This window comes from Streptomyces sp. NPDC005151 (genome assembly GCF_053599875.1).
In genome coordinates, this window is sequence record NZ_JBSFYR010000011.1 from 56,103 (window position 1) to 112,761 (window position 56,659).

Consider the following 56,659-nt stretch of genomic DNA (forward strand, 5'->3'; position numbering starts at 1 on the left):
TGCCCTTCTGGCGCGACGTGGCGAACGGCTTCACGATCAGCGAGCTGCGATCCGAACTCCGCGCCGACCACCCCAACTTCGACGCCGAGCGCGACCGTCTCCTGCACGCCCTCGGGCTCACCCCTGCCTCCGAGGAGGAAGCTGCCGCCCGGCTGTTGGCCGTCGCAGCACGCACAGCCCCGAACTACGTACCCCATGTTCCGGACGACGAACACCTGCCATACGAGCTCCTCTTCGTGGACGGCCTCGGATAGCGACGCGTGCCCTTCGGCAGGGATGGCAGCAGCGTCACTTCGCCCCGACGCAGTCCGACAGGTCGGCTCCGGTCGCACCTTCCGCGCCCTAAGCTGCTCGCATGGGAGTAGAGGTAGGGGTGGGGGACCTGGTCAGGAGCTACGCAGGGCTCCGCGACAGCGCCGCCGGACAAGATGACTCCGCAGCCCGCCTGCTGCAGTTCTACAGCGTGGAATGCGGCCTGAAAGCAGCGATCCTCGGCAAGAACGGAGCGAATGCTCACAGTACGGCGGACTTGCCCCCTGAGCTGCGTACACATGATCTGAGGGCCCTCGCCAAGGCGCTCAAGCTCAGTGCCGAGACAATAGGCCAGTTGGCTGGCTGCCGTCGTCGACACGACGAACGGAGCAGAGTGGAACAGCATCAGCTCCACGAGGCTTGGCGCTATGGCGCCACGCTGCATGGGGATGACGAGAAAGCTGCGGATGCCGCGTTGAGCAGTCTCAGCGAATGGTGTCGAAGGGAGCACAAGCGGTGACCGTCAAGGAGAGCCTTCCGGCTCCGAGCCACCTCTACACGTGGGTGGATGTCGACGAGCACTTCGCCAAGCTCGCAGCACGGGGCGAGTGGGAGCCCTGGCTGCTCGAGGTCGATGCCTATTGGGACAGTGTCGAGTTCACCGTAGCCGAGGGTACGGACCCCGAAGCCGTGTGGGCCTGGCTTGGCAAGCGGCTCGGCCCCCTGACTGTTGACGCCGGGCGCCAAGCGATTCTCCTGGAATCTCTTGAGGATGACCGCAATGAGGACGCCCTTGAGGTCCACCTGCGCTCAGCGACAGAACTCACCGAAGTGACCAGGCAGCCCCGCTGGAGCGAGCGGCGTATCGTCCGGCAACTAGCGGAGGGCCTACCCGCACCCGATGCCGAGTCATTCCCAAACGGTGTACGAATCTGCGCCTTTCACTCCTTCAAGGGTGGAGTCGGTCGCACGCTGCACTGCGTCGCACTGGCCCGTGAGCTGGCTGAGCGGGGCGCCGAAGCCGTAGGGGGAGGTCGGCGCGTGCTCTTGGTCGATGCTGACCTTGAAGCGCCGGGCATCAGCTGGATGGTCGCCGCTCAGGGAAGCCGACTAGATTTCGCACTGGACGACTTCCTCGCGCTGCTGCACGGTTCTACAGGCAGCGACCGCGGCCGGGCCATCGCGATGGCCCGAAAGTTCTTGCTCAACCAAGAACAGGACGGCGTCATCGTCCTACCCACCACCCGGGACACCGCGCGGGTCGGGCCTCCCCGAATCCAGCCGGTGGACCTGCTCACGCACAACAGGCCGCCGTACATCCTGACCGAGGCACTGGCGGAGCTGGCCCACTCCGTAGGGGCAGACACTGTTCTGATCGACCTGAGGGCCGGCACCAGCGAGCTCAGCGCGCCAATCCTTCTCGACCCTCGAGTGCACCGGGTATTTGTAACCACCATCAGCGATCAGTCAGTCCAGGGCACAACGAATCTGCTGCACCACTTGGCCCATCGTGCCCCATCTCGTCGATCGACCGATCCAGCTTGTGCTGTGCTGCTCACTCAGTTTCAAGAAAAGGAGCACAGCACAGAGTTGTCAGAAGCGGCGGCAACGCTGATGGAGGCGGTCGCCCGAACCATCACTTCACCACCCGACGCTTCTGGTGAGGGTAGTGATGCAACCACGGTCGACCGTGATGTGGCATCCGAGCCCCTCAGCAGTCCATTTCTTTCTCCCTTGCTTGCACTTCCCCGAGGTTGGACCGACGTCTGCGAGAGAATCGAGCGAACCACGCTGCGATCCGTGGTATCCGGACTCGCGGACGCCCTTAGCCCCCTCGAGCTGACTGAATCGGAATCAGCACTGCCGGGGCTTCGCGACGATCCTCAGGGCACCCGCGAGGCTCTGGCGAAGCTGGCCCGGAGTCTTACGTATGCCGAGACAGCACAGGTCCAGGAAGACTTCCTGCCCACAGAAGCTCTCGTGAACCTGGTTTCGACCCATAGAACCGAGGCGCCAGTCGAAATCATTGTTGGCGCCAAGGGGTCCGGAAAGACCTTCACGTATCTCCGCATGTGCCGCCGAGGAACCTGGGACGCCTTCGCCAGGGCAGCCGGAGTGGGAGGCGTTGAACTGCGAGCCCCACTAGTGCCCGTTCTGGCTTCACAGAATCTCGCCGATGAGCTGCGAGCTGAAGTCGAAGAAGTCCAGAAGGCTTCTGCCAACGAGCTGACCGAAGGCGAACCAGCTAGCTTCTTGTCACTCCGCGATCTCGTCACCGATGCACTCGACACGGACATGAATGAGGTGGGGTGGCGCCGGGTGTGGTTGACGTGCTTGGCGCGAGCAGCCGGCCTGAGCGCCACGCCCGAGACTGCCGAGTCGGCACTCACCGACCTCGCACGAAACCAGCGAGCGATCTTCGTGATCGACGGGCTGGAGGACCTATTCCAGGACTTCAGCAGCAATATCCAACAGCAGCGCGCACTGAGGGCATTGCTCACCGGCTGCCCCGAATGGCTTCGGTCACTTCGCGGGCGCCCCTTGGGCCTGGTGGTGTTCGTACGGCGCGACCTCGTCTTGAATTCCGTGCAGCAAAACGCCCAGCAGTTTCTTGAACGGCATCGCGCCTACGAGCTCCGCTGGAACCGTACGGAAGCGCTTCGCTTGGTGGCCTGGGTCGGCGAACGGGCCAGGGTCCTTACACGAGACGAATCCGTAAGTATCCGTTCAGCTGGAACCAAAACACTCTCTCGACTTCTCGTCCAGATGTGGGGCCAGAAGCTTGGGTCGGATCGTTCTCGAGAAGCTCGATCCGAGGAGTGGTTCCTCGCTGCCCTTTCCGATTTCAATCTCCAGATTCAGGCACGAGACATCGTCTATTTCCTAGCCGAGGCCGCCAGCGACTCAGCAGGTGACGAAAAAGCTGGACGCTGGTCGGATCGCCTGCTGACTCCTTCTGCAATGCGCAGGGCACTGCCACAGTCAAGCCGTGAAAAGATCTCCGCGATGGAGCTGGAAAACGTACCAGTCAGGACCGTCTTCAGGCATCTACAGGCATTGCCAGAGGAGACCCGCAAGGTGCCCTTCACGCTCGAGTCCGTGGAGCTGGATTCCGTGCAGGCCCGCCTACTCGAGGCAAATGGTGTCCTCTTCAGAGAGAACGACCAATACTGGATCCCTGAGATCTATCGATATGGGCTCGGGTTTGGGGTCAGCAATGTTGGCCGCCCGAGGGTGGTCTCAATCACCAAGCTCATTCGTGATAGGGGCGACGTAATCTGAACCCAGTCCGCCTGCAGGCGGGACACCGCCCATGCGTCCATCCAGTCCCTCTGACACCCAGCCTGGCCAACGGCATCCGGTGGAGCAACGTGATGCTCATGCGGTTGGCCAGCCGTCCAAGGAGACGTCCACGCCGCTGGTCAGGTACTGGTGGAGCGCGCTGGCAGTGGTCTCCACGAAGGCCTCGGGGATGGCATTGGCGTCGATCCAGCGGACCTGAGAGTGCTTGCGGGGTTCGCGGTTTTCGGGTTCGCCGGTCCATTCGTGGGCGGCGAAGACGACCGTGAGGAAGCCGTTGGGGGCCTCGACGCCCCAGGCGCCGTGGATGATGTGGGCGACCTTGAGGGACTCGGGCTTCACCGTGAGCCCGGTCTCCTCGTAGAGCTCGCGGACCGCAGTCTCGGTGATGGGCTCGCCCGGCTCGCTCTTGCCGACGGGGAGGTCCCACAGGCCCTGGGCGAACTTGGCGTTCTCGCTGCGCTGGAGGAGAACGACGCGGTTGGTGGCCTTGTCGTGGACGATGACGGCCGCGACCAGCAGCGTCATCGATTCGAGCGCCGGCTTGAGGGCTTGGGAGCGGTCATCGGTCTGCTGAGCCACGGGGTTCCCTTCGTCGGGCGGGTTGTTGGGCATGTTAGGCGAGGGCTTCCCGGGCACGGCGTGCGAGATCGGCGGCTCCGGGTACACGGCGGCGCTGGTAGACAGCGAGCGTGGAGCGGATCGAGGTGATCGCCTTCCGGGTGCGGTCGGAGGTCATGCCTTCCATGAGCAGCAGGGCCTGGGTCCAGGCGGCGACGGCCTCGTCAGCGCGGGCTTGGGCGGCGAGACTGTCGCCCAGGTCGGCGTAGGTGAGGGCATGGACGCGCTTGTACTTCTCGGGGTCCCAGCGGGTGAGAGCATCGCGGTGCTGTTGCTCTGTGCCGATGTGGTCGGCGAGGTCGGTCAGGGTGCGCGCGGTATGGCTGGCCACGGTGCCGGCGGCGGGGCCGCTGACGCGCGAGTAGCTGGGCTGGGGACCGTCATCCCGTAGGAGGGCGTCTTCGGCGGCGAGGAGGGCTCGCGCGGCCGACGGGCTCTCGGCTGTGGCTGCGTAGGCGCGGGCGTGGGTGATGTGGAGGAGGGCTTCGGTCTGGCCGTCGACGTGGCCGAGGCCGCGCCGCAGGGCGCCTTCGACAAGGTCGACGCAGTGGTGGGGCTGCTTGAGGCTCAGGGCCTGGTGGGCGAGGGCGCGCATCATCCAGGCCGCGTGGCCGTGGGGGTCGGCTTCGCAGGCGAGCTGGTAGCCGACCTGGTAGTAGCGCTGGGCAGCGCCTTCGTGGCCCAAGTCATGGTGTTTCCATCCGGCGAGGTAGGCGAGTTCGGCGACGGCGCCGAAGGCGGCCTGGCGTAACGACTCCGAGGGGAAGCGTCCGCGGAGCATCGGGGCAGCCGTGTCGGCGAGGTAGGCAGTGACAGTGGTGAGGCCGTGGCCGCCGCCCAGGCGCTCGTCGGCCGCGCTGAAGGCCGCGGTGATCTGCCGTACCACGTCGATGTCCTCGACGCCGACGAGGCAGCGGCCGGTGCGGGCGCGGAGCATCCGGGACGTGGCTTCGTGGTCATGGAGGAGCGGCATGGCTACGCCGGCCGTGGTGAAGGCGGCGATGGCGAGGAAGCGACGGCGCTCGACGTCCGCGCGGCCGAGGTCGGTGACGGTGACGACCGGGTCGCCGTACGAGGTGGCCTCGCTGTCCCCCGCCTGAAGGCCGATCTCGGTGGGAGTGACGATGCGGCCGAGTCGACGAGCGAGGGCTTCGGCGAGGTACTGGCCGGCCTGGCCCGACGGGGCGCGGGTGCCATTGGCCCAGTGGGAGATCGCGGACTTGTTGGTCTGGAGCAGCTCGCCGTTCTCGGCGGCGATGCGACGTACGTCCTTGGCGAGCGACTCGTACGTGCACCCAGCGGCGTTGATCGTGTCGCGCAGGCGGGAGTTTGGGTTGGTCGGCGCTGGCACGATCTCCTCCGCTCCGGAGCTGTAAACCGCGTATACCGCTTGGCCTCGGTCACACCGTACCCACTCTGCGTAGCGGGCGGTTCACTTATCGACAGCCGCCCCACTCTCGGGCCGGGCGGCCCCCAAGTTCCGTACGCCCTACCGGGCTCGGGCATCCCTATGCCCGAGCCCGGACGATCAGAGACGGAGAACCGTGACCACCATCGACACCACGACCATCACGGTCGAGCTGCCCGACGCCTTCGACCCGCGCTGGAGCCGCCTGCCCGGCATCCAGGTCGACGGCCGGCGCATCACCATCGACCCGGCCGAGTACTTCTTCCGCTTCGAATCCAACACCTGGCTCGTCGCCGACTGGGAGCTGGTCAAGGCCCAGCTCCTCGACGTCCACGAGACGACGGAGAGCGCGGTCGAGCAGCTCGCGCTCGACTTCATCAAGAACCACGGTGAGTCCACCTCCGACGCGGCCCGCGTGCTCACCACCGCGTACGGGGTCTACTCGTACCTCTTCCGCGAGGAGCACCTGGCTGGCCTCGGCCTGCCACAGATCACCGCCGACCACCTGCGCATGCTGCGCGAGGCGGCCACGCTCATGGCGCTCAACAAGGTCGAACTGGACGGGCACATCTCCAACGTCGGCCCGTGCTGGTTCTTCCCCGCCGCCACCTCCGTCGTCTTCGACCTGGACGACGAGACGGGCGGAATGCTGGACGAGGTCTACCACGGCGGCTGGTTCAACGAGCACCGCCGGATCGAAGCCATCAAGGCCCACGCCGCCCTCGGCGGCCGGCTCGTGCACGGCTGCCAGTCCGTGCCGGACCAGTCCGGCGGGGTCGTCGCACCCTACGGTGCCTCGATGGCGAACTTCCGTGACGACCTGGCCGCGTTCAAGGCGGGCTGGATCGAGCAGGTCTACGCCCACCGCGTGACCGCGGCCGAGTAGCCCCAACCCCCGTACGGCTCCGGGGCGGGCTGACCCGCTCGTCCGCCCCGGAGCCCACCAGCCCCCTGGAGACCCCCATGGACCAGAGCCTGACCGCCGCCCTGCTGAACGACCTGTGCGCCCTCGTCGGCAAGCCCATCCCCGAACGTGCCGAGATCCGCGTCTGGGGCATGTCCGGCGTCGAACGCGTCACCTTCCCCGACGGCACCACGGCCGTCTTCAAGTACGCCAAGGAGCCCTTCGACCGCGAGGCCCAGGCTCTGCGGGTGGCCCACCAGCGCGGGCTGCCGGTCCCCGAGCTCCACGCCACCGCCATGCAGGACAAGTGGCTCGGGATGCTCATGGACGACCTCGGCACCCCCGTACGCGGCGCCGACGACCTCGACGGAGTCGCCGCCGCCGTCATGCTCCACGCCGCCCGCCCGGCGGGCGGCCTGCCCCTCCTCGACAGCGCCGGCCTCGCGGCCCTGCCCGGCCGCGCCCTCGATCACCTCCAGAGGCTGCGGAAGTCCGACCGGTGGACCGACTGCGACGACATCGAGACCGCTCTGGGGAAGATCTCCGCGTCGGCTGAGGCCCGCGTGCAGGGGGCGACGCTCGACCCGTTCGGCTGGGTGCACTCCGAGTTCCACCCCACGAGCATCCACATCGGGGAGGACGGCTGGCACCTCCTCGACTTCGCCCGCGCCTTCACCGGACCGGGCCTGATCGACCTCGCCTCGTACCACGGCACCACCGAGGCTCCAAGCCCCGTCCGGCTGAGGGTGTTCCTGGAGCAGTACGTCACGGCAGGAGGCCACGAAGACGCTCTCGCCGCCCGGGGCGGCCTGGCCGCCGAGGCATGGGCCCTGGGCTGGCACCGCATGTGGGCCGTCGAGTGGTTCATGGAACAGGCCATCCGCTGGATCAACGACCCGGCCAAGGACCCCGCGTACATCCCCGTCGTCCGCCGCCACCTCAACGACGTGGTCCAACTCCTGGAGGTCTAGGTGCTCGCCCAGGTCTCCCCCTGGTACGCCCATGCAGCCCAGCGCATAGCCGCTTCCCCCGCCCATGCGCTCACCGCGCCGGCCCGGATGGAGTGGAGCACCCACGCGGGCCTCGGTCCCGAAGCTGAGATTCTGGGACGGGACCTGCGCAGCAAGCGCATCCTGGAGCTGGGCTGCGGCCCCGGCCACAACGTGGCCCACCTCGCCAAGCACCACCAGGCCCGTGTAACTGGTGTCGACCTGGTCGGCCTCCAGATACGCCGCGCCCGCTCGCACTACGGACACGTCGACGGCGCCACCTTCGCCGCAGGCCACGCACTCCACCACCTCCAGGCCACTGGCCAGACCTTCGACGCGGTCTACTCCGTTTTCGGCGCCGTCGGCCTCGTCGCCCCCGAGCACCTGCTCGCCGCCATTTCCCGGCGCCTCAAGCCGGGTGGCGTCCTGGCCTTCTCGGTCCCGCACCCGGCACGGGCCGGAAGACATCCATCCACGGACGACCGTCCGCGCGAGGACTACGTCACCATGCCCGACCACACCCGGCTGCCCATCGCCCGGTGGGAGTTCGATGCCCGTCGCTGGGGCGCGCACCTCGCGCGTACCGGCCTGCGCATCACCTCGGCGTTGGAGCTGCGCCACCCTCGCCGCGACCCCTGGCCGACCACCCTCCTGATCACCGCCCGCAAACGCTGAGCCCGGAGGCACCGATGACCCTGCCCTACCTGCTCTTGGACATCGACGGCGTCCTCATCCCGTTCCCGGCGGCAGATGGCAGCACCCCACCCACCCACGTCCGCCACACCGTCCTGCCCACCGGCCGGCACCCCGACGACCTCGTCCCCATCTGGCTCGACCCCAGCCATGGCCCGGCGCTCACCGACCTCCTGACCAGCGGCCTCGTCACCCCGGTGTGGTGCACGAGCTGGCGCAAGGACGCCACCACGATCATCGGGCCGCTCCTGGGGCTGCCGGACTTCCCCTACCTCGACCTCCCCCGCCCGCAGATCACCACCAGCCATCCCGACGGCTACCTGTGGAAGCGCGACCACGTCGACCCCTGGCTCGGCAGAGCACCTGTTATCTGGATCGACGACGACTTCACCGCCCTCGACCACGCCTGGGCCGCCGAACGCACCGCCCGCGGCTACGCCACCCTCCTCGTCCAGCCGGACCCTTACACCGGTCTCCAGCCGGGCCACCTCGCCGAGGTGCGGGACTGGGCGGGCCTCCCGGACGCAGCGCGTGGAACAACGGAAGCCGCATAGCAAGGGCCTCGCGTCCGGTCTACGAAGCGGATTGATCCGGCCGGGCGTTCCGATGCTCGATCAGCCGCGTCACGGCATCGTCCAGCCTCTTCGCCGTGCGATGGACTGCTTCCAGGACTGAGTGGGCACCAGCACCATCAGCCCCGGAGTTCAGTGCCTTGGCAACCTGGTTCAGGTTGTTGCCGATGTACCCGAGCTGGCGTCGCGCGGCGAATAGTTCAACAACGATCTCTCGTTCACCGGCAACCTCAGCGGTTGTGCGGGTCAGGTCACTCGACGCGAAGAGCGCGCAGTGGGCGAGGAAGCCTGCAGTCGTCATACCGGAGACCCGGGCACCCGCGCTGATCTCGGCGAGCTCCTCCTCGCTCACACGCACCGTGCAGACGATCTTGCGCTGGGAAGGCTTCCGATGACGCCTTCGGACCCGGGAGAGCGGCTGGACCGGCTGCCGGCCCTCTTCGAGCTGCGGGCCGCCCTCGGCCTCAGCTTCCCCCTCCGGCGCCCCCTGGTGCCGGAGGGCCCCTTTGGATGCTCAGCCGACGGTGGAGTGTCCAAAGGGATAACTTGCTCCGCTCGCGGTCGGCATTGCGGCTGTGTCCTGTCCTCCATCTGCATCGGTCGAGGATGCGAGGTCGTCGCTCCCCTCGTTGGAAGCAGCGTCGTTCGTGTTGTCTATCAGGGTGAGTCTCCTTCACACGGCATCGCGGCAGCGGACGGCGACTCGACCACGGGCAACCGTGCGCCCGGGATCCAAGCCATCCGCTGTTCTGTCCCCAGGTGGGGCATTACCGGGGGCAAGGGTGGGTGACCGGGTGGTCGGAAGGGGTTCCGACCACTCGATCGGGACCGTCGACTTGGCGGTCAGCTGAGGTTCGCCTCGGTCTCGAACTCGGGTCGCAGGACGTTCATCGCCTCGGTCAGCCGTTCACCGCCGAGCTTGAGGTCCTCGTCCTTTACGGCCTGCCGGACCACTGCCCGGCTGAGGCGTCCTTGCTGAACCGCAGCTGCACGCCCGATCTCGACGATCCGGTCAAGGGGAGCGTCCGCCGGCCGACCTCCCTGCGCCTGGGGCTTCGGTTCCTCATCCACCACTGCGGAGGACCCAGCCGCGGCCTCCGCTACAGAACCGGTCTCGCGGGTGATGAGGATGCGGAGGTGGACCGCCCCCGCGAGAGCGAGCGGGGCAAGGGTGGAGAGGACGCCGACTGTGAGGTCGCTCAGCTGCAGAGTGCCTGAGGCCGTCTGCTGGTTGAGGCGTACCGCGTGGAGGGCGTTGGCCCAGGTGCTGGCGGCGGTGGCGGTGCCGAAGAGGATCCATACGTACAGGCGGGCGCGGAAGGGGGCACCCCTCAGGATGATCAGAGCGCGGACGCCGTAGGCGATGAACCCGTCGATGAGCAGCGGGAAGAGGTACGTCAGGAATCCGCGGACGTGGATGGCCACGGCCATCTGCTGCAGAGCGTCATACGAGAGCGCGCATCCGGCGGCACCGAGGGCGAGGATCGCCGCGTGGTCCCAGGCTGTGGCGCGGCTGGGCAGGGGTATCTGGGCGGGTGGCTGGAGGGTGGCCATGTGGTGCGAGTACTCCAAGGGTGGTGGGGTGTTGGGGTGGCCCGTCTTTGCCGTCTTGCCGTTGCAAGCGCAGGTCAGGCGGGGTACGGCAGTGATGAGGCACGCCGTCTTACTTCCGTCCCGGCGGGCGGTCTGTGACCTGCGGCGAGACGGCAAAGACGCCTGGGACGCGGCAAGACGGATGCGGGCGGCGTATCAGTCGTGCGGCGCGGCCAGCGTTGATCGACTTCCGTCTTGGCCCCAGTTGCCGTCTTGGCTGCATGCGTCTGACCTGCGGTGTGACGGCAGGGACGGCACGGACGGCAACCGGGGTGGGCGGGGTCTCAGCCCTCGATCGAGGCGGGGCCGGCGTCGAGGGGGTGGACACCGGGGCAGTACCGGCGCCAGGCGTCGAGGAACTTGTTGCGTGTGTAGCCCTTGCGCTGGGTCTTGTCCGCGAGGCGGACGTTGCCCGGCCTGATGCCGTACTCGCGGAGCAGGGAACCGAGTTCGCGAGCGATCAGGCCGCTGCGCCCCCAGTCCGCCCACGGGCCTTCGGCATCTGCGCGCAGGGCGCTGATGATCTCGTCGGTGGTCAGGCTCTCGGGCTCGCGCTGCGCGAAGAAGACGCGGCGGATGTCGGCGAGGATGCGTGCGCCACCAGGGTTGGCCTCCTCGGCCTGGAGCTCGTCGGCGACCATCTGCGCACAGGCGGCGCGAGCCAGGCGGGGCCACGGGCCGCCCGCGAGGTCGGCGGTGATGACAAGCGGTTCCCAGGTGTCGGCAGCGCGGTCCTCGACCGGCATCGACGGTTCAAGGTCTGCGGCCTCGTCCAGTAGCGGCCTTGTCCATGCGGCGATGCGGTCGCGGAGATTGTGGAGGGACGGGGTGTCGCGGCGGGAGCGGAAGGGGTGCACGCTCTCGCCCTCGGCCCGGCGCCTCATGCGGATGACCACCGAGCGGTCCATGATCGTGTCTGGCAGGTCGCCGATCCCGGCCAGGGCCGCCATGGCGAAGGTGGCGAACCTGTGGGGGGTGTGGTCGTTGCCGACTACCCGGGTGACATAGCGATTGCGCTGGTGGCCCGCGTTGAGCAGACCGCGCATCTCCTCGTTCTTCTCGGCCATCTTCGGCGTGCCGAAGATGGTGTCGGCCTCGTCCACAAGGAGCGTGGGCGGCTCCTCGGTGATGGACCGGAAGATCGCCGCCGGGGTGGTGTCGATAGTGAGCATCGGCTCGTGGACCGTCTCGGTCGGCACATCCAGCAGCCGCGACTTGCCGCACCGCTTCGCGGGCCCGACCACGGCCAGCCGTGGGGCGTGCTGCCAGGCGGGCTGGAGGTGAGTCGCTGCAACCCACAGGGTGACCGCGTCGAGGGCTAGCTCGGAGGGCAGGATCACGAACCTGGCGATCTGTCCTCGTAGTTCTGACAGCAGCTCGGCGCCCTCAGTAGCCGGCGCGTCCGGAATCTCCACAGGCTCAGCAGGTGGTACCTCTTCAGCCTCCGCGGGGACCTGGTCCCGGACGATGCCAGGCTGGCCAGGTACCGCCACCGGAGGCCATCCGGCCTGATGTGCGGCAGGGGCGTTCGGGGTCGCGGGGTGCAGCAATACGAACTCCTTCTGGTGGGGCATGGGGTCGGGCGGGGTGTTCACGCCGTGGGCTGTCGCCGTGCCAGGGTCGGCGGCCATCAAGCTCCCAGAGTCCAGTTACTGCGCAGCCCGTCCCGGCTGAGCAGTTCCTGGTCGAAGCGAGCGAGCTCGGCTTCGCTGTAGAGGACTCGGCGGCCGACCTTCACGCCCCGAGGGCCGTAGCCCGTGTGACGCCAGTACCGGACTGTGCTCTCGGCGGTGCGGTAGCGCTCCGCCACTTCGGCGGTGGTGAGGTAGGGGCCCAAGTTTTTCCCATTCGACTAGATGGCTTTCCATTTCACCTAGACAGTGCCACGCGGAGCGCGATTAGTCAAACCGGAGAGTCCATGTTTCAATTGGGATAGCGACTGGGCATGAGACGGAGGGTGACATGAAGGACGGGCCAGGCGACGGCAGCGCGCCGCTGCTCTACAGCGAGGGCAACGCGGCAGCACGCATCGGGCTGGAGCGGGAGGTTAGGGGCTGGAGTACGACTGAACTGGCCGCCCGCATGACCAAGGCCGGCGTGCCGATGAACCAGACCGCCGTCTGGCGCATCGAGAACGGCAACCCGCGCCGCAAGATCACCCTCGACGAGGCGCTCGGCTTCGCCCGCGTCTTCGAGCTGCCCCTCGAAGAGCTCATGTCACCGGCCCTGGACGGCCTCGACCTCGACGGCCGGCGCATCGTCCAGGAGGCAGTTGAGGCGTTCTACGAGTCCCGCGACGCGCAGGACCGACTCCACCACGCGGTCGTCGCCATCTCCGAGTACATCGAGGCGCACCCCGAGGGCTCGAAGGGCATCCACCTGCAGGTCCTCCGCCTCATGGGCGAGGAGCGCGAGGCCCGCGCCCTCGCCGAGTACATCGAAAGCGGCGGCTACTACCACTAACCACCGAGGAAAGAAGATCCACTTGGCGAACATCCAGAAGCGACCCAACGGCAAATGGCGCGCCCGCTACCGCGACCTCGACGGCAAGGAGCACGCACGCCACTTCGACCGCAAGATCGACGCCCAGCGCTGGCTCGACGAGGTCACGACCAGCGTGGTCACCGGGCAGTACGTCGACCCGAGGTCGGCGAAGAAGCCCTTCAAGGAGTACGCGGAGGAGTGGCGGGCCAGCCAGCCACACCGGCCGTCGACGGCCAAGGCCGTGGCCCAGCACCTGCGTTGCTACGCCTACCCCGTCTGGGAGAAGCGGGCACTTGGCGCCATCAAGCCCGGTGACGTGCAGAGCTGGATCACCAGCCTGACGACCACCCACAAGCTCGCCGCGAGCACCTCCCGCACCGTCTTCAATACGGTCAACGCGGTCTTCCGGGCAGCGGTCCGCGACCGCATGATTCCGCACAACCCCTGCACCGACGCGAAGCTGCCCTCAGTGCCCCGGAAGAAGGTGGTACCGCTCGCGGTCGAGCAGGTGCGGACGCTGGCCGAAGAGATACCTCAGCGCTACAAGGGCCTGGTCCTGCTGGGCGCTTCTACAGGGCTCCGCCCCGGCGAGCTCTTCGGCCTCCAGCTCCGGCACGTGAACCTGCTGCACGCGACCGTCTCGGTCGAGCAGCAGATCCAGCAGACCGCCAAGCACGGCGTGTACGTCGGACCGCCGAAGACCGCGCGCTCACACCGCACGGTTCCGCTCCCCCGCGTGGCGGTGGAAGCCATGAAGGCCCACCTGCGGGACTTCCCCGCCGATGGGCCCGAGAGCTGGATCTTCACTGCGCCGCAGGGCGGCCCCGTGGTCTACACGCACTTCATGGACGGGGCGTGGCGGCCCGCCTGTGCCAAGGCCGGCATCGCGAAGGGCACCGGACCCCACTCCCTCCGGCACCACTACGCCAGCCTGCTGATCAAGCACGGCGAGTCGGTGAAGACCGTCTCCGAGCGCCTCGGCCACACCAACGCGGCCATGACGCTGAACATCTACACCCACCTGTGGCCCGACTCTGAGGAGCGGACCCGGGCGGCCGTCGACAAGGCGTACGCGGACCGCCCTGCGGCCGACGAGGCGCCTGCCACCGAAGCGGCGTAGCCGCTCCCCCCGCGCGCTGACCGAAGTCAGCACGCTACGGACTCTGTGCGGACCGCAAAGGCCGCCCAACCCGCTCCGCCGCAGGTCAGACGGCCTTTCGCCGAGCGTCTCAGACGTTGAAGCGGAACTCCACCACGTCGCCGTCCTGCATCACGTACTCCTTGCCCTCCATGCGGGCCTTGCCCTTCGCGCGGGCCTCGGCGACCGAGCCCGTCTCGACCAGGTCCTCGAAGGAGATGATCTCCGCCTTGATGAAGCCCTTCTGGAAGTCGGTGTGGATGACACCGGCCGCCTCGGGGGCCGTGGCACCCTTCTTGATCGTCCAGGCGCGGGCTTCCTTCGGACCTGCCGTGAGGTAGGTCTGGAGGCCCAGGGTGTCGAAGCCGACGCGGCCGAGGGTGGCCAGGCCGGGCTCTTCCTGGCCCATGGACTGGAGGAGTTCGAGGGCCTCGTCGTCGTCGAGTTCGATGAGCTCGGACTCGATCTTGGCGTTGAGGAAGATCGCCTCGGCGGGGGCGACCAGGGCGCGCTGTTCGTTCTTGAAGTCCTCGTCGACCAGCTCGTCCTCGTCGACGTTGAAGACGTAGAGGAAGGGCTTGGTGGTGAGGAGGTGCAGCTCGTGGAGGAGCTTGCCCTTCTCGGTGCCTGCCGTGATGCCCGCGTGGAAGAGGGTCTGGCCGGACTCCAGGATCTTCTGGGCCTCCTCGACCGCGGCGAGGACCGCGACCTTCTCCTTCTGGAGGCGGGACTCCTTGGTGAGGCGCGGGACGGCCTTCTCGACGGACTGGAGGTCGGCGAGGATCAGCTCGGTGTGGATTGTCTCGATGTCGTCCTTGGGCGAGACCTTGCCGTCGACGTGGACGACGTTCTCGTCCTTGAAGGCACGGATGACCTGGCAGATCGCGTCGGACTCGCGGATGTTCGCGAGGAACTTGTTGCCGAGGCCCTCGCCCTCGCTCGCGCCGCGCACGATGCCGGCGATGTCCACGAAGTCGACGGTGGCCGGGAGCAGCTTCTGGGAGTTGAAGATCTCCGCGAGCTTGTTCAGACGCGCGTCGGGGACGCCGACCACGCCGACGTTCGGCTCGATCGTGGCGAACGGGTAGTTGGCCGCCAGCACGTCGTTCTTGGTCAGGGCGTTGAACAGGGTCGACTTGCCGACATTCGGCAGACCGACGATTCCGATCGTGAGCGACACGTTGGCGACTTCCTGCAGTAAGGATGGATGGGCCGATTCTCCAGTTTACGGGCGGGGGCAAGCGGGTAGTCACTGGTCTGACCCGGGGGCGATCCGGTTCCCGTTCGGCCATGTGGCATCGAACTCATCGCCAAGGTCACCCAAAGGGCGTGTCCAACGCGTCTGTCCTCCCGCTTCGCGACCTACGTTGTCCCGGTGGAGCAGCCCAGAACACGTCCCCCTCGGCACCGGCAGTCGTCGCAGCAGCCCCCGCTGTCCCCGCAGGGCAGCCTCGACGAGGCCGACACCGCCTATCGGGCTGTGGGCTCGGTCGGCCCGCGGGCACGCCCGGTGCCGCCCGCCGTGCTCGCGCTGCGCCGGCTGCCCAGTCCTCGGCTCACCGGCATCGGTGCCGGATTGTTCGCCGCCGCCGTCATGTTCTCGCTGGCGTGCCTCGACTGGCTGCTGTTCGACGGTTCGTCGGTGGTGTACGGGGTGCTGTTCCTGCCGGTCAGCGCGCTGACCGCACTGTGGGTGCGGCCGACGGATCTGGTGACCGCACCGATCAGCGTGCCGATCGCGTTCGCCGTCGGTGTGATTCCGGTCTCCGGCGGCACGGGCGGCTTCGGCGGGCAGACGATGGCGGTCGTCACCGCACTCGCCGTCCATGCCGGCTGGCTGTACGGTGGCACGCTCGTCGCGGGGCTCATCGCCACCGTGCGCAAGGTCCGGCTGATGCGGCAGCGCCGGCGGCGGATGCTGCTGGCCGCGCGGGCGGCGCGGTCCACCCGGCGTCCGAAAGGTTAGCTCCCCCGGTCAGCTGTCTGCCGCGGCCATGGCCGCGCCGACAATGCCCGCGTTGTTCTGCAGCTCCGCGGGGATCATCTCGGCCCGCACGTGGTCGATCAGCGGCAGGAACTTGTCCGCCCTGCGGCTGACTCCGCCGCCGATGATGAAGAGCTCGGGCGAGAACAGCATCTCCACATGGGTCAGGTACCTCTGCACCCGGTGCGCCCAGTGGTGCCAGCTCAGCTCCTCGTCCTCCTTGGCTTTTGTGGAGGCGTGCTTCTCGGCGTCGTGTCCGTTCAGCTCCAGATGGCCGAGCTCGGTGTTGGGCACGAGCTGCCCGTCGATGAAGACAGCGCTGCCGATCCCCGTACCGAACGTCAGCATGATCACGGTCCCCTTGCGGCCGCGCCCGGCGCCGAACGCCATCTCGGCGATTCCCGCCGCGTCGGCGTCGTTGAGGACGGTCACCGGAAGGCCCAGCTTGTTGCTGAGGAGGGTGCGGGCGTCGGTGTCGATCCAGCCCTGGTCGACATTGGCCGCTGTGCGGGTGACACCGCTGGTGACTACGCCCGGGAAGGTGATGCCGACCGGTCCCGACCAGCCGAAGTGGCCGACCACCTCGGCCACGCGGTCGGCCACGTCCTTGGGCGTGGCCGGCTGCGGTGTCAGTACTTTGTGGCGCTCCTGCGCCAGGTCTCCGCGGTCCAGGTCCACGGGAGCACCCTTGATCCCGGATCCGCCGATGTCCACGCCGAAGATCTGCATGCGACCCACGGTACGGGCCCGCGCCGCACCGCGCCCCAATTGCCGGTCGGGCTTACTTCGCGGAGAGTGCTTCAGCCTCTGCGCGCAGGTCCCGGCGGAGCTCCTTGGGCAGCGAGAAGGTGATCGACTCGTCGGCCGTCTTCACCGTCTCCACGTCTGCGTAGCCACGCGCGGCCAGCCACTCCAGTACGCCGTCGACCAGCACGTCGGGGACGGAGGCGCCGGAGGTGAGGCCGACCGTGGTGACGCCCTCCAGCCAGGCCTCGTCGATCTCGTGCGCGAAGTCCACCAGATGGGCGGCGGGGGCGCCCGCGTCGAGGGCGACCTCGACCATGCGGATCGAGTTCGAGGAGTTCTTGGAGCCGACGACGATGACCAGCTCGGCGTCCTCGGCCAGCTTCTTCACCGCGATCTGGCGGTTCTGCGTGGCGTAGCAGATGTCGTCGCTCGGCGGCGAGAGGAGCTGGGGGAACTTCTCCTTCAGCGCGTCCACCGTCTCCATCGTCTCGTCGACCGAGAGCGTGGTCTGGGAGAGCCAGACGACCTTCGACTCGTCGCGCACGGAGACATTGGCGACGTCCTCGGGGCCGTCGACCAGAGTGATGTGGTCGGGCGCCTCGCCGCTCGTGCCGATGACTTCCTCGTGGCCCTCGTGGCCGATCAGGAGGATGTCGTAGTCCTCCTTGGCGAACCGGACCGCTTCCTTGTGGACCTTGGTGACCAGCGGGCACGTCGCGTCGATCGTGGCGAGCTTGCGCTCGGCGGCCTCGGCGTGGACGGTCGGTGCGACGCCGTGCGCGGAGAACATCACGATGGAGCCCTCGGGGACCTCCGCGGTGACGTCGACGAAGATCGCGCCCTTCTTCTCCAGCGTCTGCACAACGTACTTGTTGTGCACGATCTCGTGGCGGACGTAGATCGGGGCCCCGTACTGCTCCAGGGCCTTCTCGACGGCGATCACGGCACGGTCCACGCCCGCGCAGTAGCCACGGGGCGCGGCGAGCAGGACGCGGCGCGTGGCGCCCGCACTCGGGTCGGTGACGGGTGACGGGCTGGGCGTAGCAGTCATGCGTCCCATCGTAAGGCCGTGCCGAACAGGCGCGGGATCAGCCGGGTCGGGAGACTTGCCCATACGCGACGTACGCCCCGTACGCCCCGTACGCGACCGTGTCCGCGCGATCTACGGAGGGCTCATGGCCGGCAGCAGTACGGACAGGGCGGGATTGCACCGGACGCTCGGGTTCCGGGATCTGGTGGTGTACGGGCTGCTGTTCATCGCGCCCATGGCGCCCGTCGGGATCTTCGGCACGCTCGACGCGAAATCGGACGGTGCGGTCGCGCTCGTGTACGTCGTGGCGACCGTCGTCATGGCGTTCACCGCCTTCAGCTACGCCCAGATGGTGCGGGTCGTGCCGCTGGCTGGCTCGGTCTTCGCGTATGCGCGCAAGGGGCTCGGGGAAGGGCCCGGGTTCATCGCCGGGTGGATGGCGATGCTGGACTATCTGCTGATCCCGGCGGTCGCCTATCTCTTCTCCGGGATCGCGATGAACTCGCTGGTGCCGTCGGTGTCGCGGTGGGTCTGGACGGCGCTCGCGGTGGTCGTCACCACGCTGCTCAACCTGTGGGGGGTGCGGGCTGCCGCCCGGGTCGGCTTCGCGGTGCTGGCAATGGAGATCGCGGTGCTGGCGGTGTTCCTGGTGTCGGCGGTGGTCGTTCTCGTGCGGGACGGGGCGCAACGCGGCTGGTGGACGCCGCTCACCGGGGACTCCGGCTTCTCGACGACGGCGGTGCTGGGCGCGGTATCGGTGGCCGTGCTCTCGTACCTGGGCTTCGACGCCATCGCCTCGTTCGCGGAGGAGGCCACCGGCGGCTCGGAGAAGGTGGCACGGGCCGTGCTGTTCTGTCTGGTGCTCGCGGGGGTGCTGTTCGTGGCGCAGGGCTATCTGGCGGCCCTGCTGGAACCGATGACGTCGGCGGAGCTGGCCGCCGCTCCGGCCAGGCAGGGGTCCGCCTTCTACGACACGGTGGACTTCGCCGTCGGCACCTGGCTGCACGACCTGGTGGCGGTCAGCAAGGCGATCGGGGCGGCGTTCGCGGCGCTGGCCGGGCAGGCGGCGGCGGGGCGGCTGCTGTTCGCGATGGCCAGGGAGCGGCGGCTGCCCTCGCTGCTGGCCCGGGTCGACCCGCGGTCCGGGGTGCCGCGGGCCGCGGTCCTGATCGCCGCGGGCGTGACGCTGGTGGCGGCCGTGTGGGCGGCCCGGCGCGACGACGGCCTCGGCCATCTGGTCTCGGTGGTCGACATCGGGGCGCTGACGGCGTTCGTACTGCTGCACGCGTCGGTGATCGGCTGGTTCGCCGTACGCCGGATGGACGGGCCGCCCAGCTGGTGGCGGCACGTGCTGGTGCCGGTGGTGGGTGCGGGGGTGCTGGTCGTGGTGATCGCGGCGGCGACGGCGAGCGCGCAGGTGGTGGGGGTCTTCTGGCTGGCGGTGGGGATGGTGGTACTGGCGTTGCAGTGCGGGCGGCGCCCGGCTGTATAACGGCCTCTCCCCACTCCAGTGAGCGGCGTCATGCGGCTTCGATGGCAAGGCGGAGGACGGAGTCGACGCGGAGCGCCGGTGACCGACGACAACGCCGCAAGCGGAGTCACAGGGCGTCGGGAGTCCAGTCCCTGTCGTGGGGGAGGCCGTAAGAGGTCTCTCGCGTGTCGTGGGGCTGCCTCGTTGTCCGTGGCGGCGGATACGCTCGCTCGCATGGCTCTCAATACGTCCGCGGAAGCTCCGCTGCCCGTCGGCGAGGTGTCACGGCTGATCGGGGGATGGATCGACCGGCTCGGCGCCGTCTGGGTCGAGGGGCAGATCACGCAGTTGTCGAGACGGCCGGGTGCCGGGGTGGTGTTCCTGACGCTGCGCGACCCGTCGCACGACATCTCCGTGAGCGTGACCTGCTTCCGTCAGGTCTTCGACCGGATCGCGGATGTGGTGACGGAGGGTGCGCGGGTCGTCGTCCTCGCCAAGCCCGAGTGGTACGCGCCCCGCGGCCAGCTGTCCCTGCGGGCCACCGAGATACGGCCGGTCGGCATCGGCGAACTGCTGGTCCGGCTGGAGCAGCTGAAGAAGTCCCTGGCCGCGGAGGGGCTCTTCGCCCCGGACCGGAAGAAGCCGCTGCCGTTCCTGCCGCAGCTGATCGGTCTGGTCTGCGGTCGGGCGTCGGCGGCCGAGCGCGACGTGCTGGAGAACGCGCGGCGGCGCTGGCCCGCGGTCCGTTTCGAGGTGCGCAACACCGCGGTGCAGGGCGTGCACGCGGTGAACCAGGTGGTCCAGGCGGTGAAGGAGCTGGACGACCTGCCCGATGTCGATGTGATCATCGTGGCGCGCGGCGGCGGCAGTGTGGAGGACCTGCTGCCGTTCTCGGACGAGCAGCTCATCCGTACGGTCGCCGGGTGCCGCAAGCCGGTGGTGTCCGCGATCGGGCACGAGCCGGACTCTCCGCTGCTCGACCTGGTCGCGGATCTGCGGGCGTCCACGCCGACGGACGCGGCGAAGAAGGTCGTGCCGGACGTGGGCGAGGAGCTGGACCGGGTGCAGCAGCTGCGGGACCGGGCCCTGCGGACCGTACGAGGGCTGCTCGACCGGGAGGAGCGGGGACTGGCCCATGCGCTGGGCCGGCCCTCCATGCAGCAGCCGCAGCGGATGGTGGACGAGCGTGCGGCGGAGGTCGACGCGCTGACCGGGCGGAGCCGCCGGGTGCTGGGCCATCTGCTGGACCGGGCGGACTCGGAGCTCGCCCACACCCGGGCGCGGGTGGTCGCACTGTCGCCCGCGGCGACGCTGGAGCGCGGGTACGCGGTGCTGCAGCGGCCGGACGGTCATGTGGTCCGCTCCCCCGCGGACGCCGGGGCGCCGGGCGACGAGCTGCGGGCGCGGGTGGCGGAGGGCGAGTTCACCGTGCGGGTGGCCGAATGACGTACGCGCCGCCCCGCCGTTTCGGCTCGGACCTGGTTGTCGTACCTCACACATAGGGTGGATCACATGACGGACGACGCGACGACGGCACCTGCCGCCACGGACACGCTCGGGTACGAGCAGGCGCGGGACGAGCTGATCGAGGTCGTGCGGCGCCTGGAGGCGGGCGGCACGACGCTGGAGGAGTCGCTCGCGCTGTGGGAGCGCGGCGAGGAGCTGGCCAAGGTGTGCCGGCACTGGCTGCAGGGCGCCCGGGCCCGGCTGGACGAGGCGCTCGCCCAGCCCGGGAAGGAGCAGCCGGACGGGCCGGGCGACGCGGGCTGAGCCCGGTCCCGGAATAGATCCGGCGCGCCCGATGGTTGTGCACCTCGTCAGAAGTCGGGGCGGCCGGGCGCACTTCGCACACGTCTGTGGAGTGGATCACTCAGGTCAGGTTTTAGTTGAAAGTTAACCTACCTATCGCTTACGGTCGCTGTATCGCTTGATCCGTATTCGTTCGGAAGGTATTCCGCAAGATGTCCCTCGCTCTTGACCCCGCCGCCCAGGACCTCCTCTTCCGCGAGGCCCGCACCGCCAACACCTTCACCGACGAGCCGGTCTCCGACGAGCAGGTCCAGGCGATATACGACCTGGTCAAGTACGGCCCGACCGCCTTCAACCAGTCGCCGCTGCGCGTCATCCTGGTCCGCTCCGACGACGCCCGCGCGCGCCTCGTGAAGCACATGGCCGAGGGCAACCAGCCGAAGACCTCCACCGCTCCGCTGGTCGCGATCCTGGCCGCCGACAACGAGTTCCACGAGGAGCTCCCGGCCCTGATGCCGCACTTCCCGCAGGCCAAGGACGCGTTCTTCTCCGAGCGCCCGGTCCGCGAGTCGTCCGCCGTGCTGAACGCCGCCCTGCAGGCCGCGTACTTCATCATCGGCGTCCGCGCCGCCGGCCTGGCCGCCGGCCCGATGACCGGCCTCGACGCCGCGGGCATCGAGAAGGAGTTCCTGGACGGCGACCACAGCCTGCTGATGGTCGTCAACATCGGCAAGCCGGGCGATGACGCCTGGTTCCCGCGTCTGCCGCGCCTCGCCTACGACGAGGTCATCACGACCGTCTGAGGCATTCCAGCCGTACGCAGAAGGGCCGCGGAGCACGTGCTCCGCGGCCCTTCTGCGTACGCCTGTGTGCGGGACCGTCCGGCTCGCGGCTCAGGACGTCCTGAGCGCGGCAGCCATCTCCGCCAGCCGCTCCGTCGACGCCGAGCCGGTGACGACCGTGGTCGCGCCCTTGTCGTGGCGCACGAGGGCGTCGTACTTCGGGCCCTCCCAGTGCTGCCACGTCTCACCGGCGACCTGCTGCGTGCGCCCGGTGTTCCGCGCGTCCTGGCTGACCTCGGACACGTACTTCTTCGCCGGGGACGTCGACTGCTCCACCGCGACGTACTTACCGTCCGGGTCGAGGAAGCCCAGGTGCCAGCCGTTGCCCGCCTCGCGCTGGTAACTGACCGAGGTCGGCTTCCAGTCCTTGGACAGACCGGCCGGAGCAGCCACCGGGTACGGGGCCGCGCGCCTGGCCATCACGAGCTCCACGCGGTAGTCGACCGCCTTGATCGGGTTGGCCTTGTCGTCGTGCGGTACGAAAATGTAAACGACCCCCGCGACGGCGGAGATCACCGCCATCGACAGGATCATGTCCCGCGCTGTCTGCTTGCCTCGCTTGCTAGCCACGGGTCCATGGTCGCATCACGCCCGACGGGGCCGACCGAGGGGCAGGAGGACGGGGCACCATCCACATCCGGCCGCTCATAAGTGACCCGGTCTGCTCATTTTATCGACCTGGCGATAGAGTCAGAGCACCCTCTTCCGGTCGTCGTCGTACAGAAAGGTGCGCTCCGATGTCCGAGCATCATCTGCCGTCCCAGCTAGAGGTCTCCCCGGAGGCCCCCGACCGCAACCTGGCCCTGGAGCTGGTCCGGGTCACCGAGGCCGCCGCCATGGCTGCCGGGCGCTGGGTCGGCCGCGGCGACAAGATCGGCGCCGACGGCGCCGCTGTGAAGGCCATGCGTACCCTCGTCTCGACCGTCTCGATGAACGGCGTCGTCGTCATCGGTGAGGGCGAGAAGGACGAAGCCCCCATGCTGTTCAACGGCGAGCGGGTCGGTGACGGCACCGGCCCCGAGGTCGACATCGCCGTGGACCCGATCGACGGTACGACCCTGAATGCCAAGGGCATGCCGAACGCCATCGCCGTACTGGCCGCCGCCGACCGCGGCACCATGTTCGACCCGTCCGCGGTCTTCTACATGGACAAGCTGGTCACCGGCCCCGAAGCCGCCGACTTCGTCGACATCAACGCCCCGGTGGCGGTGAACATCCGCCGGGTCGCGAAGGCAAAGAACTCCGCCCCCGAGGACGTCACCGTCGTCATCCTGGACCGCCCGCGCCACGAGGGCATCGTCAAGGAGATCCGGGAGACCGGCGCCCGCATCAAGTTCATCACCGACGGCGATGTCGCCGGCTCGATCATGGCCGCCCGCGAGGGCACCGGCGTCGATCTGCTGATGGGCATCGGCGGCACCCCCGAGGGCATCATCTCGGCGTGCGCCATAAAGTGCCTCGGCGGCGTCATCCAGGGCAAGCTCTGGCCGAAGGACGAGGCCGAGCGGCAGCGCGCGCTGGACGCCGGGCACGACCTGGACCGGGTGCTGTCCACGGACGACCTGGTCAGTGGCGACAACGTGTTCTTCGTCGCGACCGGCATCACGGACGGTGAGCTGATGCGCGGCGTGCGGTACCGCAGCGAGACGGCGACCACCGAGTCGATCGTGATGCGGTCCAAGTCCGGCACGATCCGGAAGATCGACTCGACCCACCGGCTGTCGAAGCTGCGTGCCTACAGCGCGATCGACTTCGACCGCGCGAAGTAGACCGCGCGAGGCACGCGTGAGCGGGCCTCGCCCGGCCGGGAGAACGTGAAGAGGCGCCCCCCTGTGCGGTGGGGGCGCCTCTCCGCGTCGACGGCGGGTTGGGGGTGCCTCGTCGCGTCCGGGGAGCCGACGCCCCCCGTCCCGATGGAGCCGCTCGTCGCGTCCCGCGAGGCCCCCTTCGGTCCGCTCGGGTCAGGTCCGCTCCGGTCAGCCGGCTGCGGCGATGTGGCCGGCCGAAGCAGCAGCCTTGAGCTCCATCTCGCGCCGCCTGCGGCGGGCAAGCACCACACGGCGTTCGGCGGCGGTGAGGCCGCCCCACACTCCGTACGGCTCGGGCTGCACCAAGGCGTGTTCCCGGCACTCGATCATCACCGGACAGCGCGCGCAGACCCGCTTCGCGGACTCCTCTCGTGACAGTCGGGTAGCAGTCGGCTCCTTCGACGGGGCGAAGAACAGCCCGGCTTCGTCCCGGCGGCACACCGCCTCCGAGTGCCAGGGGCCGGCCTCGTCCTCCCGAGCAGAGGTGCGCTGGGTGGGGACGGCGGCGACCTGCAGGGGCTGATGCGGCGATTGCAGCACGGTCTACTCCTGACGACGGCTTCGCGAGCGAGAGACGATGCAGCAGTCCCTACCCGCTGTGCGTGCGCCTATGCACTGAGTGGCACCGAGTTCCGGGCAGCGAAATTGTGGTCGATCGGAAAATTGGCCTGATTGGACACGGTGCGGACCGGCGCGGCTTGCCGTGGTTCAGACCGACCGGCAATTGGGGGGCGGCGTCACGGGGCCGGGGCACGCACCTCGCGGCGTTGTCGTCCATCACCATGGCTCCGCCATGGCTCAATCCTCCGCCTTGCGATGCACGCACCCCAGCCCCGCTCCTTCACCCACCCCCCATTGCCGGTCGGTCTCAGTGGCCGAGGTGTTTGCGCAGCTTGCTGTGGAGATCCGTAATCAGTTTCCCGCGCTTCGGCTTCGCCTCGACGTTACCGAAGACCGAATAGCCGTTGACGACGACCACAGGTGCTTCCGGGTCTGCGGATTCCAGTGTGACCACTTCGAAATTACCGAAGACGCCCGTCCCGCTGCCGCGCAGCGAGATGTTCTCCGGGACCTTGATCTCGACACTTCCGAAGATGGACGTCGCGTTGATGACGGTGAGTCTCTGACCGAAAAGCGCCTCGGTCAGATCGATCTCCACGCTGCCGAAGAGCGAGAAGGCGTTCGTACGGCCGCCGACCCGCCAACGGCCCTTGCGGGTGGAGCTGCTGAAGATCGCCACCAGGTTGTCGGCCGGGCCGGCGGGGGCCTCGGGGCCGTAAGCGTACGGAGCGGCGGACGACGGAAGGGCGGCGCCGCCAGGGGCCGGCAGATCCCGTACCAGCGGTTCGAGTTCACCGACGGTCTTGGCCCGGTAGACCGCGCCGACCCGCTCGGCATGCTCCTCGGCGGTCAGCCGGCCCTCGGCCATGGCATCGCGCAGGATGTCCGCGATCCGGTCGCGGTCCGCGTCGGAGGCACGGATACCCGCGGGCGCGGTTTGCGCCGGGGCGGCGGGCTGCTGGGGGTGCTTTTCGAGGTCCACCGACCAAGCGTACCCAAACGCGATAGATCGCGACTAGCGCCTCTCCGTCCGATCAGGCCGGATCAGCGAGCGGCCCGCCGCGGAGTGACGACAACGCCGCAGATGTACGCGCCGGACCCCGCGGGCCCGGCAGGATCCGAAAGGGTGGCCCCGGGACATGCGGCGGGCCGATCGGGGAGTCGCGCCCGCCGCGCCCCGGGCGGCCGCGCGCGTTCGACTGAGCCTTACCTCACAGCTTCGGCACCCTTGCGGCGTTCTACCCTGGTGGGTGCGCTGTCCAAGGGAGGCCAGCCGCTGTCGCCGAGTGAGGAATGGCCGTAATGCCAGAGTTTGCGTACTCCGATCTGCTCCCTCTGGGAGAGGACACCACGCCGTACCGGCTGGTGACCGCCGAGGGCGTCTCGACCTTCGAGGCCGACGGCCGTACGTTCCTCAAAGTCGAGCCGGAGGCGCTGCGCACCCTGGCCGCCGAGGCGATGCACGACATCTCGCACTACCTGCGCCCCGCTCACCTGGCACAGCTGCGGCGGATCGTCGACGACCCCGAGGCGTCGTCCAACGACAAGTTCGTGGCGCTCGACCTGCTGAAGAACGCCAACATCGCCGCCGCGGGCGTCCTCCCCATGTGCCAGGACACCGGCACCGCGATCGTCATGGGCAAGCGCGGGCAGAACGTGCTGACTTCGGGTGGTGACGAAGAGGCGCTCTCGCGCGGCATCTTCGACGCGTACACCGAGCTCAACCTGCGCTACTCGCAGATGGCTCCGCTCACCATGTGGGAGGAGAAGAACACCGGCTCGAACCTCCCGGCCCAGATCGAGCTGTACGCCACCGACGGCGGCGCCTACAAGTTCCTCTTCATGGCGAAGGGCGGCGGCTCGGCCAACAAGTCGTTCCTCTTCCAGGAGACGAAGGCTGTCCTGAACGAGGCCTCCATGATGAAGTTCCTGGAGGAGAAGATCCGTTCGCTGGGAACCGCGGCCTGCCCGCCGTACCACCTGGCGATCGTCGTCGGCGGCACGTCGGCCGAGTTCGCGCTGAAGACCGCGAAGTACGCCTCCGCGCACTACCTGGACGAGCTGCCCGCCGAGGGCTCCCCCACGGGTCACGGCTTCCGGGACAAGGAGCTGGAGGAGAAGGTCTTCGAGCTGACGCAGAAGATCGGGATCGGTGCGCAGTTCGGCGGCAAGTACTTCTGCCACGACGTGCGCGTGGTGCGGCTGCCCCGGCACGGTGCCTCGCTGCCCGTCGCGATCGCCGTGTCCTGCTCGGCGGACCGTCAGGCCACCGCGAAGATCACCGCCGAGGGTGTGTTCCTGGAGCAGCTGGAGAAGGACCCGGCGCGCTTCCTGCCGGACACCACCGACGAGCACCTCGACGAGGCGGGCGACGTCGTCGAGATCGACCTGAACCGGCCGATGGACGAGGTCCTCGCCGAGCTGACCAAGTACCCGGTCAAGACCCGGCTCTCGCTGACCGGCCCGCTGGTCGTGGCGCGCGACATCGCGCACGCCAAGATCAAGGAGCGGCTGGACGCGGGCGAGGAGATGCCGCAGTACCTGAAGGACCACCCGGTCTACTACGCGGGCCCGGCGAAGACGCCCGAGGGGTACGCCTCCGGCTCGTTCGGGCCGACGACGGCCGGCCGCATGGACAGCTATGTCGCGCAGTTCCAGGCGGCGGGCGGCTCCAAGGTGATGCTCGCCAAGGGCAACCGGTCCCAGCAGGTCACCGACGCGTGCGACGCGCACGGCGGCTTCTACCTCGGCTCGATCGGCGGCCCGGCGGCGCGCCTCGCCCAGGACTGCATCAAGAAGGTCGAGGTCGTCGAGTACGAGGAGCTCGGCATGGAGGCGGTCTGGCGGATCGAGGTCGAAAACTTCCCCGCGTTCGTCGTCGTCGACGACAAGGGCAACGACTTCTTCGCTCCGCAGCAGCTCTCCCAGCCGACGTTCACGCACATTCCCACCAGGAAGGCGTAGTCGTCCGGGACAGTCCCTGACCACCCCGGAGACAGGAGAACGGCTCGGCACCCATATGGGAAGCCGGGCCGTTCTGTGTACGAACTGCGGCACGACTTCTGCACGATCCGAGCAGAGCTCCCGGGACCGCGGCCTGAGAGCCTGTCGGGTGACCTTCGATCGGAAAGCGGAAGCGGTCTGGTGCGTGCGATTCCAAGGCGCCGGAAGGCCCTCGGATGGGGTCTCCCCTGCTCGAACGAAGCTGAGAGCTTGGGGAAGGAGCTACTAGGGCATTTCGGCAACGCGGGAAGCGTGCGCGCCAGGGCGTGGCCGCCCGATCAGAGGTCACCCGACAGGCTCTGAGCTTGAGATTTAACCTCCAGGATCGAACAGCGCTGACCAGCTCTTTCGGCCGCAGGAGTGAATCGCTGAGCGTGGTCGCAAAAGCGGCCATACCCGGATGAATGGGCCGCGCGTCGGAGTCGCGAGGCTCGCTGCAAGCGATGTTCGAACAGCGAGGTTAAATCTCAAGCTGAGGTGCTCCTGCTCGGGCCACGTTCGGCGCAGCGAAGGGTGGGGACGATGGCGAAGCGGCGCAAGCCCGAGCTGACGGATGTGCTTTCCGAGGCTCGGGCACGTGTGACCGCGCGGCCCTGATCGCCGTCAGGGCCTTCAGGCGTGGGACGGGGTGGCCATGCGCCGCACTCGCCTTCGAAGGCGTCGCCCTCGCAACCCATCGCATCATGAGCCACAGGTAGCCTCCCGCCATGGACACCTCACAGAGTCGAGAGAACGACATCCGCAGGCTCCAGGGGCCGCCCCGCACCTCGGCCCTCGACGAGCTCATTGCGGACCTTTGTTCCCCCGATCCTGTCGTGCGCGACGATCTGGCGTACCTCACGGCCAGGCGTTGGATCCCAGTGCTTGAGCCGTCGGAGCGGCGGTACGTGGGGGACCACATGGCTGCGCATTTCACATCCCCGGCCATTCAGGCCCGCACCTTTGCGCCTCTCGTCCTCGCCCTCATCGTCGAAGGAGGCGAGTGGAAGCCGGAGTGGTGGAAAGCCTTCGCCGACTGGTTCCCTGCCGAAACCGACCTGCGGGGGCATGACCCGGAGCTCGGCTGGTTGCATGCTCCCGCACACGGCGCCGACCTGCTGGCCGCCCTCTCCCGCCATCCTCAGCAAGACCCGTACCCGCTGGCCGAATTGGCGGTTTCCCGGCTACTGGCAGCCACGGACCACCTCTTCGACGCGCAAGAAGACGACCGCCTGGCCTTCGCCCTCGCTCAGATCCTCAGCCACCCCGGCCTCACCACCGCCCAGTCGGTGCAGTGGTTGGATCCCATCGCTGCGGCGTTCCGCACAGGAAAGCCAGGGCCAGTACCTGCTTGGGCTTCCAACACCATGCGCACGCTACGCATGCTCTACATCCTGGCCGACCGCGGCTTTCACAGTCCTGGCGCAGGAACACCTGGTACGCCCACCCATCGAGCCATGGTCCTCGACTCCATCGCCGAAACCCTGGCGATCGTGGCCCCATACGCCGGGTGACACACCAGTGCCTGCCGGGTCAGGCCCCGGCGCTTGCGAGCGGGGTGGCCGCACCTGGCGACCGCCCCGCCCCTCGTCGTGACGGCTCTGCGCGCAACCGCTACGCGAAGCGCTGCTTCGCCGTCCCGTCGCACGCCTGCAGCTTCAGCGGGTCCTTGGCCGCCGCCAGCGTCAGACACAGGCCGGTCGAGGCCGCCGGGCGCACGGTGCCCGACTGCCTGACGAACTGCTGGTTGGCCGCGCCCGAGCAGTTCCACAGGATGACCGTGGCGCCCGCCCTGTAGTCGGCGCCCGGCACATCGAGGCACCGGTCGTGGCTCAGCTCCGTGTGAATGCTCTTGCCGGCGGTGTCGTACCACCAGCCCTGGTTGCGGCCGCCGTGGCAGTCCCAGCCGCCGATCGGGGTGTTGTTACGGGTCACCGAGGCGGGGACGTCCACACAGGTGCCGGTGGCCTCGTTCTTGAGGGGCTTGAAGAGCGAGTCCCAGGCGGCCGGCTCCAGGACCGGCTGTCCGGTGCCGGCCGGGTCGGCGCAGCTCGCCTCGCGCAGGCCGGAGTTGTAGATCTGGGTCAGGCACGATGCGAAGGCCGCGTGCCCGCGCGCGTTGGGGTGGAAGGACTGCCGGACGGAGTTGGAGTCCGGCGGGAAGTGCGAGAGGTCGATGTAGAGACCGCGGGCCCAGGTGGACTCGCTGCAGACCTCGTGGCCGTGGAAGAGACGGGAGTTGTCGAGGTAGACGGCGCCGGTGTCGGCGGCGGCCTGCCGCATCCCGCGCTCGAAGGCGGGGACGGCGACGTTCCGGGCCCAGGCGGCGTCGGAGTCGTATCCGGCGCAGCCGCCGGGAAGCTTGCCGGGGAAGTTCGGGTTGTCGTAGAAGTCCGGGCCGATCGGGCTCGGATAGCCCATGACCACGAGCTTGTAGTCGCTGCTCGTGTAGCCGGCGTCGGACATGACGGTCTTCAGGTCGCGGACGGTCTTCTCGACCTTGGGGACGAGCCCGTCGACACGGGCCTGCCAGCCGCCCTCGTACTTCGGCCGGCAGGTGCCCTGGAGGAGGACCCAGCGTTCGACGCAGTCCGTCATGACCGGGCCGAACTGGAGGTCGTCGTTGGCGCCGGCCACGAGCACGATCATCTTGATGCGGGTGTTGCGCGCCTTGATGGCGAGGTTGTCGCTCTGCACGAGCTCGTCGGCGTACTGCTTCGAGCCGCCGATGACGATGTTGCCCGTGTACGCGCCGGAGCAGGAGACGTTGTACGTGACGTCGGCCAGGATCCCGGTGCGGTGGATCGCGGAGTCGGGTGAGCGGTGGCACCAGTTGTCGGGACCGTTCGTCCCCGCCTCGTACGTTCCGACGCCCTCGCCGGAAATCTCGCTGTCGCCGAGCGAGATCAGCCCGCTCTTGCGGTCGGCGAGCGGGCGCTCGGCCGGGCTCCCGTACAGCTGGGTGGCTTCGGCGGCGCGGATGGCCTCCAGCTCGGGCGAGAGGGAGGCCGATGCGGTAGTGGTGGTACCGGACCGGTCTGCCGCGCCTGCCGGTCCGGCGGCAGCGGCCATGCCGCCGGCTGCCGCCGCCATGGCCGCGGCAGCCGCGACCGTACAGCGAAGTCTGTGCCTGGTGCGCCTCATTGCGCCTCCCCTGGTTGTGGTTACCCCCGGTATTTACTGGTCGGTAGGCGACTTGGGAATACACAGAACAAGACAAGTGCTCAACTTTTTCAGGAGGTTGAACCCCATGGACGACGCACAGGTCCCGGCGGACAGCGGCACAGCCGGAGAGAACTACCGCATCGAGCACGACTCGATGGGCGAGGTGAAGGTCCCCGCGGATGCCCGGTGGCGGGCCCAGACGCAGCGCGCCGTGCAGAACTTCCCGATCTCCGGCCAGCGCCTGGAGCGGGCCCATATCGAGGCCCTGGCCCGGATCAAGGCAGCCGCGGCGAAGGTCAACGCCGAGCTGAAGGTGCTCGACCCGGACATCGCCGCCGCGATCCAGGACGCGGCCGCCGAGGTCGCCGAGGGCCGCTGGGACGCGCACTTCCCCATCGATGTCTTCCAGACCGGGTCCGGCACGTCCTCCAACATGAACGCCAATGAGGTCGTGGCCACCCTCGCCACCGAACGACTCGGCCGCGACGTCCACCCCAACGACCACGTCAACGCCTCGCAGTCGTCCAACGACGTCTTCCCGTCCTCCATCCACATCGCCGCGACCGCGGCCGCCACCGGCGAGCTGATCCCGGCGCTGGATCATCTGGCGGCCGCCCTGGAGCGCAAGTCCGTCGAGTTCGCGGCGGTCGTGAAGTCGGGACGTACCCATCTGATGGACGCCACGCCGGTGACGCTGGGTCAGGAGTTCGGCGGCTACGCGGCGCAGATCCGGTACGGCATCGAGCGGCTGTACGCGTCCCTGCCGCGCCTCGCCGAACTTCCGCTGGGCGGCACGGCCGTCGGCACCGGCATCAACACCCCGCCCGGCTTCTCCGCCGCCGTGATCGCCGAGGTCGCCCGTGTCACCGGACTGCCGTTCACCGAGGCCCGTGACCACTTCGAGGCGCAGGGCGCGCGGGACGGGCTCGTCGAGACGTCCGGCCAGCTCCGTACGATCGCCGTCTCGCTCACCAAGATCTGCAACGATCTGCGCTGGATGGCCTCCGGGCCGCGCACCGGATTGGCCGAGATCAGCCTTCCCGACCTCCAGCCGGGCTCGTCGATCATGCCGGGGAAGGTGAATCCGGTCATTCCTGAAGCCGTGCTGATGGTGGCGGCCCAGGTGATGGGGAACGACGCGACGGTCGCCGTCGCGGGCGCGGCGGGTAATTTCGAACTGAATGTGATGCTTCCGGTCATCGCGAAGAATCTGCTGGAGTCCGTCCGGCTGCTGTCCAACGTCGCCCGGCTGCTGGCGGACCGCACCATCGACGGCATCACCGCCGACGTGGAGCGGGCCAGGGAGTACGCGGAGTCCTCGCCGTCCGTCGTCACGCCGCTGAACAAGTACATCGGCTACGAGGAGGCGGCGAAGGTCGCCAAGAAGGCGCTCGCCGAGCGGCGGACGATCCGCGAAGTGGTGCTGGACTCGGGGTATGTGGAGCGCGGCGATCTCACGGTGGATCAGCTCGACGAGGCACTCGACGTGTTGCGTATGACCCGGCCGTGACTCACCCCCGCGGCACCGGCCGAGGGCGGGGGTGGCACACCCGGGGCCAATGCCTCGGCCGACCTGAAGTCGGACAAGAGGGCATGGGCCAAGGCGGGCGAGGACACCAAGGCTCTCGCTGAGCAGATCGGCCCCGCGCTGGCGAAACTTGAAGACGGGCAGACGGGGCTGGACAACGGAGCCGGCTGCCAAAGTGCGGCGGCACAGAAGGAGCTGTACACCTCCTGGAGCAAGTACGTAAAGAATGTGCGCGAGCAGTGCAAGTCCCTGGGTGGGCTGCTTGAGTCTTCAGGGCACGACCTGTCCAAGACCGATGAGTCGCTGAAGTCTGAGCTGGACGCGATCAAGGACGAGTACACGGACACCCGGGCCGTCGGCGGCCAGTCGAAGGAGAAGTGATCCAGGCGCATGGATCTTGCGACGCTGAAAGCGCTCAAGCCGTCCGAGTTCGAGAATGCCGCGGACGCGTACCGGGCGACGAACGGGATGGCCGATGCAGCCAAGGACACCATCGACAACCAGATCACCGCAGGGATACGTAACCAACTCGAGGGCGCGACAGCGAAGGCTGCCCTTCGGGAGCTGGCCGAGTTGTCGAAGAACCTCCACTACATGCAGACCGAGTGCGGGCTGGTGAGCACCGCGCTGAACGGTTTCGCATTCGATATGGCGGCGGCCAAGCGGAAGCTGGACGCAGCGCTTGAGGACGCGCGGGCGAACCACTGCACGGTGAACCCAGACGGTTCGGTCAACTTCCCGGCGGGGCAGGAGGCCGGGCGAGGAGAAGGATGCCGAGGGCGGCACAGTGACCGGTAGCGCCGGGGGTAGCCCGACGTCCGACGCCCTGGAGCGCCAGGCGGTGAACATCCACCCGAACCCCCACTACGGCGCGGCCCTCGGCTATGCCAACCGGGTAGCAGATGCCTTGAAGGAAGCCACTGACGCAGACGCGGAGTGGGCGCCGAAGCTCCGCGCTCTCAAGGCCGACGACGACCTCGTGGTCTCGAACCGGGATTGGGTGGACGTGAAGTCCGACCGGGGTGGGATACTCAAGGTCGCCGACCCTTACCTGGACAGCATCAAGGACCCGCCGAAGGAAGCCACGCCCGAGGAGAACGCGGAGTGGTGGAAGAATCTCACCTCGGAACAGCGAGCCGACTATCTGGCCGTCCATCCGAATTCCATCGGATCGATGAACGGCCTCCCGTCTGACGTTCGCGACGAGGCGAACCGAATGGTTCTGAACGAGACGAAGGCGAGATACCAGCTAGAGCTGGACGCCATTCCGAAAGAGCCAACCAAGTACGGTCCCAACACCAGCGGCAGCTACCCCGCCGCCGTGATCACCCAGGAATGGCGGGAGTGGCAGGACAAGTACGGGAACGAGAAGGCCAGGATGGAGGGCGTGATGAAGGGAATGAACGCCGTCCAGGATCGCTTCGACCGCACAGGCGAAGGCGGGCTTCCCGAGGCGTACCTGCTCGGCTTCGATCCCACCGGTCTCGGGGACGGAAAGGTCATCCTCGCAAACGGAAATCCGGACAAAGCCGATCACGTAGGCGTCTACGTCCCCGGTACGTTCGCAGGCATAGAGTCCATCGGCGGCGGCGGGGATACTCATGGGGACCTCGGCCGTGGCGAACGGCTCTGGGCTCAGAGTCACCGCCTCACCCCCGACCAGAGCGTCTCCACCATCACGTGGCTCGACTACAACGCGCCGGACAGCATCGTCCCGGAGGCGACACGCGGGCAGTACGCGGACGAGGGCGGCCCACGACTCTACGACTTTTTGCAGGGGAGCGGGGCTGCACAGCAGGCTGCCGACGGCACTCGCGCGCACACCACAGTCATCGGGCACAGCTACGGCAGCACGTTGGTCGGCGTCTCAGCACAGTCGGGAGTTGGAATGACCCTGAGGCCGCCAACGACTTCGTCTTTGCGGGCAGTCCCGGTGTCCAGGCGGATCACGCGGCGGACCTGGGGGTCGGAGCCGACCACGTGTGGGCAATGGGCGCCCCCTGGGACGATCAGGTGGTCCGGCAGGGCGGTCGGCTGATGGGGCTCGGTGACAACGGAGTCATTCCCACCGACGAATCCTTCGGCGGGAACATCATGGAGAGCGACTCCGGCGGCCACACCGGATTCTTCGACGACGACTCCCTCAGCATACGCAATCAGGCAGCCGTCATCGCCGGCCAATATGACAAGGTACAACTTGATAGGCGAATTCAGAAACTCGGGTTCATTATCGCGACGTGCGCGCTGGCGATGGCGTGCTCGAACGGAAAAGAGGCGGCGGTGAAGACACAAGACGGCGATATCGTGAAGGCGGGCGTCGAGAGGACGTCCAGTCGGATTCTCGAGATCCTTGACGTCAAGGGGAAGGTCACGGAGACGGGTGCGATGACGTCGCGTTGCTCGGACTACGACGCCAGGGAGGAGGTCTACCGCGCTCGTCACCCCTGGAGCATCTACAAGGCCCCCTTTACCGATATGCAAAAGGGCATGGACCGCCTGCGGGCCGAGCTCCCGAAAGACGGCTGGAAAATCGTCCGGGACGGCGTGGACGACAGCAAGGCCAAGAGCCCGCAGATCATCGCGGAGTCCAAGGGGGGTGAATTCGCAGTCGACGTACGGTTGCACAAAGCGAGCAAAGTCGGAAACGCCCCGGACCTTCTGGAGGTCACCGTCGAATCAGCTTGCTACCGGTCGAAATAGCCCACCGCGAGGCAAGACAACCCTTGGCGTCGCCGTTTCGGCTGAGGTGAGGCTGAAAGTGGGGCGGAAGCACGAAGGTCTCTTCTGAGCTGGGACGATGAATCTTGTCGAGGGGTTCTGTCGGTCCAAGCGGAAAACACTTTCTGCGTGCAGATCCGCTTCCAACTGGTCGTGAACGTCTCGGCCCAGGGCCAGGTCCGGTCGATGCGCAGGAAACGGCGTCTTGAGTGGTGGGCGAGGCGGGCGGGCAGGTGGCAGAGGCGAAAGCGCATCGTCTCCGGCTCGGCATCGACCAGGTCCGGCTGGTCATGGAGGGCTTACGGCCATCCCGCGATCAATCGCGGGTCAGGCCTAAGATCCGTCCATGGCAGGTACCGGAGACATCGAGCACTGGGCGCCGGGCGAGCAGATCCTGTGGCGTTATCGCGGCAACGGCCCGCTACCCGGGGAAGCCGCGCCGGACCCCGCCCCGAGCCCGGTCCACATCTGCCGACCCGTCACCGTGGTCCAGGACACCGCCGAGCTGCTCGCCGTGTGGATGGCACCCGGCACCGAATGCGTGAAGCCGGTCCTCGCCAACGGCACCGATGTGCACGCCGAGCCGCTCGTCACCCGGTACACCGCGCCCCGTACCACCGCCCGTTCGACTTGGTTCGGCACGGGCGTGCTCAAGCTCGCCCGGCCCGGCGAACCCTGGTCGGTCTGGCTGTTCTGGGACCGCGGCTGGAGCTTTCGCAACTGGTACGTGAACCTGGAGGAACCGCGCACCCGCTGGGCGGGCGGCATCGACTCCGAGGATCACTTCCTGGACATCGCCGTCAACCCCGACCGCAGCTGGCACTGGCTGGACGAGGACGAGTTCGCGCAGGCGCAGCGGGTCGGGCTGATGGACCGGGACACCGCGCGGCGGGTACGGGAGGCGGGCCGCGCGGCCGCCCGCGTGATCGACGCGTGGGGGGCGCCGTTCCGGGACGGCTGGGAGAACTGGCGGCCCGATCCGCGGTGGCGGGTACCCGTGCTGCCGGATGACTGGGACCGTACGCCCTCGCATATGCCGTCGTGAGACCCTTGATGCACCCCAGGGGGGCAAACGTAGGATCGTCCTCCGGAGGGCTGCTCCGCTTCAATCGGCGGGCACGGCAGCGGACCTGACCGCAAGTCATCGCACGAGTTGCACGATCTTCATGAGCCGCATCAGTTGCATGAGCCGCAAGAACCGCATGGACCACGACGAGGGGGTGGAGACGTGCACGCTGTCCGCCGCCCACGCGCCGGAAACGTCGTCACCTGCACACCTCGCAGGCATACGGTTTCGGCCCCGCCGGGCGGGGCATGCGGTGACAGCCGTTGTCATCGCCGCTCCTGCCGGGGCACAGTGGCGCCCCACAAGGTGATTGCCTCATACAACCGGCCCGGACGGACGGAACCCCACGCGTGACGGAGCACCCCACCTCCCACGAAGGCCGGCAGCCTCTCGCCGCCCGGTCGCAGGAACGCGCCCGGCCGCGGCAGCAGGATGCCGCGCCGCAGGCCGCGCCTGCCGCCGCAGCGATCCCGGGGCCGGCCCCGGCGCCCGGCTCCGGCTCGAATCCCACGGCGGTTCCCGGCCCCGCCGGCGCACCGAACCCGGCGACCGCGCCGAGCGCCGCCGCGGCCGGACCGGACCCGCAGGCGGTGGCCCGCCGCGAGGGCGACCGGCTGCGCTTCGTGGGCGCCGCGACCCGCCGGATCGCCCGCGGCATAGACCTGGACGAGATCGTCCTGGGGCTGTGCCGGGCCAGCGTGCCGACGTTCTCCGACGCCATACTCGTCTACCTCCGCGACCCGCTCCCGGTCGGCGACGAGCGCCCCGCCATCCCGTTCGTGCTGCGGCTGCGCCGGTCCGACCGGCTGCGTTTAAGCGACGACGAGTCCGATGCTTCCCCCTCCGCGGAGAGCGAGCGGCTGCGGCTGCCCGCCCTCGACCCGCACGCCGATCTGATGCCCGCGGCCGAGCTCTGCGAGGTCCGGGCGGGCGGCGCGCTCGCCGAGGTGCTGCGCGGCGTACGGCCCGTCTTCGGTGACTCCGCGACGGCCCGCGTCGCCCTGCCCGAGCTGCTCGGCGCCGGGCGCACCGTACCCTCCGGCCACCGGGCGATCCTCGCCCCGCTGCGCGGCCGCCGGAGGGTGATCGGTGCTGCCGTCTTCCTGCGCGGGACCGAGCGGCCCCCCTTCGAGGCCAACGATCTGCTGGTCGCCGCACAGCTGGCGACGCACACCGCGCTCGGCATCGACAAGGCCGTGCTGTACGGACGCGAGGCGTACATCGCCGACGAGCTGCAGCGCACCATGCTGCCCGACTCACTGCCGCAGCCCACCGGTGTCCGGCTCGCCTCCCGCTACCTCCCGGCCGCCGAGACCGCCCGGGTCGGCGGCGACTGGTACGACGCGATCCCGTTGCCCGGCAGCCGGGTCGCCCTGGTCGTCGGCGACGTCATGGGCCACTCCATGACCTCCGCGGCGATCATGGGGCAGCTGCGTACCACCGCGCAGACCCTCGCCGGGCTCGACCTGCCGCCGCAGGAGGTCCTGCACCACCTCGACGAGCAGGCGCAGCGGCTCGGCAGCGACCGCATGGCGACCTGCCTGTACGCGGTCTACGACCCGGTCGCGCACCGGATCACCATCGCCAACGCCGGGCACCCGCCGCCCGTCCTGCTCCACCTGGACGGCCGCGCCGAGGTGCTTCGGGTGCCGCCCGGTGCCCCGATCGGCGTCGGCGGGGTCGACTTCGAGGCGGTCGAGCTGGACGCGCCCTCGGGTGCCACGCTGCTGCTGTACACCGACGGTCTGGTGGAGTCCCGGCTGCGGGACGTCTGGACCGGGATCGAGCAGTTGCGCGAGCGGATCGCCGCCACCGCCCGGCTCACCGGACCGGACCATTCGCCGCCGCTGGAGGCGCTCTGCGACGACGTGCTCGACATGCTCGGCCCCGGCGACCGGGACGACGACATCGCGCTGCTCGCCGCCCGCTTCGACGGGATCGCGCCGAGCGATGTCGCGTACTGGTTCCTGGAACCGGAGGACTCCGCCCCCGGACGTGCCCGCCGGCTGGCCCGCAGGGCGCTCAGCCGGTGGGGGCTGGACGAGCTCTCGGACTCGGTGGAGCTGCTGGTCAGCGAGGTGGTCACCAATGCTGTGCGGTACGCGGAGCGGCCGGTCACGCTGCGGCTGCTGCGGACCGACATCCTGCGTTGCGAGGTCGGTGACGACGCCCCGCAGCTGCCCCGGCAGCGCCGGGCACGCGACATGGACGAGGGCGGCCGCGGGCTGTTCCTGGTGAACCGGCTGGCCAGGCGGTGGGGGGCGACCCGGCTGTCGACCGGCAAGGTCGTCTGGTTCGAGATGCCGACCGCAGCCAGTAACAGCGCCTCGCCAAATTTGGACAAGTAGGGACGATCTCCACATGTTGCCATCCTCCCGTCGTCGGAGTTGACTTCAGTCGTGACCGGGCGCCGCCTGGACGATTTGACCGACACCCCGCACCGACGGGAGGACGCTCGTGTCCGAGGAAACCAAGAACACTCCTTACACCACGAACAACGCCGGGATCCCGGTGGAGAGCGACGAACATTCGCTGACCGTCGGATCCGACGGTCCGATCCTGCTCCAGGACCACTACCTCATCGAGAAGATGGCCCAGTTCAACCGTGAACGGGTCCCCGAACGGGTGGTACACGCCAAGGGCTCCGGGGCCTACGGCACCTTCGTCGTGACCAACGACGTCAGTCAGTTCACCAAGGCGGACCTCTTCCAACCGGGCAAGCAGACCGCCATGCTCGCCCGATTCTCCACGGTCGCCGGCGAACAGGGCTCCCCCGACACCTGGCGCGACCCCCGGGGCTTCGCGCTGAAGTTCTACACCGAGCACGGCAACTACGACATGGTCGGCAACAACACGCCGATCTTCTTCGTCCGGGACCCCATGAAGTTCCAGGACTTCATCCGCTCGCAGAAGCGCCGCCCGGAGAGCGGGATGCGTGACCACGACATGCAGTGGGACTTCTGGACCCTCTCCCCCGAGTCCGCGCACATGGTGACGTGGCTGATGGGCGACCGGGGCATCCCGAAGACGTACCGCAACATGAACGGTTACAGCTCGCACGCCTATATGTGGGTGAACGCGGGTGGCGAGCGGTTCTGGATCAAGTACCACTTCAAGACCGACCAGGGCATCGACTTCTACACCCAGGCCGATGCCGACGAGGTGGCCGGTATCGACGGCGACGTCCACCGCCGCGACCTGTTCGAGTCGATCAAGCGCGGCGATCACCCGAGCTGGACGCTGTACGTCCAGGTGATGCCGTTCGACGACGCACCGGACTACCGGTTCAACCCGTTCGACCTGACCAAGGTGTGGCCGCACGGCGACTACCCGCTGATCGAGGTCGGCCGGATGACGCTGAACGAGAACCCCGAGGACTTCTTCGTCCACATCGAGCAGGCATCCTTCGAGCCGTCGAACCTGGTGCCCGGCATCGGTCCGTCGCCCGACAAGATGCTGCTCGGCCGGCTCTTCTCGTACCCCGACACCCACCGGTACCGGATCGGCCCGAACTACGCGCAGCTGCCTCCGAACCGGCCGCGCTTCGGCCGGAACTCGTACGCGAAGGACGGCCCGATGCGGTACGAGCCGGCGCGCACGGGAGCGGTCTACGCACCGAACTCGTACGGCGGACCGGCCGCGGACACCGAGCGCTTCGGCGACCCGGCGGGCTGGGCCACGGCGGGCGAGATGGTCCACGAGGCGTACAAGCTGCACCGCGAGGACGACGACTGGGGCCAGGCGGGCACCATGGTCCGCAAGGTGCTCGACGACGCGGCGCGCGAGCGGCTCGTGTCGAACATTTCCGGCCATCTCCTGGACGGTGTGAGCCGCCCGGTCCTGGAACGGGCGCTGCAGTATTGGCGCAACGTGGACAAGGACCTCGGCGACCGGGTCGCCAAGGAGGTCAACAGCGGCTGACCGCGCACGCCGGACACACGGCGAAGGGTGCCACGGAGCGTATCCGTGGCACCCTTCGCCGTATCAGCCGGGTGAGCTGTGCGTGAGCCGCGTCAGCCCTGCGGGCGGCTGTTCTGCCTGCCGTCCGCCGGTTTCAGCGGGACTGCGGTGCTGTCCGTCGGGTCCGGGAGGGTCGGCGGCCCGCTCGACGTGTCGCCCGAGGGCGTCGGGTCGGACGGCGTCGACGGGGGCGGACTGTCCGCCGGCGGCTCGGAGGACGGTGCCTCGCTGGACGGCTCGCCCGACGGGCTGGCCGACTCCGACGGCTGCTCGCTCGGGCTCGGCGAGGTCGAGGACGGCGGCGGCGGCGGCGCCACGGCTGCACCCATGTTCGTGTCGAGGTCGAAGGTGCTGGCCCCGCCCATCACCTGGAACGTGTAGTCCGCCCAGATCTCGGCCGGGAAGCCACCGCCGTTGACGCGGCCGCCGCCCGCGGCGCCCTTCAGGGTGACCTGCGAACCCTTCTGGATCTGCTTGCCGTCGGCCCCCTTGTGGGACTCGGCGGCCTCACCGAAGAGACCGACCGAGGTGACGAGCTTCGGGGTGTAGCCGGTGAACCAGGCCGACTTGTTGTTGTCCGAGGTACCCGTCTTGCCGGCCACCTGCTGGCCGCCGCGGCCCGGGGCCTCGCGCACCGAGACCCGGGCCGTGCCGTCGTCGACCACGCCGGTCAGCACCGAGGTCACCGAGTCCGCGGCCTGGCGGCTGATCACCTGCTCGCCGATCGGGTCGGGCAGCGCGATCGGGGCGCCGCCCTGCAGGGAGGCGGACTTCACGATCGACGGGGTGACCTTCTTGCCGTGGTTGTCGAGCGTCGCGTAGATCCCGGCCATCTCCATGGGGCTCGCGCCCATCGAGCCGAGGGTCTGTGCCGGCACGACCGGCAGGCCCTCGACGTTCATGCCGAGCTTGCCCGCGGTCTGCATCACCTTGTCCATGTGGACGTCCACGCCCATCTGCGCGAAGACGGAGTTGATGGACTTGTTCATCGCCGTCTGGACAGTGACCGGGCCATAGTTCACGTTGTCCTCGTTGGGCGGCGCAAAGGCGATGTCACTGCCCTGGACCGGGCGCCGGCTGTTGCCGTCGTACCGGGTGTTGGCGGTGATCGGCTGCCCGTCCTGTGTCTGGGACTCCTGGTCGAGCGCAGCGGCGAGGATGATCGGCTTGAAGGTGGAGGCGGGCTGGTAGTCGCGCCGGGTGGCATTGGAGTAATAGTGCTCGGTCAGCCCGGTGCCGCCGTACAGGGCGACGACCGCTCCGGTCTTCGGATTCACCGAGACCGCGCCGGCCTGCACGTCCTTGTCGACGCTGCGGCCCTTCGTGTCGAGCTTGCTGGTCAGCCGGGCCTTGACGGACTTCTCCAGCTGCTGCTGCTTCTTCTTGTCGATGGTGACCGTGATGGTCCAGCCGCCGGCGTCGAACTGCGCGTCGCTGAGGTGCTGCTGCTTCTGCACCACGGCCCGCGCCGCGTTGACGATGTAGCCCTTCTGGCCGGTGAGACCGTCCGCGGGCTTGGGGTCGTGCGGCACCGGGAATTCCAGCCCCTGGCGCTTGCCGGCGTCCAGCCAGTGCTCGTCGACCATGTTGTTCAGTACGTAGTTCCAGCGTTCCTTGACCAGTCGCTTGCCGGTGGGCGTGGCGACGGCCCAGTCGTACTGGCTCGGCGCCTGGAGCAGCGCCGCGAGGTAGGCGCCCTCGGCGACGTCCAGGTCCCGGGCGTCCTTGCCGTAGTACGCCTGCGCGGCGGCCTGGATGCCGTAGGCGCCGCGGCCGTAGTAGCTGGTGTTGATGTACCCGGCGAGGATGTCGTTCTTGCTCTTCTTCTGGTCGACCTTGAGGGAGATCACCAGCTCCTTGAGCTTGCGGGTGACCGTCTGGTCCTGGTCCAGGTAGTAGTTCTTGACGTACTGCTGGGTGATGGTCGAGCCACCCTGCTTGCCCTTGCCGGACATCGTGTTGATCAGACCGCGCGCGGTGCCCTTGAAGTCGACGCCCTGGTCCGTGTAGAAGGACTTGTTCTCGGCGGCGACGAAGGTCCGCTGCACGTCCTTGGGGACCTCGGAGAGACCCACGATCTCCCGGTTGACCTCGCCCGTGCGGGCCAGCACGGTGCCGTCGGGGTACTTGTAGACGTTGCTCTGGAGCTTGGCCTGGGCGTTGCCCTCGGGTACGTCCACGATCATGTAGAGCACGAGGAACGCGCCCATGCCGAGCAGGCAGAACCCGAAGAACGTGCCCAGCAGTTTCTTCCACGTGAAGAGTCTGCGTATGCCGCCGCTCTTCGTAGCCCGTCGCGCACCGCGCTGCTGGGCTCGTCGCGCATCCGCTCGACCCATCGCTGTGTTGCTCCCTGTTTCTCTGCTCGTCCGGATCCCCCTCGGCCCAGCCAGCTAACACTGTCGGTGGGGACAAAAAGCAAGAGATCCGGTCCTTTGCGGACGTGACAATCAGCACCCATTCCTTAGGGAACCGACTCACGAGAGGTGCGCAAGGTTGCGAGGACAGTTAATCCGATAACAGATTGCTACTACTCTTCGACCAGGCGAACAGGGGGATTCCATGACCGACCACCCCGCTTCGCACACCGACCCGATCCCCGCGATGCCGGAACCCCAGGCCCGGGAGACCACGGCCCACCCCATTCCCGGCGGCCTCGGTCTCCTCCTGACCGTCCTCGGCGTCTCCCTCGGCGTCTCCCTCGGCGTCTTCCTCGGCGTCTTCCTCGGCGTCGGCCTGGCGATCACCGGTGGCGTCCTGGGCGCGAACGGGCACAACGGGGCGGGGATCCCGCTCTTCGTCCTCGGACTGCTGCTCGTCATCGCCTCGTTCCTCTGCATGAGCGGCGTAAAGATGGTCGCGCCCGGCGAGGCCCGCGTCATCCAGCTCTCCGGCCGGTATGTCGGCACGATCCGCGCCGACGGACTGCGCTGGATCAATCCGCTCACCACGGTCGTGCTGTGCGGAGACCGGGCGGCGCGGCCGGTGCTCAATACAGGCACCCTGTACCAGTGACAGGAAACAGGCCACCCGCCCGCAAGCAGGTACTGATGCGGCTGGATCCGGCGGTGCATGACGCGGTGGCGCGGTGGGCGTCGGACGAGTTGCGCAGCGCGAATGCACAGATCGAGTTCCTGCTGCGGAGGGCGCTGGCGGAGGCGGGCCGCCTGCCGCGCGCCGCCGGCCCCCTGCCCCGCCGCGGCCGCCCCCCACGTCCACCGGCCCCCGAGGGGGACGAGTAGCCCTCGACCGCGCGCCCGCCAGGGATGACGGGACAGCCCTTGGGCAGGTCCTGTGCTCGACATTGCCCGCGCCTGCATTGATAGGTGACGCGCGGAGCGCAGGAGGCCGAGCCGGCCCGCCGGAGCCGTATCCGGCGGCGCACAGAATCCGGTGCGCCTGCGGTAGCGGCTCGCCTCATGGCCGGGCCGGGGTGAACTTCCGGGTTCCGATGATGGTGAGCAGTGCCGTCGTGCGGGCGTCGGAGGGTCCTGGTCGTCCTGCACTCGAGGACCGGGGGCCAGGGGGCCGGCAGCGCGCGCGGTTTCGGAAAAGGGTATGGGAAGGCTCATCGGACCGGCCCGGGATCGGGTATACACCCTAGGTATACACACCGCGTACAGTGCTGGACATGTCTATCGGCCACACCCTGCTGGGACTCCTGGAGTCCGGCCCCCGCCACGGCTACGACCTCAAGCGCACGTTCGACGAGAAGTTCGGCCACGACCGCCCCCTGCACTACGGCCAGGTCTACTCGACCATGTCCCGGCTCCTCAAGAACGGCCTCGTCGAAATCGACGGCATCGAGAGCGGCGGCGGCCCCGAGCGCAAGCGGTACGCCATCACCGAGGCCGGGATCACCGATGTCTCGGCCTGGCTCGCCCAGCCCGAGAAGCCGGAGCCGTATCTCCAGTCGACGCTCTACACCAAGGTCGTCCTGGCCCTGCTCACCGGCCGCAGCGCCGCCGATCTGCTGGACGCCCAGCGCTCCGAGCACCTGCGCCTGACGCGTATCCTCACCGACCGCAAGCGCAAGGGCGACCTGGCCGACCAGCTGATCTGCGACCACGCGCTGTTCCACCTCGAAGCCGACCTCCGCTGGCTGGAACTGACCGCCGCGCGACTCGGCCAGCTCGCGAAGGTGGTGAACCCGTGCCCCCCGCCGGTTCCCTGCTGACCGCCCACGACCTGCTGCCATCGCTATGGCGCCTGATGCGGCCGGACGGCCTGCGCACGGAGTGATGGCGCGGCAGCCGCAAGGGGGAGGTCCTCCCCGGGGGGACCGCACCCCTTCCTCCTGCTCTACGCGCCCGTCGTCACCCGTACCGGCAGCGCCTTCATCGCCTCCCGCAGCGCCGCCGCGAACTCCTCGAACTCGCCCTGCCGGGCCGCCCCTGTCCGCATGCCCAGCGCCACCCGCCGCGACGGCGCGGGCTCCGCGAAGTACCCGGTGGTCAGCGCGTCGTTGCGGGCGGTCTCGACGGTCACGGCGGTACGCGGCAGCAGTGTCACCCCGAGTCCGCCCGCGACCAGCTGCACCAGCGTGGAGAGCCCGGCCGCGGTCGTGGTGACCGGCGCCCCCTCCGTACGGCCCGCCTCCCGGCAGATGTCGAGGGCCTGGTCGCGCAGGCAGTGCCCCTCGTCGAGCAGCAGCAGCGGAAGCTCGCGCAGCGCCTCGCGCGGAATGTCGGACCGGCCGCCCAGCCAGTGGTCCCGCTCCATCACCAGTACGAAGTCCTCGTCGAAGAGCGGAAGTTCACTCACCCCCTGCACCCCGAGAGGCACGGCGAGCAGCAGGAGATCCAGCCTTCCCACGGCCAGCCCCTCAAGCAGCGACGAGGTCTGTTCCTCGTGCACCTGGAGGTCGAGCTCCGGATAGCGGTCATGGACCAGCCGCAGCACGGCCGGCAGCAGATACGGGGCGACGGTCGGGATCACACCGAGTCTGAGCACTCCGGTGAACGGCGCCCGGACCGCCTCGGCCTCCTCCATCAGCTCGCCCACGGCCTCCAGCACCACCCGGGCCCGCACCGCGAGCCGTTCCCCGGCGGGCGAGAGCAGTACCTTGCGCGTCGTACGCTCGATGAGCTGGACACCGAGCGTCTCCTCCAGCGCGGACACGGCTCCGGAGAGCGCGGGCTGACTCATCCCGATTACTGCCGCCGCATCCCTGAAGTGCAGATGTTCGGCCACGGCCGCGAAGGCGCGCAGCTGCGACAGGCTGGGCTGTTTGGGGCGATTACCCTGGTTACGCTGCGCCACTGATAGGCACCTCCGATCATCACGACCAAGTGTAGCTATTTCCGCGATCAATGCCCTCTGTGTCATGGTGGACACCGTCCAACCCTCAGGAACTCCCACAAAAGGGAATTCCTACGCTGCAAGGAGAGCGCGTGCTCACTGTCGGTGACAAGTTCCCCGAGTTCGACCTGACTGCTTGTGTTTCGCTGGAGAGCGGCAAGGAGTTCGAGCAGATCAACCACAAGACCTACGAGGGTCAGTGGAAGATCGTCTTCGCGTGGCCGAAGGACTTCACCTTCGTGTGCCCCACCGAGATCGCCGCCTTCGGCAAGCTGAACGACGAGTTCGCCGACCGTGACGCCCAGGTCCTCGGCTTCTCCGGTGACTCCGAGTTCGTGCACCACGCCTGGCGCAAGGACCACCCGGACCTGACCGACCTGCCTTTCCCGATGATGGCCGACTCGAAGCACGAGCTCATGCGTGACCTCGGCATCGAGGGCGAGGACGGCTTCGCTCAGCGCGCCGTCTTCATCGTCGACCAGAACAACGAGATCCAGTTCACGATGGTGACCGCCGGTTCCGTGGGCCGTAACCCCAAGGAGGTCCTCCGGGTCCTCGACGCCCTGCAGACCGACGAGCTGTGCCCGTGCAACTGGACCAAGGGCGAGAACACCCTGGACCCGGTCGCGCTCCTCTCCGGCGAGTGAGCTGACACCGACATGGCACTCGACGAACTGAAGGCCGCTGTTCCGGACTTCGCCAAGGACCTGAAGCTGAACCTCGGTTCGGTCATCGGGAACAGCGAACTTCCGCAGCAGCAGCTGTGGGGCACCGTCCTCGCCTGTGCGATCGCCTCGCGCTCGCCGAAGGTGCTGCGCGAGCTGGAGCCGGAGGCCAAGGCCAACCTCTCCGCCGAGGCGTACACCGCGGCGAAGTCGGCGGCCGCCATCATGGCGATGAACAACGTCTTCTACCGGACCCGGCACCTGCTGTCGGACCCCGAGTACGGGACACTCCGTGCGGGTCTGCGGATGAACGTCATCGGCAAGCCGGGCGTGGAGAAGGTCGACTTCGAACTGTGGTCGCTCGCCGTCTCCGCGATCAACGGCTGCGGTCAGTGCCTGGACTCCCACGAGCAGGTGCTGCGCAAGGCCGGCGTGGACCGTGAGACCATCCAGGAAGCCGTCAAGATCGCCTCGGTGATCCAGGCGGTCGGCGTCACCCTCGAAGCCGAGGCCGTGCTCGCCGAGCAGTAACAGCAGTACCCCTGATACGAGAAGGGCCCCGAGGACGACCGACCGTCCTCGGGGCCCTTCTTTCTGCCCTACTCCGTCGCCGGCTGCGCCGCTTCCATATCGGCGTCGCCGTGGTCCTTGGGTGGCGGTCCCGGCGCCCGGGTCGAGGCGACGCCGACGGCCGTGGCGACGCGCGGCTGCGGTGTGTGCCGCAGCGCCTCCTCCTGCCCGTACGTCCGCAGATAGCCAACCACCGTGTTGGTGACGGCGACCAGCGGCACCGCGACGACCGCACCACCGATGCCCGCGACCATGCCGCCCGCGGCGACCGAGAGGACGACGGCGAGCGGGTGGACTCGTACCGCACGGCCGAGGATGAACGGCTGCAGCACATGGCCCTCGATCTGCTGCACGGCCAGCACCACGACCAGCACCATCAGCGCGGTGAACACGCCCTCGGTGACCAGTGCGACGACCACCGCGAGCGCTCCGGAGATCACCGCGCCGACGAGCGGGATGAAGGCGAAGAGGAAGATGAAGACGGCGAGCGGCACCGCCATCGGCACATCGAGGAACCAGATGCCGAGCCCGATGAAGATCGCATCGATCAGGGCGACCAGCACCGTGCCCCGCACATAGGCGGTCAGTGTCCGCCAGGCACGTGGCCCGGCGCCCGCGACACCCGGCCGCGCCTGCGCGGGCACCAGCTTCAGCACCCAGTGCCAGATGCGCTTCCCGTCGTACAGCAGGAAGAGCGTCGAGAACATCGCCAGCAGCATCCCGGTGAGGACCTCCACCATCACGGTGACGCCCTGGAGTCCGGCGGAGGTTATCTCCTCGGTGTTGGTGCCGATGGTGTCGCTGAGATTCTTCGCGACATCGTTGATCTGCTGCTCGGTGACATGGAAGGGGCTGTCGAGCAGCCATCGCTTCAACTCGTCGATACCGTCCCGCACCTTGTCGGAGAGAGTGTCGAGGTTGTCCAGGACCTGCCAGACCACGAACCAGCCGACCAGGCCCATGATGACGAAGCCCAGGACCGCGGTGACGGCGGTGGCGAGACCCCGTGGCAGCCCGTACCGCCGCAGCCGGGAGACGGTCGGCTGCAGCATCGCGGTGACGAGCAGTGCGGCGACGAACGCCAGCACCACCAGCTGTACGGCGCTGATGACCTTCATCAGCACCCAGAGCGTGCCCGCGAGGACGAGCAGCCGCCAGCCGGCCTCGGCCGCGACGCGCATCCCCCAGGGGATCGCCGCGACCGGATCGGGGCGGGCGGCGACCGCGGGTGCGTAGCCGGGCGGCGCCGGGACCGGGCCGGGGTCGGTGGACCGGTCTTCGCCGGTGGACACCGCGGCGACGACCGCGACCGGGACTTCGGCCTGCGCGTCCCTGTCCCCCACGAGATCCCCCTCGGCCTCCGCCGCGACGCGACGTTCCTCCAGGCGGTCGCCCAGCTCGGTCAGTTCGGCGCCCAGCCGCCCGAGCCATCCTGGCAGTTTCGACATGAGTGTTCTTCTACCCCCGAGTTCTCTCCCCACCACTCCCCCCGGAGTCGTCCGGACGACGGTACACGCGCGAAGCCCCTCACCGTAGGACGGTGAGGGGCTTCGCAAGGTTGAGACCGGAACCTCGGGAGGTTCTAGTACCAGTGGTTCGCCTGCCAGAAGGACCAGGCCGCGCACGGGCTGCCGTAGCGGCTGCTGTTCATGTAGCTGAGGCCCCACTTGATCTGCGTGGCCGGGTTGGTCTGCCAGTCGGCTCCGGCGGTCGACATCTTCGAGCCGGGCAGCGCCTGGACGAGGCCGTAGGCACCGGAAGACTTGTTGACCGCCAGGTAGTTCCAGCTCGACTCGACGTTCACGATGTTGCTGAAGCACTGGAACTGGTCGGCGGGCATCATCTGACGCGCCATCGCCTGGATCTCGGCCACGGTGTACGAGCCCTGCGTGGCGAACGCGGAGGCGCTGCGCACCTCGGACCGGCTGGCGCGCTCGGCGTCTTTCTTGGCCTGACGCTCCTTCTCCAGCTTGTCCTCGGCCGCCTGCTTCTTCGACCCGGCGTCCTTGGCGGCCTGGATGCGGGCCGCTTCTTCCACGGACTTCTTCGCTGCCGCGTCGGCTGCGGATGCCTGGGCGTCCGCCTGCTGCGTCAGCGAGGCGGTCTGCACCTGGGCCTGCTGGCCCGCAGGGATGTCGGCGAGAAGCGTCGTGTCGGCTGCGGTCGCCTCGAAGTTGTTGTCGTCGGCAGCAGGAGTGCTGCCCGAGGCAACGCCTACGACGGCGCCAACGGTGGTTACGGCTGTGGCAGATGCCACGGCGAACCCCCGGACCGAGATCCGGCTCACACGGTGTCCTTCCAGCATCGCCCGCTTAGGTGACCTCGCGGACGCAATCGTGCCCCTGACGCTGGCCTCCCTACTGCTTGGGTCACGGGAGGCACGGGCCCGGTGGGCAACTCCCCTGGAGGAGTGCCGCGTGGTGCTCGCGGGCGGCATACGGACGGCAATTGTTGAGTTGTCTGATGCGTGGCACCTCTGGAGGTGCGGGTGTGCCGTATGCGGGGCCTGACGGAAGCAAGACTCTGCCGGAACGGGCCGCCGCGAAGCAATTCTCTGTTGCGTGTGAAAGCTCACACCCCGTTTGGTCCACGTGTTTTCCGGAAAAGGTGCCGCAGCACGATGCCGCCCGGCTACGCTCTTTGGCTCGCCGGGCGGCATCAATGGTCGTATCCCGTGTCAGATCTGGCCTTCCTCCAGCATTTCGGTCACCAGCGCGGCGATCTGCGAGCGCTCGGAACGGGTGAGCGTGACATGCGCGAAGAGCGGATGGCCCTTCAGCTTCTCGACCACGGCGACGACTCCGTCGTACCGGCCGACCCGGAGGTTGTCCCGCTGCGCCACGTCATGCGTGAGCACGACTCGGGAATTCGCCCCGATCCGGGACAACACGGTCAGCAGGACGTTCCGTTCGAGCGACTGCGCCTCGTCGACGATCACGAACGCGTCGTGGAGCGAGCGGCCCCGGATGTGGGTGAGCGGCAGAACCTCCAGCATCCCGCGCCCCAGCACCTCCTCGATCACCTCGCGCCCGGCGACCGCCGAGAGCGTGTCGAAGACGGCCTGCGCCCACGGGCTCATCTTCTCGGCCTCGGTGCCGGGGAGATAGCCGAGCTCCTGGCCGCCGACCGCGTACAGCGGCCGGAAGACCATCACCTTCTGGTGCTGCCTCCGCTCCAGGACGGCCTCCAGACCGGCGCAGAGCGCCAGCGCCGACTTGCCGGTGCCGGCCCGGCCGCCCAGCGACACGATGCCGACGTCCTGGTCGAGCAGCAGATCGAGAGCGATGCGCTGCTCGGCGCTGCGGCCATGGATCCCGAAGGCCTCCCGGTCGCCGCGGACGAGGCGCACATTGCCCTCGGCGGTGATCCGGCCGAGCGCCTTGCCGCGCTCGGACTGCAGGACCAGTCCGGTGTGCACGGGCAGGTCGGCGGCCTCGGGGACGTAGAGCGTCTCCTCTCCGAAGAGCAGATCCACCTGTTCGGCGGAGAGGGGCAGTTCCGACATGCCCGTCCAGCCGGAGTCGGTGGCGGCGAGCTCGGCGCGGTACTCCTCCGCGAGGAGGCCGACCGAGGATGCCTTGATGCGTAGCGGCAGGTCCTTGGAGACGACCGTGACGTCGTACCCCTCGGCCTGGAGATTGCGCGCGACCGCGAGAATCCGTGAGTCGTTGTCCCCCAACCGGTAGCCGGCGGGCAGTACGCCGGGGTCGGAATGGTTGAGTTCGACGCGCAGCGTCCCGCCGAGATCCCCGAGCGGAATCGGGGCATCCAGCCGACCGTACCGGACCCGGAAGTCGTCCAGCAGGCGCAGGGCCTGCCGGGCGAAGTAGCCGAGCTCCGGATGGTGCCGTTTGGCCTCCAGTTCCGTGACCACGACGATCGGGAGCACGACTTCGTGCTCGTCGAACCGGGCCATGGCGTTCGGATCGGCCAGCAGGACGCTGGTGTCGAGAACATAGGTGCGCCTGTCGGGCATGCGGCGCTTTGTGCTGGTCACCACGGAAGGACGTACCCCCTCGGACGAGGTTGGGGTGCGACGGCGTCGCGGAGCATCCCAAAGGGAGAGGACGGACCGGGCTGCGACCCTCTTGCACGGGCCGAACGCCGGCCCTCCGCGTCAGCCGCACAGTATGTACGGTCCTTCGTGTGCAAAGGGCCTCCCGGGCGAGCGGACTCCATGCCGCTCACTTGGACACGACGTCCGCCTGGTTTTTGACCGGACGTCGACCTGTCAGGGGTATTCCCTCGAACACGCGAAGCCATGCCGCCATGAGGTGGGCGGGTGAGCCCGAGGTGATGCCCCCGACCATGGGGGTCCGGTCCCCCGATGTGGGCCGTCCGGAGACAGCGCCCCGGGCACGCGGGTCCAGGCCCACCCGCCCAAAGGGTTTCGCCCTTGAGCGCCGGACAGGCCGGGTTTTCGGACCCGCCCCGACACGCAGGCCCGGCCGGGCGGTCAGCCCCGTCCGGCGATTGCCGACGGAACCGGTGCCATCAAGGGCCGCAAACGGCAACCCCGGGCACACAGGTCCAGGCCCACCCGCCCAAAGGGTTTCGCCCTTGAGCGCCGGACAGGCCGGGTTTTCGGACCCGCCCCGACACGCAGGCCCGGCCGGGCACTCAAGCCCGTCCGGCGATTGCCGACGGAACCGGTGCCGTCGAGGGAGGCAAGTGACGACTCCGGGTACACAGGTCCAGGCCCACCCGGCCGACGGGTTCCGTGGAGGAGATGCGCGTCGTCAGCCGCCGAAGCGGCGGCCTCGGGCGGCGTAGTCGCGCAGCGCGCGGAGGAAGTCGACCTTGCGGAACGCCGGCCAGAAGACTTCGCAGAAGTAGTACTCGGAGTGCGCGCTCTGCCAGAGCATGAAGCCGGACAGCCGCTGTTCGCCGCTCGTGCGGATCACCAGGTCCGGATCCGGCTGCCCCCGCGTGTACAGGTGCTCCGAGATCAGGTCGGTGGAGACGATCTCCGCCAGGTCCTCGAAGGACGTCCCCTTGGACGAGTGGTCGAGCAGCAGCGACCGGACCGCGTCCGCGATCTCCTGCCGCCCGCCGTAGCCGACGGCGACATTGACCAGTATTCCGTCGACCCCGGCCGTGGCCTGCTCGGCCTCCTTGAGGACGGTCTGCGTGTGCGCGGGCAGCAGGTCGAGAGTGCCGACGTGGTGGACACGCCACCGGCCGTCCGCCGCCAGGTCGCACACGGTGTTCTCGATGATGCCGAGGAGCGGGGTCAGCTCGGCCTCGGGCCGGTCGAAGTTGTCCGTGGACAACAGCCACAGGGTGACGACCTCGACATCGGTCTCACTGCACCAGCCGAGAAGCTCCTGGATCTTGTCCGCACCCGCCTGGTGTCCCTGCGCGGCCGTGCCGCCGGACGCCTTCGCCCAGCGCCGGTTGCCGTCGAGGATGACACCGATGTGCTTGGGCACCTGGGCGTGGTCGAGGCGGGCCTCCACCCGGCGTGCGTAGAGCCCGTACACCAGGTCGCGCAAGTTCACTGAGTTCACCTCTCGGTTCTGTGCGGGCCCTCCCGCCCCATTGCCCGGGGTCCGGGGTCGACCCCGTGGGGATCGTCGCACCGGTCCGCAGAGTCCGTTGCTCCGCCGTGCCGTGGCAGTCCCCGAAGCCGCCACATTACTGCGCAGGCACCGCACCGGCCCAACCCGGTCTGTCACAGCTCCGTGATAAAGAGGGCAACGTGACTGATTCTTCTCTCTCCTACCGGGCCGCCGGTTCGCGCTACGACTCCATGGAGTACCGCCGCACCGGCCGCAGCGGCCTCAAGCTCCCCGCCGTCTCGCTCGGCCTGTGGCACAACTTCGGCGACGACCGCTCGCTGGACTCCCAGCGGGCGATTCTGCGCCGCGCCTTCGACCTTGGCGTGACCCACTTCGACCTGGCCAACAACTACGGGCCGCCGCCCGGCTCCGCCGAACTCAACTTCGGGAAGCTCTTCCAGCAGGACTTTGCCCCGTACCGTGACGAACTGATCATTTCGACCAAGGCCGGGTACGAGATGCACCCCGGCCCGTACGGCGAATGGGGCTCCCGCAAGTATCTGCTGTCGTCGCTCGACGCCTCACTGAAGCGGATGCAGCTCGACTACGTCGACATCTTCTACTCGCACCGCTTCGACCCGGACACTCCGCTCGAGGAGACCATGGGTGCGCTGGCCTCCGCCGTGCAGCAGGGCAAGGCGCTGTACGTGGGCGTCTCCTCGTACAACTCGGAGCAGACCGCCGAGGCAGCCGCGCTGCTCAGGGAGATGGGCGTGCCGGCCCTGATCCACCAGCCGTCCTACTCGATGATCAACCGCTGGACCGAGGACGACGGGCTGCTCGACACGCTGGAGGAGGCCGGCATGGGCTGCATCTCCTTCGTGCCGCTCGCCCAGGGGCTGCTCACGAACAAGTACCTGAAGGGCATCCCGGAGGGTTCGCGCGCCACCCAGGGCAAGTCCCTCGACCCGGATCTGCTCTCGGACGAGGTGATCCGCCGGCTGAACGGGCTGAACGACATCGCGCAGCGGCGCGGCCAGTCACTCGCCCAGCTGGCGCTCACCTGGGTGCTGCGGGACAGCCGGATGACGTCGGCCCTGATCGGCGCTTCGAGCGTGAAGCAGCTGGAGGAGAACGTCGCGGCGCTCGCCGGACCGGCACTGTCGGCCGAGGAGCTGAAGGAGATCGACACCTTCGCCGTGGACACCGCCGGCACCAACATCTGGGCCGGACGGGGCTGAGAGTCCGGCCTTCGCCGGACGGGTACAAAAAACGGGCCGGTCCGTGGGGGGGGGATACGGACCGGCCCGAGGGGGGGTTTCCACCATAACCCTTCGTAAGTGATGCTGCGTGCCACGCCACTCGATAATTACTCTCCGAATTCGGTGGACTCCGGTCCGAGCACGGCACCCGGGGGGCGGATGAGGCGGGTGCGCTGCCGGAGGCGTCGGCTTGACGCCGGACACTCCCGGCCGGAGGTCAGTGACCGCCCTCCGGCTTCACGCAGCCGGTGCCCTCGATGGAGCGGCCGTGCGCCTCGGCCCTGACCTGGCCGCGGCTCGCGCCGTCCACCGCGCCGTACACCACGCCTTCGAGGCAGATCGGGCCGTTGTTGATCAGGTACGTGTGGTTGTGGCCCCAGGAGCTGGTCGTGATGGCCCTGGAGGTGTAGCCCAGTCCGGTGAGGACCTCGCGGACACCGGAGTCGGTGGTGTGCGGGTCCTGGGCCGCCGGGGTCAGCGCCTCCTTGATCCGCGCGGTCCGGGCATCGGCCTCGGCCCGTTCGGCCGGGGACAGTTCGCGCGCCTGCTGGAAGGCGTGGTTCTCCTTGTAGTGCGGCGCGCCGTCCACGGTGCCGGGTTCCTGGTACGGACTCGCGCCGGCGGGCGGGGAGCCGGACGCCGTGACAGGTGCGGAGGCGCTCGTGGCAGCCGGGCTCGTGGGCGCGGTCGTCGTCGTGGCGGAGGCAGAGGCAGTGGCCGGGGCGGCGGCGGTCGGTCCGGCGCTCGGAGTCCGCCCTTTCCCGCAGCCCGCCAGTGCCGGAGCCAGGAACAGCACCGTCGCGCCGATCAGGACCGCAGCTGTACGTCTCGCGGAGGTCATGGGCCGAGTATGGGACAGCATCTGACCTAATGGGCCGCTAGTTTCCGAATCATGACGACCCGAGCAGCAACCGTGACCTGGACCGAGGCGAACGCACGCCGGATCGAGCGCCAGGGTCTCTCCGCCCCTCTGGCCGCCTCCCCCGCCGACGCCGTGGCGGCGATGCTCGCCGCACACGCGCAGGTGCGGTCCGCCGCCGAGCTGTCCGTCGGGCTGCGGCTGACGGGCGGGACGCGTGCCGACGTACGCGCCGCGCTGTGGACCGACCGCACCCTGGTCAGGACGTACGGGCCGCGCGGCACCGTACATCTGCTGCCTGCGGCCGAACTGCCGATGTGGACCGGCGCGTTGTCCGCCGTTCCCACCAGGGCCGGTCCGTTCCCGGAGGACGTCCGGATGAGTCCCGGGCAGACCGAGGAGGTCCTGGCGGCGATCGGCGATGCGCTGACGGGCGCCGAGCTGACGATCGACGAGCTGTCCGACGCGGTGGTCGCCCGCACGGGTCCGTGGGCCGGGGAGCGGGTGATGCCCGCGTTCCAGGAACTGTGGCCGCGCTGGCGGCAGGTGATACATCTGGCGGGCCACCGCGGTGTGCTGTGCTTCGCCCCGGACCGGGGCCGGAAGGTCACGTACACCAACCCGGGCGCCACTGCGCTCGACCGTCCGGCGGCGCTCGCCGGACTCGTGCGGCGCTATCTGTACGCGTACGGCCCCGCCACCCCTGCGCACTTCGCTAAATGGCTCGCAGCGCCGAACAGTTGGGCGGTGTCGGTCTTCGCGGAGCTGGCCGGGGACGGGGCGATCGAAGAGGTGGCGTACGAGAGCCCCCGAGGCGGCGGTACGGCGTGGCTGGTGGCGGGCGACACCGGATTCCCCGCCGGACCGGCGCGCGGGGTGCGGCTGCTCCCCTATTTCGACGCGTTCGCCATCGCGTCCCAGCCGCGCGAGCGGTTCTTCCCCGGCGCGGCGTACGAGCGCGCGCTGGCACGCGGCCAGGCGGGGAACTTCCCCGTGCTGCTGATCGACGGAACGGTCACCGGAGTCTGGCACCAGCGCCGCTCGGGCCGCCTGATCGCGGTGACCGTGGAGCCGCTGTCCCCGCTCACCGCCGCGCAGCTACGGGGGTTGGAGGAGCAGGTGGAGCGGGTGGGGGCGGTGCTGGAAGGGACGGCCGAGCTGACGGTGGGGAAGGTGACGGTGGGGCCGCACGCGTAAGGTCTTTCGTCTGGATCGGGCCGGGATCGGGGAGCGGCCCGCCGCGTGGCGGCTGGTGCCGACGTGGTGCGTGCCGCCACAGGGCGGAGGCGGGAGCCCACGCTATGGGGGTCCCCCATGCCTTGAGGGCCACGGGGAGTCGGCGACCGACGACCACGCCGCAGATATGCGTGCCGGACCCCGCGAGCCCGGCATGATCCGCACGAACGGCCCCACGCGCTACGTGGCCGCTTCCGCGCCGCGGTGGCCCCGGGTGAAGCGGATCACCACCGTGTCGCCGCCGATGACGACGAACCGCCCGCCCTCGCACCGGATGACGGCCTCGTGCACCTCGCCGCGCTCGTCCCGGCGCTCCTCGGTGCGGGTGACCGTCCACCCGCCCGCGGGCGGTTCCGGCAGGTGTGGCATGGCGGAGAACCCCCACTGTCCTGCGGGTACGCACCAGTCGGGCAGCTGCGGCCAGGTGCCGGGACCGACATGCAGGGTCCAGTCGGAGGCGCAGGTCAGAAGCACCGACTGGCCGTCGGAGAGCAGGAACTCGACGGCCTCCGGTTCCCCCATCCGTCCCTCCGGCCGGTAGAAGAGGCCGAGGACGCCGGTGATCCGTGCCCCTCTGAGCCATTCGGAGTCCCCTCGTCGCGGGCTGCGGAAGGCTTCCTCGTCGTGCTCCACCCTCATATGGCCTGCTCCTTCCCCGTGCGCTCACCGCCCAGGGTCGCATCATGTGGGCGTACGTCGGTGGAGGGGGAGGGCGTGGGCGGCGCTGACCGCCTACCGCGGCTTGCGGGCCTCGATCAGGAAGCGGGTGGTGTGCGCGACGAACGGCCCCTCGGTCTCGATGAGGTGGTGCAGGGCGGCCAGCTGCGGCCGGTACTGCTCGACCGTGAAGCCGGGCACCATCCAGATCACCTTCCGCAGGAAGTAGACGACGGCGCCGATGTCGAAGAACTCGGTACGCAGTGTCTCCAGCCGCAGATCGACGACCTCCAGCCCGGTCGCCTCGGCCGCGGCGCCGGCCTGTTGCGGGTCGCGGCCGCCGCGCACCCCGGGCGGCTGCGGGCCGAGGAAGTACTCGACGAGTTCGAAGACGCTCGCCGGACCGACCTGCTGCGAGAAGTACGTGCCGCCGGGTCGCAGGACGCGTGCGATCTCCGTCCACCAGGTGGTCACCGGGTGACGGCTGGTCACCAGGTCGAAGGCGGCGTCCCCGAACGGCAGCGGCGGCTCGTCCGCATCGGCGACCACGACGACGCCGAGCGGGTGCAGGCGGGCGGTGGCGCGGGCGATGTTCGGCGGCCAGGACTCGGTGGCGACGGTGAGCGGAGGCAGCTTCGGGGCGGAGGCGAGGACCTCGCCGCCGCCGGTCTGGATGTCGAGGGCGGCGTGGGCCCGGCCCAGCCGCTCCCCCATGGCCCGCGCGTAGCCCCAGGAGGGGCGTTGTTCGGTGGCTCGGCCCTCGAGCCAGGAGAAGTCCCAGCCGTCGACGGAGACGGCATCGGCCTCGGCCACGAGCGCGTCGAAGCGTGCGCGTTCCTCTTCGGGTGTTCCAGGCATACGGGGATGGTGTCACCGGTGCACCCGCGGACGCGACCGGATTCCGGGTGCCCCGTACCCGGCGGTCCGTGAGCGGTACGACGGGTTACGGCCTCCCCCCACGACAGGGAGTGGATCAGCGAGCGGCGTCATGCGGCTTCGACGGCAAGGCGGAGGACGGAGTCGACGCGGAGCGCCGGTGACCG

General features: G+C 68.8%; 52 protein-coding genes and 2 pseudogenes (1 of these 54 running past the window's edge). 32 read left to right on the forward strand and 22 right to left on the reverse strand.

Going from position 1 to position 56,659, the window contains the following annotated elements; genetic code table 11:
• The 3 genes from ACWD6R_RS09100 to ACWD6R_RS09110 form a co-directional block, all read left to right on the forward strand.
• Positions 1-254: the 3' portion of a hypothetical protein gene (locus ACWD6R_RS09100; RefSeq protein ID WP_451818105.1), read on the forward strand. 289 nt of this gene lie to the left of the window's left edge; the window shows 254 of its 543 coding nt (coding positions 290-543); its start codon lies off the left edge, out of view; its stop codon occupies positions 252-254.
• Positions 255-355: 101 nt separating this feature from the next.
• Positions 356-772: a hypothetical protein gene (locus ACWD6R_RS09105; RefSeq protein WP_451818106.1), complete on the forward strand. Its 417-nt coding sequence runs from the start codon at positions 356-358 to the stop codon at positions 770-772.
• Positions 769-3,534, forward strand: coding sequence for a ParA family protein (locus ACWD6R_RS09110; protein ID WP_451818107.1), 2,766 nt, complete (start codon positions 769-771; stop codon positions 3,532-3,534). Before ACWD6R_RS09105 ends, ACWD6R_RS09110 begins: the two co-directional genes overlap by 4 nt.
• Before the next feature lie 96 nt (positions 3,535-3,630).
• On the opposite strand, the gene ACWD6R_RS09115 is transcribed toward ACWD6R_RS09110, so the two are convergent.
• Both ACWD6R_RS09115 and ACWD6R_RS09120 read right to left on the reverse strand, forming a co-directional pair.
• The gene (locus ACWD6R_RS09115; protein ID WP_451818108.1) at positions 3,631-4,167 is read right to left on the reverse strand and encodes an NUDIX domain-containing protein; all 537 of its coding nucleotides are present in this window, start codon (positions 4,165-4,167) and stop codon (positions 3,631-3,633) included.
• A gap of 1 nt (position 4,168) precedes the next feature.
• A complete protein-coding gene (locus ACWD6R_RS09120) occupies positions 4,169-5,524 on the reverse strand; it encodes a tetratricopeptide repeat protein (protein ID WP_451818109.1) in 1,356 nt (451 codons plus the stop codon).
• A gap of 193 nt (positions 5,525-5,717) precedes the next feature.
• Between ACWD6R_RS09120 and ACWD6R_RS09125 the strand changes: the two genes are divergently transcribed.
• The 4 genes from ACWD6R_RS09125 to ACWD6R_RS09140 all read left to right on the forward strand — a co-directional run bounded on the left by ACWD6R_RS09125 (position 5,718) and on the right by ACWD6R_RS09140 (position 8,721).
• The gene (locus ACWD6R_RS09125) at positions 5,718-6,467 is read left to right on the forward strand and encodes a hypothetical protein (RefSeq protein ID WP_451818110.1); all 750 of its coding nucleotides are present in this window, start codon (positions 5,718-5,720) and stop codon (positions 6,465-6,467) included.
• A 77-nt stretch (positions 6,468-6,544) separates the two neighbouring features.
• The gene (locus ACWD6R_RS09130) at positions 6,545-7,456 is read left to right on the forward strand and encodes an aminoglycoside phosphotransferase family protein (RefSeq protein WP_451818111.1); all 912 of its coding nucleotides are present in this window, start codon (positions 6,545-6,547) and stop codon (positions 7,454-7,456) included.
• Entirely contained in the window at positions 7,457-8,149 is a 693-nt protein-coding gene (locus tag ACWD6R_RS09135) for a class I SAM-dependent methyltransferase (protein WP_451818112.1), read from the forward strand.
• A 14-nt stretch (positions 8,150-8,163) separates the two neighbouring features.
• Positions 8,164-8,721: an HAD domain-containing protein gene (locus ACWD6R_RS09140; protein WP_451818113.1), complete on the forward strand. Its 558-nt coding sequence runs from the start codon at positions 8,164-8,166 to the stop codon at positions 8,719-8,721.
• Positions 8,722-8,740: 19 nt separating this feature from the next.
• Here the strand turns inward: ACWD6R_RS09140 and ACWD6R_RS09145 are convergent, their stop codons facing one another.
• From ACWD6R_RS09145 to ACWD6R_RS09160, 4 genes are all read right to left on the reverse strand, one after another.
• The gene (locus ACWD6R_RS09145; RefSeq protein WP_451818163.1) at positions 8,741-9,109 is read right to left on the reverse strand and encodes a plasmid mobilization protein; all 369 of its coding nucleotides are present in this window, start codon (positions 9,107-9,109) and stop codon (positions 8,741-8,743) included.
• 473 nt (positions 9,110-9,582) lie between these two features.
• The gene (locus tag ACWD6R_RS09150) at positions 9,583-10,293 is read right to left on the reverse strand and encodes a DUF2637 domain-containing protein (protein ID WP_451818164.1); all 711 of its coding nucleotides are present in this window, start codon (positions 10,291-10,293) and stop codon (positions 9,583-9,585) included.
• A 323-nt stretch (positions 10,294-10,616) separates the two neighbouring features.
• Entirely contained in the window at positions 10,617-11,747 is a 1,131-nt protein-coding gene (locus ACWD6R_RS09155) for a DUF3631 domain-containing protein (protein ID WP_451818114.1), read from the reverse strand.
• A gap of 215 nt (positions 11,748-11,962) precedes the next feature.
• Positions 11,963-12,169 (reverse strand): helix-turn-helix domain-containing protein, encoded by a 207-nt coding sequence (locus ACWD6R_RS09160; RefSeq protein WP_451818115.1) that lies wholly within the window; start codon positions 12,167-12,169, stop codon positions 11,963-11,965.
• Positions 12,170-12,294: 125 nt separating this feature from the next.
• On the opposite strand from ACWD6R_RS09160, the gene ACWD6R_RS09165 reads away from it, so the two are divergent.
• Entirely contained in the window at positions 12,295-12,795 is a 501-nt protein-coding gene (locus tag ACWD6R_RS09165) for a helix-turn-helix domain-containing protein (RefSeq protein WP_451818116.1), read from the forward strand.
• A gap of 22 nt (positions 12,796-12,817) precedes the next feature.
• Positions 12,818-13,936 (forward strand): tyrosine-type recombinase/integrase, encoded by a 1,119-nt coding sequence (locus ACWD6R_RS09170; RefSeq protein ID WP_451818117.1) that lies wholly within the window; start codon positions 12,818-12,820, stop codon positions 13,934-13,936.
• Between the two features lie 109 nt (positions 13,937-14,045).
• On the opposite strand, the gene ychF is transcribed toward ACWD6R_RS09170, so the two are convergent.
• Positions 14,046-15,134 (reverse strand): redox-regulated ATPase YchF, encoded by a 1,089-nt coding sequence (gene ychF, locus ACWD6R_RS09175; protein WP_393301675.1) that lies wholly within the window; start codon positions 15,132-15,134, stop codon positions 14,046-14,048.
• A 195-nt stretch (positions 15,135-15,329) separates the two neighbouring features.
• Here ychF and ACWD6R_RS09180 point away from each other — a divergent pair, with 195 nt between their 5' ends.
• Positions 15,330-15,920 (forward strand): DUF6542 domain-containing protein, encoded by a 591-nt coding sequence (locus ACWD6R_RS09180; RefSeq protein WP_451818118.1) that lies wholly within the window; start codon positions 15,330-15,332, stop codon positions 15,918-15,920.
• Between the two features lie 9 nt (positions 15,921-15,929).
• On the opposite strand, the gene ppgK is transcribed toward ACWD6R_RS09180, so the two are convergent.
• Together ppgK and ACWD6R_RS09190 are read right to left on the reverse strand one after the other, a co-directional pair.
• Entirely contained in the window at positions 15,930-16,667 is a 738-nt protein-coding gene (gene ppgK, locus ACWD6R_RS09185) for a polyphosphate--glucose phosphotransferase (protein ID WP_451818119.1), read from the reverse strand.
• 52 nt (positions 16,668-16,719) lie between these two features.
• Positions 16,720-17,745 carry a 4-hydroxy-3-methylbut-2-enyl diphosphate reductase gene (locus tag ACWD6R_RS09190; RefSeq protein WP_451818120.1) on the reverse strand — a complete coding sequence of 342 codons (1,026 nt, stop codon included), beginning with the start codon at positions 17,743-17,745 and terminating at the stop codon, positions 16,720-16,722.
• Positions 17,746-17,860: 115 nt separating this feature from the next.
• On the opposite strand from ACWD6R_RS09190, the gene ACWD6R_RS09195 reads away from it, so the two are divergent.
• From ACWD6R_RS09195 to ACWD6R_RS09210, 4 genes are all read left to right on the forward strand, one after another.
• Complete coding sequence (locus ACWD6R_RS09195) at positions 17,861-19,207, forward strand: APC family permease (protein WP_451818165.1); 1,347 nt, start codon at positions 17,861-17,863, stop codon at positions 19,205-19,207.
• Between the two features lie 213 nt (positions 19,208-19,420).
• Positions 19,421-20,632: an exodeoxyribonuclease VII large subunit gene (xseA, locus tag ACWD6R_RS09200; RefSeq protein ID WP_451818121.1), complete on the forward strand. Its 1,212-nt coding sequence runs from the start codon at positions 19,421-19,423 to the stop codon at positions 20,630-20,632.
• Between the two features lie 66 nt (positions 20,633-20,698).
• Positions 20,699-20,956, forward strand: a complete 258-nt coding sequence (locus ACWD6R_RS09205; protein ID WP_451818122.1) for an exodeoxyribonuclease VII small subunit — start codon at positions 20,699-20,701, stop codon at positions 20,954-20,956.
• A 191-nt stretch (positions 20,957-21,147) separates the two neighbouring features.
• Positions 21,148-21,738 (forward strand): malonic semialdehyde reductase, encoded by a 591-nt coding sequence (locus tag ACWD6R_RS09210; RefSeq protein WP_451818123.1) that lies wholly within the window; start codon positions 21,148-21,150, stop codon positions 21,736-21,738.
• A 90-nt stretch (positions 21,739-21,828) separates the two neighbouring features.
• Here the strand turns inward: ACWD6R_RS09210 and ACWD6R_RS09215 are convergent, their stop codons facing one another.
• Positions 21,829-22,347, reverse strand: a complete 519-nt coding sequence (locus tag ACWD6R_RS09215) for a DUF4245 domain-containing protein (RefSeq protein ID WP_451818124.1) — start codon at positions 22,345-22,347, stop codon at positions 21,829-21,831.
• Positions 22,348-22,514: 167 nt separating this feature from the next.
• On the opposite strand from ACWD6R_RS09215, the gene glpX reads away from it, so the two are divergent.
• Positions 22,515-23,546, forward strand: a complete 1,032-nt coding sequence (glpX, locus tag ACWD6R_RS09220) for a class II fructose-bisphosphatase (protein ID WP_451818125.1) — start codon at positions 22,515-22,517, stop codon at positions 23,544-23,546.
• Positions 23,547-23,753: 207 nt separating this feature from the next.
• Here the strand turns inward: glpX and ACWD6R_RS09225 are convergent, their stop codons facing one another.
• Both ACWD6R_RS09225 and ACWD6R_RS09230 read right to left on the reverse strand, forming a co-directional pair.
• Positions 23,754-24,125 (reverse strand): WhiB family transcriptional regulator, encoded by a 372-nt coding sequence (locus ACWD6R_RS09225; RefSeq protein WP_451818126.1) that lies wholly within the window; start codon positions 24,123-24,125, stop codon positions 23,754-23,756.
• A gap of 328 nt (positions 24,126-24,453) precedes the next feature.
• A complete protein-coding gene (locus tag ACWD6R_RS09230) occupies positions 24,454-25,128 on the reverse strand; it encodes a DUF1707 SHOCT-like domain-containing protein (RefSeq protein ID WP_451818127.1) in 675 nt (224 codons plus the stop codon).
• A 320-nt stretch (positions 25,129-25,448) separates the two neighbouring features.
• On the opposite strand from ACWD6R_RS09230, the gene ACWD6R_RS09235 reads away from it, so the two are divergent.
• Positions 25,449-27,110, forward strand: coding sequence for a fumarate hydratase (locus tag ACWD6R_RS09235; protein WP_451818128.1), 1,662 nt, complete (start codon positions 25,449-25,451; stop codon positions 27,108-27,110).
• 854 nt (positions 27,111-27,964) lie between these two features.
• Complete coding sequence (locus ACWD6R_RS09240) at positions 27,965-28,642, forward strand: DUF2785 domain-containing protein (protein WP_451818129.1); 678 nt, start codon at positions 27,965-27,967, stop codon at positions 28,640-28,642.
• Between the two features lie 100 nt (positions 28,643-28,742).
• Here the strand turns inward: ACWD6R_RS09240 and ACWD6R_RS09245 are convergent, their stop codons facing one another.
• Complete coding sequence (locus ACWD6R_RS09245; protein ID WP_451818130.1) at positions 28,743-30,272, reverse strand: ricin-type beta-trefoil lectin domain protein; 1,530 nt, start codon at positions 30,270-30,272, stop codon at positions 28,743-28,745.
• A 106-nt stretch (positions 30,273-30,378) separates the two neighbouring features.
• Between ACWD6R_RS09245 and ACWD6R_RS09250 the strand changes: the two genes are divergently transcribed.
• The 8 genes and pseudogenes from ACWD6R_RS09250 to ACWD6R_RS09285 all read left to right on the forward strand — a co-directional run bounded on the left by ACWD6R_RS09250 (position 30,379) and on the right by ACWD6R_RS09285 (position 39,526).
• Complete coding sequence (locus ACWD6R_RS09250) at positions 30,379-31,803, forward strand: class II fumarate hydratase (RefSeq protein WP_451818131.1); 1,425 nt, start codon at positions 30,379-30,381, stop codon at positions 31,801-31,803.
• 246 nt (positions 31,804-32,049) lie between these two features.
• On the forward strand, positions 32,050-32,202 hold the full coding sequence (locus tag ACWD6R_RS09255) for a hypothetical protein (protein ID WP_451818132.1): 153 nt from the start codon (positions 32,050-32,052) through the stop codon (positions 32,200-32,202).
• A gap of 9 nt (positions 32,203-32,211) precedes the next feature.
• Positions 32,212-32,619 carry a hypothetical protein gene (locus ACWD6R_RS09260; protein ID WP_451818133.1) on the forward strand — a complete coding sequence of 136 codons (408 nt, stop codon included), beginning with the start codon at positions 32,212-32,214 and terminating at the stop codon, positions 32,617-32,619.
• A 601-nt stretch (positions 32,620-33,220) separates the two neighbouring features.
• Positions 33,221-33,640 (forward strand): annotated as a pseudogene (locus ACWD6R_RS09265) (alpha/beta hydrolase); the annotation flags it as partial.
• A gap of 218 nt (positions 33,641-33,858) precedes the next feature.
• Positions 33,859-34,521 (forward strand): hypothetical protein, encoded by a 663-nt coding sequence (locus ACWD6R_RS09270; RefSeq protein ID WP_451818167.1) that lies wholly within the window; start codon positions 33,859-33,861, stop codon positions 34,519-34,521.
• Between the two features lie 364 nt (positions 34,522-34,885).
• Positions 34,886-35,584: a cytidylyl-2-hydroxypropylphosphonate hydrolase gene (gene fomD, locus ACWD6R_RS09275; RefSeq protein WP_451818134.1), complete on the forward strand. Its 699-nt coding sequence runs from the start codon at positions 34,886-34,888 to the stop codon at positions 35,582-35,584.
• 371 nt (positions 35,585-35,955) lie between these two features.
• Positions 35,956-37,953 (forward strand): SpoIIE family protein phosphatase, encoded by a 1,998-nt coding sequence (locus ACWD6R_RS09280; protein ID WP_451818135.1) that lies wholly within the window; start codon positions 35,956-35,958, stop codon positions 37,951-37,953.
• Between the two features lie 109 nt (positions 37,954-38,062).
• Positions 38,063-39,526 (forward strand): catalase, encoded by a 1,464-nt coding sequence (locus ACWD6R_RS09285; protein ID WP_451818136.1) that lies wholly within the window; start codon positions 38,063-38,065, stop codon positions 39,524-39,526.
• Between the two features lie 92 nt (positions 39,527-39,618).
• On the opposite strand, the gene ACWD6R_RS09290 is transcribed toward ACWD6R_RS09285, so the two are convergent.
• Entirely contained in the window at positions 39,619-41,904 is a 2,286-nt protein-coding gene (locus tag ACWD6R_RS09290) for a transglycosylase domain-containing protein (protein ID WP_451818137.1), read from the reverse strand.
• Positions 41,905-42,127: 223 nt separating this feature from the next.
• On the opposite strand from ACWD6R_RS09290, the pseudogene ACWD6R_RS09295 reads away from it, so the two are divergent.
• The 3 genes and pseudogenes from ACWD6R_RS09295 to ACWD6R_RS09305 form a co-directional block, all read left to right on the forward strand.
• A pseudogene (locus ACWD6R_RS09295) lies at positions 42,128-42,517 on the forward strand (SPFH domain-containing protein); the annotation flags it as partial.
• Between the two features lie 98 nt (positions 42,518-42,615).
• Complete coding sequence (locus tag ACWD6R_RS09300; RefSeq protein ID WP_451818166.1) at positions 42,616-42,807, forward strand: hypothetical protein; 192 nt, start codon at positions 42,616-42,618, stop codon at positions 42,805-42,807.
• 389 nt (positions 42,808-43,196) lie between these two features.
• Positions 43,197-43,742, forward strand: coding sequence for a PadR family transcriptional regulator (locus ACWD6R_RS09305; RefSeq protein WP_451818138.1), 546 nt, complete (start codon positions 43,197-43,199; stop codon positions 43,740-43,742).
• Between the two features lie 125 nt (positions 43,743-43,867).
• Here ACWD6R_RS09305 and ACWD6R_RS09310 read toward each other — a convergent pair whose 3' ends face one another.
• Positions 43,868-44,827 (reverse strand): hydrogen peroxide-inducible genes activator, encoded by a 960-nt coding sequence (locus ACWD6R_RS09310; protein ID WP_451818139.1) that lies wholly within the window; start codon positions 44,825-44,827, stop codon positions 43,868-43,870.
• Between the two features lie 131 nt (positions 44,828-44,958).
• On the opposite strand from ACWD6R_RS09310, the gene ACWD6R_RS09315 reads away from it, so the two are divergent.
• Positions 44,959-45,513, forward strand: coding sequence for a peroxiredoxin (locus ACWD6R_RS09315; protein ID WP_266982028.1), 555 nt, complete (start codon positions 44,959-44,961; stop codon positions 45,511-45,513).
• Positions 45,514-45,525: 12 nt separating this feature from the next.
• Positions 45,526-46,062 (forward strand): alkyl hydroperoxide reductase, encoded by a 537-nt coding sequence (locus ACWD6R_RS09320; RefSeq protein ID WP_266982030.1) that lies wholly within the window; start codon positions 45,526-45,528, stop codon positions 46,060-46,062.
• A 68-nt stretch (positions 46,063-46,130) separates the two neighbouring features.
• On the opposite strand, the gene ACWD6R_RS09325 is transcribed toward ACWD6R_RS09320, so the two are convergent.
• From ACWD6R_RS09325 to ACWD6R_RS09340, 4 genes are all read right to left on the reverse strand, one after another.
• Positions 46,131-47,549 carry an AI-2E family transporter gene (locus ACWD6R_RS09325; RefSeq protein ID WP_451818140.1) on the reverse strand — a complete coding sequence of 473 codons (1,419 nt, stop codon included), beginning with the start codon at positions 47,547-47,549 and terminating at the stop codon, positions 46,131-46,133.
• Positions 47,550-47,683: 134 nt separating this feature from the next.
• Positions 47,684-48,388 (reverse strand): aggregation-promoting factor C-terminal-like domain-containing protein, encoded by a 705-nt coding sequence (locus ACWD6R_RS09330; protein ID WP_451818141.1) that lies wholly within the window; start codon positions 48,386-48,388, stop codon positions 47,684-47,686.
• A gap of 390 nt (positions 48,389-48,778) precedes the next feature.
• Positions 48,779-50,101, reverse strand: coding sequence for a PhoH family protein (locus tag ACWD6R_RS09335; protein ID WP_451818142.1), 1,323 nt, complete (start codon positions 50,099-50,101; stop codon positions 48,779-48,781).
• Positions 50,102-50,840: 739 nt separating this feature from the next.
• On the reverse strand, positions 50,841-51,602 hold the full coding sequence (locus ACWD6R_RS09340) for an isoprenyl transferase (RefSeq protein WP_451818143.1): 762 nt from the start codon (positions 51,600-51,602) through the stop codon (positions 50,841-50,843).
• A 200-nt stretch (positions 51,603-51,802) separates the two neighbouring features.
• Here ACWD6R_RS09340 and mgrA point away from each other — a divergent pair, with 200 nt between their 5' ends.
• On the forward strand, positions 51,803-52,843 hold the full coding sequence (gene mgrA / locus ACWD6R_RS09345; protein ID WP_451818144.1) for an L-glyceraldehyde 3-phosphate reductase: 1,041 nt from the start codon (positions 51,803-51,805) through the stop codon (positions 52,841-52,843).
• Positions 52,844-53,081: 238 nt separating this feature from the next.
• On the opposite strand, the gene ACWD6R_RS09350 is transcribed toward mgrA, so the two are convergent.
• Positions 53,082-53,705: a hypothetical protein gene (locus ACWD6R_RS09350; protein ID WP_451818145.1), complete on the reverse strand. Its 624-nt coding sequence runs from the start codon at positions 53,703-53,705 to the stop codon at positions 53,082-53,084.
• 51 nt (positions 53,706-53,756) lie between these two features.
• On the opposite strand from ACWD6R_RS09350, the gene ACWD6R_RS09355 reads away from it, so the two are divergent.
• Positions 53,757-54,920 carry a winged helix DNA-binding domain-containing protein gene (locus ACWD6R_RS09355; RefSeq protein WP_451818146.1) on the forward strand — a complete coding sequence of 388 codons (1,164 nt, stop codon included), beginning with the start codon at positions 53,757-53,759 and terminating at the stop codon, positions 54,918-54,920.
• A 219-nt stretch (positions 54,921-55,139) separates the two neighbouring features.
• Here ACWD6R_RS09355 and ACWD6R_RS09360 read toward each other — a convergent pair whose 3' ends face one another.
• Together ACWD6R_RS09360 and ACWD6R_RS09365 are read right to left on the reverse strand one after the other, a co-directional pair.
• Positions 55,140-55,598 carry a hypothetical protein gene (locus ACWD6R_RS09360; RefSeq protein ID WP_451818147.1) on the reverse strand — a complete coding sequence of 153 codons (459 nt, stop codon included), beginning with the start codon at positions 55,596-55,598 and terminating at the stop codon, positions 55,140-55,142.
• A 93-nt stretch (positions 55,599-55,691) separates the two neighbouring features.
• The gene (locus ACWD6R_RS09365; protein WP_451818148.1) at positions 55,692-56,474 is read right to left on the reverse strand and encodes a class I SAM-dependent methyltransferase; all 783 of its coding nucleotides are present in this window, start codon (positions 56,472-56,474) and stop codon (positions 55,692-55,694) included.
• Between the last annotated feature and the right edge of the window lie 185 nt (positions 56,475-56,659).

Excerpts from the sequence above, each read along its gene's own strand:
- ACWD6R_RS09205 (WP_451818122.1), top strand. The coding sequence starts at position 20,699 with ATGACGGACGACGCGACGACGGCACCTGCCGCCACGGACACGCTCGGG.
- ACWD6R_RS09190 (WP_451818120.1), bottom strand. The coding sequence starts at position 17,745 with ATGGGACGCATGACTGCTACGCCCAGCCCGTCACCCGTCACCGACCCG.
- ACWD6R_RS09305 (WP_451818138.1), top strand. The coding sequence starts at position 43,197 with ATGTCTATCGGCCACACCCTGCTGGGACTCCTGGAGTCCGGCCCCCGC.
- ACWD6R_RS09360 (WP_451818147.1), bottom strand. The coding sequence starts at position 55,598 with ATGAGGGTGGAGCACGACGAGGAAGCCTTCCGCAGCCCGCGACGAGGG.
- ACWD6R_RS09355 (WP_451818146.1), top strand. The coding sequence starts at position 53,757 with ATGACGACCCGAGCAGCAACCGTGACCTGGACCGAGGCGAACGCACGC.
- ACWD6R_RS09165 (WP_451818116.1), top strand. The coding sequence starts at position 12,295 with ATGAAGGACGGGCCAGGCGACGGCAGCGCGCCGCTGCTCTACAGCGAG.
- ACWD6R_RS09245 (WP_451818130.1), bottom strand. The coding sequence starts at position 30,272 with ATGAGGCGCACCAGGCACAGACTTCGCTGTACGGTCGCGGCTGCCGCG.
- ACWD6R_RS09115 (WP_451818108.1), bottom strand. The coding sequence starts at position 4,167 with ATGCCCAACAACCCGCCCGACGAAGGGAACCCCGTGGCTCAGCAGACC.
- ACWD6R_RS09260 (WP_451818133.1), top strand. The coding sequence starts at position 32,212 with ATGGATCTTGCGACGCTGAAAGCGCTCAAGCCGTCCGAGTTCGAGAAT.
- ACWD6R_RS09210 (WP_451818123.1), top strand. The coding sequence starts at position 21,148 with ATGTCCCTCGCTCTTGACCCCGCCGCCCAGGACCTCCTCTTCCGCGAG.
- ACWD6R_RS09320 (WP_266982030.1), top strand. The coding sequence starts at position 45,526 with ATGGCACTCGACGAACTGAAGGCCGCTGTTCCGGACTTCGCCAAGGAC.
- ACWD6R_RS09105 (WP_451818106.1), top strand. The coding sequence starts at position 356 with ATGGGAGTAGAGGTAGGGGTGGGGGACCTGGTCAGGAGCTACGCAGGG.
- xseA (WP_451818121.1), top strand. The coding sequence starts at position 19,421 with ATGGCTCTCAATACGTCCGCGGAAGCTCCGCTGCCCGTCGGCGAGGTG.
- ACWD6R_RS09270 (WP_451818167.1), top strand. The coding sequence starts at position 33,859 with ATGGGGCTCGGTGACAACGGAGTCATTCCCACCGACGAATCCTTCGGC.
- ACWD6R_RS09235 (WP_451818128.1), top strand. The coding sequence starts at position 25,449 with ATGCCAGAGTTTGCGTACTCCGATCTGCTCCCTCTGGGAGAGGACACC.
- ACWD6R_RS09140 (WP_451818113.1), top strand. The coding sequence starts at position 8,164 with ATGACCCTGCCCTACCTGCTCTTGGACATCGACGGCGTCCTCATCCCG.
- ACWD6R_RS09130 (WP_451818111.1), top strand. The coding sequence starts at position 6,545 with ATGGACCAGAGCCTGACCGCCGCCCTGCTGAACGACCTGTGCGCCCTC.
- ppgK (WP_451818119.1), bottom strand. The coding sequence starts at position 16,667 with ATGCAGATCTTCGGCGTGGACATCGGCGGATCCGGGATCAAGGGTGCT.
- ACWD6R_RS09365 (WP_451818148.1), bottom strand. The coding sequence starts at position 56,474 with ATGCCTGGAACACCCGAAGAGGAACGCGCACGCTTCGACGCGCTCGTG.
- ACWD6R_RS09195 (WP_451818165.1), top strand. The coding sequence starts at position 17,861 with ATGGCCGGCAGCAGTACGGACAGGGCGGGATTGCACCGGACGCTCGGG.
- ACWD6R_RS09350 (WP_451818145.1), bottom strand. The coding sequence starts at position 53,705 with ATGACCTCCGCGAGACGTACAGCTGCGGTCCTGATCGGCGCGACGGTG.
- ACWD6R_RS09250 (WP_451818131.1), top strand. The coding sequence starts at position 30,379 with ATGGACGACGCACAGGTCCCGGCGGACAGCGGCACAGCCGGAGAGAAC.
- glpX (WP_451818125.1), top strand. The coding sequence starts at position 22,515 with ATGTCCGAGCATCATCTGCCGTCCCAGCTAGAGGTCTCCCCGGAGGCC.
- ACWD6R_RS09325 (WP_451818140.1), bottom strand. The coding sequence starts at position 47,549 with ATGTCGAAACTGCCAGGATGGCTCGGGCGGCTGGGCGCCGAACTGACC.
- fomD (WP_451818134.1), top strand. The coding sequence starts at position 34,886 with ATGGCAGGTACCGGAGACATCGAGCACTGGGCGCCGGGCGAGCAGATC.
- ACWD6R_RS09290 (WP_451818137.1), bottom strand. The coding sequence starts at position 41,904 with ATGGGTCGAGCGGATGCGCGACGAGCCCAGCAGCGCGGTGCGCGACGG.
- ACWD6R_RS09150 (WP_451818164.1), bottom strand. The coding sequence starts at position 10,293 with ATGGCCACCCTCCAGCCACCCGCCCAGATACCCCTGCCCAGCCGCGCC.
- ACWD6R_RS09300 (WP_451818166.1), top strand. The coding sequence starts at position 42,616 with ATGCGGCTGGATCCGGCGGTGCATGACGCGGTGGCGCGGTGGGCGTCG.